General features: G+C 54.8%; 57 protein-coding genes and 1 pseudogene. 11 read left to right on the forward strand and 47 right to left on the reverse strand.

Annotation, left to right across the window (positions count from 1 at the left end; translation table 11 throughout):
• Positions 1–775 (reverse strand): hypothetical protein (locus ACYX34_RS19005; RefSeq protein WP_462078149.1); only part of this gene is annotated, 775 nt, incomplete at its 3' end.
• A gap of 296 nt (positions 776–1,071) precedes the next feature.
• Here ACYX34_RS19005 and ACYX34_RS19010 point away from each other — a divergent pair.
• Entirely contained in the window at positions 1,072–1,950 is an 879-nt protein-coding gene (locus ACYX34_RS19010) for an acyl-CoA desaturase (RefSeq protein WP_462078150.1), read from the forward strand.
• A gap of 118 nt (positions 1,951–2,068) precedes the next feature.
• Here the strand turns inward: ACYX34_RS19010 and ACYX34_RS19015 are convergent, their stop codons facing one another.
• Positions 2,069–2,770 carry a class I SAM-dependent methyltransferase gene (locus tag ACYX34_RS19015; protein ID WP_462078151.1) on the reverse strand — a complete coding sequence of 234 codons (702 nt, stop codon included), beginning with the start codon at positions 2,768–2,770 and terminating at the stop codon, positions 2,069–2,071.
• A gap of 28 nt (positions 2,771–2,798) precedes the next feature.
• Between ACYX34_RS19015 and ACYX34_RS19020 the strand changes: the two genes are divergently transcribed.
• Complete coding sequence (locus tag ACYX34_RS19020) at positions 2,799–3,287, forward strand: transposase (protein WP_462078152.1); 489 nt, start codon at positions 2,799–2,801, stop codon at positions 3,285–3,287.
• 171 nt (positions 3,288–3,458) lie between these two features.
• Here the strand turns inward: ACYX34_RS19020 and ACYX34_RS19025 are convergent, their stop codons facing one another.
• From ACYX34_RS19025 to ACYX34_RS19085, 13 genes are all read right to left on the reverse strand, one after another.
• Positions 3,459–4,424, reverse strand: a complete 966-nt coding sequence (locus tag ACYX34_RS19025) for an urease accessory protein UreD (RefSeq protein ID WP_462078153.1) — start codon at positions 4,422–4,424, stop codon at positions 3,459–3,461.
• On the reverse strand, positions 4,421–5,092 hold the full coding sequence (ureG, locus tag ACYX34_RS19030) for an urease accessory protein UreG (RefSeq protein WP_462078154.1): 672 nt from the start codon (positions 5,090–5,092) through the stop codon (positions 4,421–4,423). Before ureG ends, ACYX34_RS19025 begins: the two co-directional genes overlap by 4 nt.
• 93 nt (positions 5,093–5,185) lie before the next feature.
• A complete protein-coding gene (locus tag ACYX34_RS19035; protein WP_462078155.1) occupies positions 5,186–5,872 on the reverse strand; it encodes an urease accessory protein UreF in 687 nt (228 codons plus the stop codon).
• Positions 5,873–5,956: 84 nt separating this feature from the next.
• On the reverse strand, positions 5,957–7,681 hold the full coding sequence (gene ureC, locus ACYX34_RS19040) for an urease subunit alpha (RefSeq protein WP_462078156.1): 1,725 nt from the start codon (positions 7,679–7,681) through the stop codon (positions 5,957–5,959).
• Positions 7,678–8,346, reverse strand: a complete 669-nt coding sequence (locus tag ACYX34_RS19045; protein WP_462078157.1) for an urease subunit beta — start codon at positions 8,344–8,346, stop codon at positions 7,678–7,680. Before ACYX34_RS19045 ends, ureC begins: the two co-directional genes overlap by 4 nt.
• A gap of 160 nt (positions 8,347–8,506) precedes the next feature.
• Positions 8,507–8,809: an urease subunit gamma gene (locus tag ACYX34_RS19050; RefSeq protein WP_462078158.1), complete on the reverse strand. Its 303-nt coding sequence runs from the start codon at positions 8,807–8,809 to the stop codon at positions 8,507–8,509.
• A gap of 282 nt (positions 8,810–9,091) precedes the next feature.
• Positions 9,092–9,799 (reverse strand): urease accessory protein UreH, encoded by a 708-nt coding sequence (locus ACYX34_RS19055; RefSeq protein ID WP_462078159.1) that lies wholly within the window; start codon positions 9,797–9,799, stop codon positions 9,092–9,094.
• A gap of 574 nt (positions 9,800–10,373) precedes the next feature.
• Positions 10,374–11,108 carry an urea ABC transporter ATP-binding subunit UrtE gene (gene urtE / locus ACYX34_RS19060; RefSeq protein WP_462078160.1) on the reverse strand — a complete coding sequence of 245 codons (735 nt, stop codon included), beginning with the start codon at positions 11,106–11,108 and terminating at the stop codon, positions 10,374–10,376.
• A 23-nt stretch (positions 11,109–11,131) separates the two neighbouring features.
• Positions 11,132–11,896 carry an urea ABC transporter ATP-binding protein UrtD gene (gene urtD, locus ACYX34_RS19065; RefSeq protein ID WP_462078161.1) on the reverse strand — a complete coding sequence of 255 codons (765 nt, stop codon included), beginning with the start codon at positions 11,894–11,896 and terminating at the stop codon, positions 11,132–11,134.
• Complete coding sequence (urtC, locus tag ACYX34_RS19070) at positions 11,893–13,026, reverse strand: urea ABC transporter permease subunit UrtC (protein WP_462078162.1); 1,134 nt, start codon at positions 13,024–13,026, stop codon at positions 11,893–11,895. The genes urtD and urtC overlap by 4 nt, the downstream gene beginning before the upstream one ends.
• Positions 13,019–14,596 (reverse strand): urea ABC transporter permease subunit UrtB, encoded by a 1,578-nt coding sequence (gene urtB / locus ACYX34_RS19075; protein ID WP_462078163.1) that lies wholly within the window; start codon positions 14,594–14,596, stop codon positions 13,019–13,021. Before urtB ends, urtC begins: the two co-directional genes overlap by 8 nt.
• Positions 14,597–14,747: 151 nt before the next feature.
• Positions 14,748–16,118 carry an urea ABC transporter substrate-binding protein gene (gene urtA / locus ACYX34_RS19080; protein WP_462078164.1) on the reverse strand — a complete coding sequence of 457 codons (1,371 nt, stop codon included), beginning with the start codon at positions 16,116–16,118 and terminating at the stop codon, positions 14,748–14,750.
• Positions 16,119–16,124: 6 nt separating this feature from the next.
• On the reverse strand, positions 16,125–16,295 hold the full coding sequence (locus ACYX34_RS19085) for a hypothetical protein (RefSeq protein WP_462078165.1): 171 nt from the start codon (positions 16,293–16,295) through the stop codon (positions 16,125–16,127).
• 711 nt (positions 16,296–17,006) lie between these two features.
• Between ACYX34_RS19085 and ACYX34_RS19090 the strand changes: the two genes are divergently transcribed.
• Positions 17,007–17,900, forward strand: coding sequence for a hypothetical protein (locus tag ACYX34_RS19090; protein WP_462078166.1), 894 nt, complete (start codon positions 17,007–17,009; stop codon positions 17,898–17,900).
• A 96-nt stretch (positions 17,901–17,996) separates the two neighbouring features.
• Here ACYX34_RS19090 and scpB read toward each other — a convergent pair whose 3' ends face one another.
• The 4 genes from scpB to ACYX34_RS19110 form a co-directional block, all read right to left on the reverse strand.
• Entirely contained in the window at positions 17,997–18,839 is an 843-nt protein-coding gene (gene scpB / locus ACYX34_RS19095) for an SMC-Scp complex subunit ScpB (protein ID WP_462078167.1), read from the reverse strand.
• Positions 18,836–19,645, reverse strand: coding sequence for a segregation and condensation protein A (locus ACYX34_RS19100; RefSeq protein ID WP_462078168.1), 810 nt, complete (start codon positions 19,643–19,645; stop codon positions 18,836–18,838). The genes scpB and ACYX34_RS19100 overlap by 4 nt, the downstream gene beginning before the upstream one ends.
• A 71-nt stretch (positions 19,646–19,716) precedes the next feature.
• The gene (locus tag ACYX34_RS19105) at positions 19,717–20,805 is read right to left on the reverse strand and encodes a pentapeptide repeat-containing protein (RefSeq protein ID WP_462078169.1); all 1,089 of its coding nucleotides are present in this window, start codon (positions 20,803–20,805) and stop codon (positions 19,717–19,719) included.
• A gap of 247 nt (positions 20,806–21,052) precedes the next feature.
• Positions 21,053–21,571 carry a hypothetical protein gene (locus tag ACYX34_RS19110; protein ID WP_462078170.1) on the reverse strand — a complete coding sequence of 173 codons (519 nt, stop codon included), beginning with the start codon at positions 21,569–21,571 and terminating at the stop codon, positions 21,053–21,055.
• A gap of 309 nt (positions 21,572–21,880) precedes the next feature.
• On the opposite strand from ACYX34_RS19110, the gene ACYX34_RS19115 reads away from it, so the two are divergent.
• Positions 21,881–22,258, forward strand: coding sequence for a cupredoxin domain-containing protein (locus tag ACYX34_RS19115; RefSeq protein WP_462078171.1), 378 nt, complete (start codon positions 21,881–21,883; stop codon positions 22,256–22,258).
• 88 nt (positions 22,259–22,346) lie between these two features.
• Entirely contained in the window at positions 22,347–23,837 is a 1,491-nt protein-coding gene (locus tag ACYX34_RS19120) for a class I SAM-dependent methyltransferase (protein WP_462078172.1), read from the forward strand.
• A 74-nt stretch (positions 23,838–23,911) separates the two neighbouring features.
• On the opposite strand, the gene ACYX34_RS19125 is transcribed toward ACYX34_RS19120, so the two are convergent.
• The 5 genes from ACYX34_RS19125 to recG all read right to left on the reverse strand — a co-directional run bounded on the left by ACYX34_RS19125 (position 23,912) and on the right by recG (position 28,742).
• Positions 23,912–24,184, reverse strand: coding sequence for a helix-turn-helix domain-containing protein (locus tag ACYX34_RS19125; protein ID WP_462078173.1), 273 nt, complete (start codon positions 24,182–24,184; stop codon positions 23,912–23,914).
• A 115-nt stretch (positions 24,185–24,299) separates the two neighbouring features.
• On the reverse strand, positions 24,300–24,596 hold the full coding sequence (locus tag ACYX34_RS19130) for an HNH endonuclease (RefSeq protein WP_462078174.1): 297 nt from the start codon (positions 24,594–24,596) through the stop codon (positions 24,300–24,302).
• Between the two features lie 363 nt (positions 24,597–24,959).
• The gene (locus ACYX34_RS19135) at positions 24,960–25,910 is read right to left on the reverse strand and encodes a Ppx/GppA phosphatase family protein (protein ID WP_462078175.1); all 951 of its coding nucleotides are present in this window, start codon (positions 25,908–25,910) and stop codon (positions 24,960–24,962) included.
• Complete coding sequence (locus ACYX34_RS19140) at positions 25,907–26,230, reverse strand: hypothetical protein (RefSeq protein ID WP_462078176.1); 324 nt, start codon at positions 26,228–26,230, stop codon at positions 25,907–25,909. Before ACYX34_RS19140 ends, ACYX34_RS19135 begins: the two co-directional genes overlap by 4 nt.
• A 7-nt stretch (positions 26,231–26,237) precedes the next feature.
• A complete protein-coding gene (recG, locus tag ACYX34_RS19145) occupies positions 26,238–28,742 on the reverse strand; it encodes an ATP-dependent DNA helicase RecG (RefSeq protein WP_462078177.1) in 2,505 nt (834 codons plus the stop codon).
• Positions 28,743–28,905: 163 nt separating this feature from the next.
• Between recG and ACYX34_RS19150 the strand changes: the two genes are divergently transcribed.
• Positions 28,906–30,321, forward strand: coding sequence for a peptidase MA family metallohydrolase (locus ACYX34_RS19150; RefSeq protein WP_462078178.1), 1,416 nt, complete (start codon positions 28,906–28,908; stop codon positions 30,319–30,321).
• Positions 30,322–30,369: 48 nt separating this feature from the next.
• On the opposite strand, the gene ACYX34_RS19155 is transcribed toward ACYX34_RS19150, so the two are convergent.
• The 21 genes and pseudogenes from ACYX34_RS19155 to ACYX34_RS19255 all read right to left on the reverse strand — a co-directional run bounded on the left by ACYX34_RS19155 (position 30,370) and on the right by ACYX34_RS19255 (position 48,330).
• Positions 30,370–31,245, reverse strand: coding sequence for a hypothetical protein (locus ACYX34_RS19155; RefSeq protein ID WP_462078179.1), 876 nt, complete (start codon positions 31,243–31,245; stop codon positions 30,370–30,372).
• A gap of 125 nt (positions 31,246–31,370) precedes the next feature.
• Positions 31,371–31,754 (reverse strand): thiol-disulfide oxidoreductase DCC family protein, encoded by a 384-nt coding sequence (locus tag ACYX34_RS19160; protein WP_462078180.1) that lies wholly within the window; start codon positions 31,752–31,754, stop codon positions 31,371–31,373.
• 396 nt (positions 31,755–32,150) lie between these two features.
• Positions 32,151–33,218, reverse strand: coding sequence for an SAM-dependent methyltransferase (locus ACYX34_RS19165; RefSeq protein WP_462078181.1), 1,068 nt, complete (start codon positions 33,216–33,218; stop codon positions 32,151–32,153).
• Complete coding sequence (locus tag ACYX34_RS19170; RefSeq protein WP_462078182.1) at positions 33,215–33,652, reverse strand: hypothetical protein; 438 nt, start codon at positions 33,650–33,652, stop codon at positions 33,215–33,217. Before ACYX34_RS19170 ends, ACYX34_RS19165 begins: the two co-directional genes overlap by 4 nt.
• Positions 33,649–34,473 (reverse strand): tetratricopeptide repeat protein, encoded by an 825-nt coding sequence (locus ACYX34_RS19175; protein ID WP_462078183.1) that lies wholly within the window; start codon positions 34,471–34,473, stop codon positions 33,649–33,651. The genes ACYX34_RS19170 and ACYX34_RS19175 overlap by 4 nt, the downstream gene beginning before the upstream one ends.
• Positions 34,470–35,072 carry an MBL fold metallo-hydrolase gene (locus tag ACYX34_RS19180; protein ID WP_462078184.1) on the reverse strand — a complete coding sequence of 201 codons (603 nt, stop codon included), beginning with the start codon at positions 35,070–35,072 and terminating at the stop codon, positions 34,470–34,472. Before ACYX34_RS19180 ends, ACYX34_RS19175 begins: the two co-directional genes overlap by 4 nt.
• A 39-nt stretch (positions 35,073–35,111) precedes the next feature.
• The gene (locus tag ACYX34_RS19185) at positions 35,112–35,351 is read right to left on the reverse strand and encodes a hypothetical protein (protein WP_462078185.1); all 240 of its coding nucleotides are present in this window, start codon (positions 35,349–35,351) and stop codon (positions 35,112–35,114) included.
• A gap of 333 nt (positions 35,352–35,684) precedes the next feature.
• Positions 35,685–36,017: a PilZ domain-containing protein gene (locus ACYX34_RS19190; RefSeq protein ID WP_462078186.1), complete on the reverse strand. Its 333-nt coding sequence runs from the start codon at positions 36,015–36,017 to the stop codon at positions 35,685–35,687.
• A 19-nt stretch (positions 36,018–36,036) separates the two neighbouring features.
• Entirely contained in the window at positions 36,037–37,467 is a 1,431-nt protein-coding gene (gene purF, locus ACYX34_RS19195; RefSeq protein ID WP_462078187.1) for an amidophosphoribosyltransferase, read from the reverse strand.
• Between the two features lie 21 nt (positions 37,468–37,488).
• Positions 37,489–39,726, reverse strand: coding sequence for a phosphoribosylformylglycinamidine synthase subunit PurL (gene purL / locus ACYX34_RS19200; RefSeq protein ID WP_462078188.1), 2,238 nt, complete (start codon positions 39,724–39,726; stop codon positions 37,489–37,491).
• A gap of 188 nt (positions 39,727–39,914) precedes the next feature.
• Positions 39,915–40,250, reverse strand: coding sequence for a hypothetical protein (locus ACYX34_RS19205; protein ID WP_462078189.1), 336 nt, complete (start codon positions 40,248–40,250; stop codon positions 39,915–39,917).
• Positions 40,251–40,381: 131 nt separating this feature from the next.
• On the reverse strand, positions 40,382–41,095 hold the full coding sequence (gene purQ / locus ACYX34_RS19210; protein ID WP_462078190.1) for a phosphoribosylformylglycinamidine synthase subunit PurQ: 714 nt from the start codon (positions 41,093–41,095) through the stop codon (positions 40,382–40,384).
• Between the two features lie 74 nt (positions 41,096–41,169).
• On the reverse strand, positions 41,170–41,409 hold the full coding sequence (gene purS / locus ACYX34_RS19215) for a phosphoribosylformylglycinamidine synthase subunit PurS (RefSeq protein WP_462078191.1): 240 nt from the start codon (positions 41,407–41,409) through the stop codon (positions 41,170–41,172).
• Complete coding sequence (locus tag ACYX34_RS19220) at positions 41,406–41,624, reverse strand: hypothetical protein (RefSeq protein ID WP_462078192.1); 219 nt, start codon at positions 41,622–41,624, stop codon at positions 41,406–41,408. Before ACYX34_RS19220 ends, purS begins: the two co-directional genes overlap by 4 nt.
• A 251-nt stretch (positions 41,625–41,875) precedes the next feature.
• Positions 41,876–42,580 carry a phosphoribosylaminoimidazolesuccinocarboxamide synthase gene (gene purC, locus ACYX34_RS19225; RefSeq protein WP_462078193.1) on the reverse strand — a complete coding sequence of 235 codons (705 nt, stop codon included), beginning with the start codon at positions 42,578–42,580 and terminating at the stop codon, positions 41,876–41,878.
• 21 nt (positions 42,581–42,601) lie between these two features.
• Positions 42,602–43,396, reverse strand: a complete 795-nt coding sequence (locus tag ACYX34_RS19230) for a chlorite dismutase family protein (RefSeq protein ID WP_462078194.1) — start codon at positions 43,394–43,396, stop codon at positions 42,602–42,604.
• Positions 43,393–44,730: an adenylosuccinate lyase gene (purB, locus tag ACYX34_RS19235; protein WP_462078195.1), complete on the reverse strand. Its 1,338-nt coding sequence runs from the start codon at positions 44,728–44,730 to the stop codon at positions 43,393–43,395. The genes ACYX34_RS19230 and purB overlap by 4 nt, the downstream gene beginning before the upstream one ends.
• Positions 44,723–45,184 carry a transcription antitermination factor NusB gene (gene nusB / locus ACYX34_RS19240; protein WP_462078196.1) on the reverse strand — a complete coding sequence of 154 codons (462 nt, stop codon included), beginning with the start codon at positions 45,182–45,184 and terminating at the stop codon, positions 44,723–44,725. Before nusB ends, purB begins: the two co-directional genes overlap by 8 nt.
• Before the next feature lie 145 nt (positions 45,185–45,329).
• A pseudogene (gene ribH / locus ACYX34_RS19245) lies at positions 45,330–45,785 on the reverse strand (6,7-dimethyl-8-ribityllumazine synthase); the annotation flags it as partial.
• A 58-nt stretch (positions 45,786–45,843) separates the two neighbouring features.
• Positions 45,844–47,052, reverse strand: a complete 1,209-nt coding sequence (locus ACYX34_RS19250; protein WP_462078197.1) for a bifunctional 3,4-dihydroxy-2-butanone-4-phosphate synthase/GTP cyclohydrolase II — start codon at positions 47,050–47,052, stop codon at positions 45,844–45,846.
• A 75-nt stretch (positions 47,053–47,127) separates the two neighbouring features.
• The gene (locus ACYX34_RS19255; protein ID WP_462078198.1) at positions 47,128–48,330 is read right to left on the reverse strand and encodes an MFS transporter; all 1,203 of its coding nucleotides are present in this window, start codon (positions 48,328–48,330) and stop codon (positions 47,128–47,130) included.
• A gap of 120 nt (positions 48,331–48,450) precedes the next feature.
• Here ACYX34_RS19255 and ACYX34_RS19260 point away from each other — a divergent pair, with 120 nt between their 5' ends.
• The 5 genes from ACYX34_RS19260 to ACYX34_RS19280 all read left to right on the forward strand — a co-directional run bounded on the left by ACYX34_RS19260 (position 48,451) and on the right by ACYX34_RS19280 (position 52,422).
• Positions 48,451–49,455 (forward strand): sigma-70 family RNA polymerase sigma factor, encoded by a 1,005-nt coding sequence (locus ACYX34_RS19260; RefSeq protein WP_462078199.1) that lies wholly within the window; start codon positions 48,451–48,453, stop codon positions 49,453–49,455.
• Between the two features lie 262 nt (positions 49,456–49,717).
• On the forward strand, positions 49,718–50,017 hold the full coding sequence (locus ACYX34_RS19265; protein WP_462078200.1) for a GroES family chaperonin: 300 nt from the start codon (positions 49,718–49,720) through the stop codon (positions 50,015–50,017).
• Positions 50,018–50,119: 102 nt separating this feature from the next.
• On the forward strand, positions 50,120–51,763 hold the full coding sequence (gene groL, locus ACYX34_RS19270) for a chaperonin GroEL (RefSeq protein WP_462078201.1): 1,644 nt from the start codon (positions 50,120–50,122) through the stop codon (positions 51,761–51,763).
• Between the two features lie 122 nt (positions 51,764–51,885).
• On the forward strand, positions 51,886–52,134 hold the full coding sequence (locus tag ACYX34_RS19275) for an antitoxin, RHH family protein (RefSeq protein ID WP_462078202.1): 249 nt from the start codon (positions 51,886–51,888) through the stop codon (positions 52,132–52,134).
• 129 nt (positions 52,135–52,263) lie between these two features.
• Positions 52,264–52,422 (forward strand): type II toxin-antitoxin system RelE family toxin, encoded by a 159-nt coding sequence (locus ACYX34_RS19280; protein ID WP_462078203.1) that lies wholly within the window; start codon positions 52,264–52,266, stop codon positions 52,420–52,422.
• 316 nt (positions 52,423–52,738) lie between these two features.
• On the opposite strand, the gene ACYX34_RS19285 is transcribed toward ACYX34_RS19280, so the two are convergent.
• Positions 52,739–53,074 carry a hypothetical protein gene (locus ACYX34_RS19285; protein WP_462078204.1) on the reverse strand — a complete coding sequence of 112 codons (336 nt, stop codon included), beginning with the start codon at positions 53,072–53,074 and terminating at the stop codon, positions 52,739–52,741.
• Between the two features lie 613 nt (positions 53,075–53,687).
• The coding region (locus tag ACYX34_RS19290; protein WP_462078205.1) for a [protein-PII] uridylyltransferase family protein at positions 53,688–53,884 on the reverse strand (197 nt) is incomplete at its 5' end.

Below are 53,884 nucleotides of genomic sequence, written 5' to 3' on the forward strand. Positions count from 1 at the left end.
GCTTGGCGGTACCGCCGTCAGTCACATCAACATCAAATTCGATCTTCTTGGCCTTCCCGGCGAATGGATGCCAAGCCACCACCTTATGCTTGCCGGCCGGAACATCCTTGATCTCGAATGAACCATCGTCCTTCGCCACGGCGAAGTATGCATTCGATACCGGGAGGAAGAAGGACTGCATGAACTCATGCTGGTCGCACTGTAAGCGGAAGTATCCTTCCTTTTCCGCGCCGCCACGGAAGGTCACCGGCTTGTCCAACTTGTCACCCTTCTTCGCGAGACCGATGTTGAAACCGGTCGCAGAAGAGCTCCCCTTCACCGTGAAGCTATGGGGATTGTGCAGCACACCAGCCACGGACTTAGGATCATCCGCGTCAGCGTCGGTGTTTTCGACTTTGAATGGGCGGGTGTTCACAACTATCCCACTAAAAGGCTGGAAATCGCAAAAAGCTGCCACGACTTCCGTCCCCGCATAGCCGTCCATCCAGGCCTTATCCTCAATGTCCACAATGGCCACGACAGCTCCCTTCAACCCGCCATCCTTCGCAACTTCGATCTGCTTCAGAAATCGCTTGTCGCCATCCACCTTGCTCTTATCAGCGATCTTCGGGCAGAACTTCGGGTTGGGGAACTTTGAAAAGAGAAATTCCTTTTGCTCGGCCTTGCCGGCATAGGTCACCTTCCCGGAAATCGTTCCTCCCGCATACGAGGTGAGAGGCGCCGCGACCAAGGCGACGGCTGCTACACCCAACATCATTGATAACGCACTCTTCATTGGACTGCCTCCTTATAATTAAACAACATCCATCCTGCCTCCGACTGACCTGTTGGTTTCCATTCCCAATAGATCGTCTCGTTGTCCATCCTTCCCACAATCGGTCACACCATCGTCGATGTCTAGATAGACCGAGTATGTATATGAAATCTTACCGTCCGCTGTCAACCGAAACAAGAGGCGCCGGGGGAGACCATCCGCAGTAGCTATTTCCCCATTGTCCTGATACAGTTATGAAAATTACGCACTCACGTGACTCTCAGACTCATGCGACGCCCCTCATCTACTACCTTCCAATGATAGCGTCAACTGTCCCTACCAACGGGCTTAAACGTACCTACCCGATCTATGTCACCGTATTGCTGTTCGGCATCATTACCGCAAGCGCCGTGATCGGTGTTCCCTTATTCGGGTATGTCTACGGATACACATGGTTCGATTGGGCTCTGTTCGTGGTTCTCTATATCTTTACGGGATTGGGCATTACCGTGGGCTACCACCGCCTCATCTCACACCGAAGTTTCGGTTGTCCCGACTGGGTGAAGGCTGTCCTCCTCATCGCGGGAGGATGGGCACTCCAACAATCCGCCCTCAAGTGGGGTGCTGATCACATACGCCACCACGCTGCCTGCGACCAGGATGCGGATCCATACAATGCAAAGCTTGGGTTCTGGCACAGCCACTGTGGGTGGCTCTTTGCCGACAAGAAGTATTCAGACGAAAAATATGCGACCAAGCTTCGGCAAGATCCCGTCGTGATGTGGCAACACCACCACTATACCCTCATCTTCCTCTCGGGGTTGGCGTTCCCGTTCCTGGCAGGCTATCTGTACAACGGCTGGCTCGGAGGGATGAGCTGCTTTATGTTGGCCGGTATTGGCCGAACCTTCGCCGTGCTGAATTCGACATTTTGCATCAATTCTGTCTGCCATCTGTGGGGAAGCCAGCCCCACGGGCAAGCCGATTCGAGCCGAGACAGCTGGTTCGTTTCCCTGCTCACGTTTGGTGAGGGCTACCACAATTACCACCACACCCATCCAACCGACTACCGCAACGGATCACTCTGGTATAACTTCGACCCATCGAAATGGGTGATTTTCACGCTTTCTCTCCTGGGGTTAGCCTGGTCACTTCGGACAGCGAACGCAGCAGACCCACAGGCTTCAAACCTGTAGCGGCCCCTCCGCATCAGATTCAACCTCGATACGAGAGACAAGAGCAGCTGAGCCAGAACTGCGTATAGAACTCACTGTAGAGGACACCCATTTTCTAACCGAACTCAGTGAACACCGCCTACCCCTTCGCTGCCGAAGACGCAGACACGACGAGACTGTATCCGCCGGTGAGAAGCGCAGATAGTCGATCTCCCAGCAGCGATGTCAGCATTCTTGGCGCGAGCATGATGGCCTGCCGAATATTCCTTGGCATTGTGCGCCTAAACTTGGCGCTCAAAAAAGAGTCTTCAATCTCATATCCTGCATACTTTAGTGTTTCTACCGCCGTATACGCATTGAAGTAATGGAGGTGTCCTACTTCTTCTCGAACAAATCGTAGCCCTCCTGTCAATAATTTTACGGCGCTCATATCCAATGGAATGTTGAATATGAATTTAGACCCTCGTCTCCGCAATTGCCGCAAGAATCCGACATAATCGTCGACGTGTTCGAATACATCCAAACACAACACGAGATCGAAGTCCTCGTCGACGTCAAAGATACTTTGCATTGAATAGGTGAGATTGTCTGTCGAGTTCCCTGACCAAAATCGGGCGGCGTCCTTTGATATGTCAAAACCATAGAACTGTTTTTCGCGGAACGTTTTCGCTAAGACCGACGTCACGAGACCTGCCCCGCATCCGACATCCACACAGGTCCGGAAGTTTAGGCCAATACGCCGAACCATTTCCATGACAAGCCCCGCCTTGTACGGGCTATCTTCCTGATGCCACTGCCGATTGCATCGAAGATAGGTGCCGTCATTGTAAGGATCTCTCATTCCTTCCTCCTCAAACTATCCTCGCCCTATGCCTCGCATCCCTCGCAGCCATCTGGCCGGCCATGCCTTCCAGGTCCTGAATCGCGGCAACGGCGGCGCCACCGTGTTTCACACCGACGGGGATTACCGAGTCTTTCTGGAGCTGCTCGCCGCCGCCAAAGCCACGCATCCCATCACGATACGCGCCTTTTGCCTGAGGCCCAACCATTTTCATCTTGTGCTCCAACCAATCCGTAATGCTTCCCTCAGTCCCTTCATGCACTGGTGGATGACTAGTCATGTCCGTCGCTATCATCGGTACTACCGCAGTCATGGGCCTGTGCGGCAAGGCCGATTCAAACGTTTCCCGATTCAACAAGACGGCCATCTGTTCACCGTCCTCCGCTATGTCCTCCTCAATCCAGTCCGGGCGCGGTTGGTGGAGCACGCCGACGAGTGGCCCTGGTCCAGTCTGCAGTATCCCCAACTGGCAGCTCCGATCGGCTTGGGTCACTTAGCTACTCCAGCCCCTTTTTAATTTTCGCCTCTCATCTGGCGCCTGTCCGCGCAAGTGATAGCCCCTTCGTGAAACTGATAGTCCCTGCGAGGGCGGCGAGCAGCTGCCGCAGGGCCCGTCTACTCAGGACGCAGAAATGTTGAAACGAACTGTAAGTGTATGGAGCGGTGATCCTGGTCAACCACCAGACTACTAGTACTTTCGCAGAGACACCGGCGGGAGCTTCAATATGGCTTCACGAGCGGCTGCCCATAAGGCATCCATCATCGCCAAGAGATCTGGAGCTGTTCGAGCCACCAACTTGACAGCCAGTCCAGGCACCGGTGCGGTTGAAACCCCGCCCAGTACTGCTCCTGGTTTGGTATCCAAAAGCGCGGCGATGGTCGACTCGAGCCCAGTCCAGACCTCCGGCGGCATCGCGTCGTTCACTACGTAGAACGATGCCACATAATCCCATTCCTCGGCCAGCCCGACCACCCCTAAGTCCGTAGCCGGATCAAGGACATATCGCTCCAGGAGAGAGTGCCCCGAGGCTGTCATGATCAGGATTTCGTTTTCCAGATCGGTAAAGCCCCACCGTTCTCCCCTGGCCATGCGACCGGAGGCAAGTGCATCCCACAAGAACAGCGTCGCGCCAGGCGCAACCGTGGCCCTGAGGCTCTGCCGAAACCGAGACCCCGCAAAGGGAATCGTATGCTCAGGAAACCATTCGAGAATCGCGCCAGGCTCGATCGCAATGGCGACGTGCTGTTCAGAGACCGGGCCTTCAGTTCGATAGACCCGGTTCGCAGAAGGGGCAGAAATCAGGACATGCGCACCCTGCTCTACCGTCATATCAATGGAGAGATGATCTCCCCCAACCAAACCACCGGACGGATTGACCAGCAACGTGTAGGCCGCTCCCGTATCATCGAGATAGATAGGAGGCAGCAATTTCCAGGGCGTGGTGAAATACGAGTGAGAGATCACCGTGCGGTAATCGAGCTTCGCGTAGTTCAGCTTCAGCTCACCGACCCGCCCGACTAACTCTGTCGCAAACCGTCCAGGAGATTTTTTCTTCCGGGCAGACGTGCTTCCCCGGGATGATGTTCTCGCTTGGGGCGCATCGGCTTTACGAGACGTCCTCTTCCGTTGTCCCTGCCGCGGCGGCGTGGTCATGAATGCTTGACTCGTTGCGGGATACGCTGTTCAACCCACGCCACCACTGCATCCATTCCCTCGCCTGACAGGATATTGGTGAAGGCAAAGGGAAGCTCACCTCGCATCTTGCGGGTATCTCGATCCATGACGGAGAGGTCCGCGCGCACATGTGGGGCCAAATCCATCTTGTTAATGACGAGGAAATCGGATCGCGTGATCCCCGGTCCACCCTTCCGAGGAATCTTGTCACCGCCAGACACATCAATCACATAGATGACATGGTCCACCAGTTCAGGGCTGAACGTGGCCGCAAGGTTATCCCCGCCGCTTTCCAAGAAAATCAACTCCACGTCCGGATGCCGGCGCAGCAGATCATCAATGGCTTCTTGGTTATGGGACGCATCTTCACGGATCGCCGTATGGGGACAGCCCCCGGTTTCAACACCGAGGATCCGATCGACCGGAAGTGCGGCACGTTTGGTCAAAATTTCGGCATCGATTTTTGTAAAAATATCGTTCGTCACGGCCGCGAGGCTGTAGCGATCGCGCAGCCGCTGGCACAGCGCTTCAACGAGGGCGGTTTTCCCCGACCCCACAGGACCGCCGATACCGATGACCGGAATGCCTTGCTTCCTCGCCTGCGTCGGAGTCCAATTGTGGCTATGTTCACGATTAAGATCATGCATGATAGTTCTTACGAACGGATAGCCAAGGCCAGACGAGCCCTCACCAGCCGTTGCGTTCCTTTCTTAAGCCTGACGATGTCCGCAGGGCTCCCGCTAGGAGCGAAAGAGTCTCCATTCCAGGGAACCATGACGCATCGCATAAATATCTTGGATAGGTGACCACGAGCTCATGGGAGTATTGATGTCTATCTCCCGACTAATCCGTTCAATCAATGGAAGCCATTCGCCCAGGATACGCTGGCCCTCATGTTGCCCGATGGGACTCAGCCGCATCGCAGAGGAGATGAACCCCACGGCCGTTTGGTACAAAAAAGCACCGGCAGTTTCTTCTGGGTTCCACCCGCACGATCCCATGGTGAGCCCAAATGTCACAGCAAGATGTCCCGGAGCGCGATCGGCTTCCACTTCATCACGATATTCATTCAGGATCGACTTGGTTCGAATCTGATCCGCCGCGACCCTGATCACTTGTCGCCCCATCTGGCGACTGGCCATGCGTGACTCGCGACCAAGCTTGGTCGCCTCGAGCACTCGATCGATTTGGACCGCATTCTCCAGCGATCCCTTCGATGCCGCACGATTCGCTTGCTTGACGGCAAGCACCTCCCGGCGGCTCATCCCCCCACGCAGCAAATCTTCAACATACTTGGTCAGCTGATCGGACGTCTTGACAGCCCCGCCTTGCACCGCGGCTTCCAACCCCGAGGAAAAGGCATAGCCACCGGAGGGAAAAAACGCATCGACGAATCGCAACCCTTCAAGTAATGCGGGGGTATTCATGTTACACGAGGAAAAAACAACAACAGCCGGCCGACTACCATGGCGATCATTCCAAATCGATAGTCCAGCCGGCTGTCTTGCTGGTTAGAACAATTGATACCGTTGTGCCAACGGCAACACAATGGCCGGCTCACAGGTGAGCGGCACACCATCCGCCGTCACAACGTAGGTCTCTGGATTCACTTCCATTTTTGGAAGTGCGTCATTGAGCTTGAGATCGCGTTTCCCGATATTCCGGCAATTCTTGACCGCCGCTACCCGCCGTTGCAAACCAAGTCGCTTCGGGATCTCGTGATCCAAGGCGGCCTGCGACAGGAAGGTAAAGCTGGTGCTGGACAACGCACGACCGAATGCACCGAACATCGGCCGGCTGATGGTCGGCTCCGGTGTCGGAATCGAGGCGTTGGGATCACCCATTTGGGCTTGGGCAATAAAGCCACTCTTCAACACCATTTCCGGCTTCACACCGAAGAACTCCGGCTTCCAAATCACCAAGTCCGCTATTTTGCCGACTTCGACAGACCCAACTTCATGCGCGATACCATGCGTAATGGCAGGATTAATCGTGTACTTGGCCACATAACGCCTGGCTCGGAAGTTATCGTTCTGGCTGGAGTCTCTCCCACCGACCGGTGTGAGATGTCCCCGCTGAACCTTCATCTTATGAGCTGTTTGCCAAGTCCTGGTGATGACTTCCCCGATTCGACCCATGGCTTGCGAATCCGACGACATGATGCTGATTGCACCCATGTCATGCAAAATATCCTCGGCCGCAATAGTCTCACGTCGAATACGGGACTCTGCAAACGCCACGTCTTCAGGAATCCGTGGGTTCAAATTATGGCACACAATCAACATGTCAAGATGTTCGTCCATCGTATTGATGGTAAACGGCATCGTGGGGTTGGTTGAAGACGGCAGCACGTTCGGCTCTCCGCAGATCTTAATGATGTCCGGCGCGTGACCACCACCCGCACCTTCCGTGTGGAAGCTATGGATGGCTCGTCCCTTAATCGCCTTGATCGTATCCTCAATGTACCCCGCCTCGTTGAGCGTATCGGTGTGGATGGCGACCTGCACATCATAGCGATCAGCCACGCCCAAGCAGGTATCGATGGCCTTCGGCGTCGTTCCCCAGTCTTCATGCAACTTCAACCCGATGGCACCAGCTTCAATCTGCTCGTTCAACCCTTCAGGCCGTGAGGCATTGCCTTTTCCCAAAAATCCGAGATTAATGGGAATACCTTCCGACGCTTCCAACATTCGATGGATGTTCCATGGGCCAGGCGTACAGGTCGTCGCACTGGTTCCGCTTGAAGGTCCTGTCCCACCACCGATCATCGTGGTCAGACCGGCGGACAACGCTTCCCAACATTGTTGCGGGCAGATGAAGTGGATGTGCGTATCTAGGCCACCGGCCGTGATAATTCGGCCTTCACCGGAGATCGCTTCCGTCCCTGGGCCGATTTCCATGCCCGGCGTCACGCCCGGCATAAGATCAGAGTTACCCGCCTTACCGATCCCGACGATACGACCATCCTTAATCCCGATGTCGGCCTTGATGACGCCGGTGTAGTCAAGGATGAGCGCGTTCGTGATCACACAGTCGAGCTGGCCGCTGGCGCTGGTCGCGCGAGCAGATTGCCCCATCCCATCACGAATGGTCTTCCCGCCGCCGAAGACGGCTTCTTCACCGGGGACGGTTCGATCTTCCTCCACTTCGATGATCAAGTCCGTGTCGGCCAGTCGAACACGATCGCCGGTCGTAGGACCATACAGAGATGCATATTGCTTGCGTGAAATTTTCACCGTGCGCCTCCTTTTCCAAATCCGCGATCAGCGGCGAGTCCAACAGCCTTGGCTTTGACTTTCGGATCATCCAACAGCCCTTCGGTCAATCCGTTCACACCCTGGGCCAGTCTGTTACCGGCAAGAGCCACGAGCGTCACTTTTTTCTCTTCCCCAGGTTCAAAACGGACCGCTGTGCCGGCTGGAATGGCGAGCCGAAACCCGAACGCCTGTTCACGCTCAAACTTGAGCGCGCGGTTAGACTCGAAGAAATGGCAGTGTGAACCGACCTGAATCGGACGATCACCCAGATTTTTGATTGTCAGGTCTTTCGTCTCCCGTCCCTTAAAGACCTCGATATCACCGGCGACCGTCGTCAGCTCGCCAGGGATGATCGGGGCGTTCAGCTCAGCCTTGACTGCCGCAGCTAACGCCTCCTTCGTTCTCGTAACAGGATCCTGAAGCTTCTTCTGTTTGGCTGCTCCAGCTCCGCTGACTCTCGTAATCAACGATTCATTCGCTGCGAATGCCATGTTGGGATGGCCCGCATTGCTTAAGATTGAAGCAGCCCCTACCCCAGCCGCTACACGTCCGCTCTGAGCAAGAAACTGCCGTCTCGATGGACCAGCTGCTTCGGAAGTATTTTGTTTTCCCTTAAGCTCTTCAGAACCTTCTGGCTCTTTCATTTTTTCACTCCTTTTCATCCTGATGTGCGGTACTGACAACCCACGCTCAATCCCCCGCTCTTGTGTCACCAGAACAGGCAAACAGTTTTCACGATTTCCCCATATGAGCGCTTCATCTCTGACCCCTCAACTTTCCTTAAACCAACAATCCGCTCCACATCTAGGGGATAGGGTTATGAACAGTCACCAGTTTGGTTCCATCTGGGAACGTCCCCTCAACCTGAAAGTCACGGATCATCTCCGGTACACCAGGCATGACATCTTTGCGCGACAGCAACTGCGTGCCGTAGGTCATCAATTCAGCCACGGTCTTGCCATCACGAATTCCTTCCAATACGGCAGCCGTCATGTATGCGACCGCCTCTGGATGGTTGAGCCTAAGACCGCGCCTCTTACGATCGGCCGCGAGCTGCGCCGCCACGTAAATCATCAGTTTATCTTGTTCTCTTGGACTTAAACGCATAGTTCCTCCTCTCTAGCAGATGGGATTGGTTCCGACCTTAAGACACACATAAGAATCCTTTATAAGCAACCAGTTCGCACACTGCAATTAACAGATTCGGGTGACTAACTACGCAAGGCCAACAAAAATGTCAATGGCAAATTGCGCTTCGGCTCTGTTTATTACAGCCCTATTAGGACACCGACACCGGCACTCCTGCTTCCGGAGCTAATATCAGCCAGTGATGGATCAGACCCGAACTCACAATACTTCGCACCGCGCCAGCGTTTGTGTGCTCAGGATTCAGTGCCCCGTAGCCGACCAGACCAACGTAACCAACATCCACAGACCCACCGAAACACTGGCAAGACTGGCCACCCCTTGCACACCCATGAATAATCGACGATCAATCGAACGGGAGTAAATGACGGGAAGACTGATCGTCAAACCGATCATCATCATGCCCATAATCGAACCGATGCCGAAGATCAGGATCGACAGAAGCCCGGAAATCAGATCGGTCGTCGTCGCGAGAATCATCAGCATCAATGCCGCTGATCCGGCCAGCCCGTGCGCCATCCCGATACAGAGCGGGCGAATCGAGTCCGCCATCCAATGCCGATGCGCGTGACCGTCTTGCCGTTGATGGCTATGAAAATGGACATGTCGCTCGCCATCATGATGATGGCTGTGCACATGCCATCGTTCGCGATAGAGTTTTCTGGCCAGTGTTCCACCGAGGATGATCAATAAGAGCGCGACGCCTGATTCGGCGATGAGTTCGAATTTTTCAGGAATATGCAGTCCCCAGGCGAGGACGACTGATCCGACGAGCAGCAGCGTCAAAGTGTGGCCGATACCCCACCACAATCCGACGGCTCCGGATGCCAGGAGCGAGGGTCGCTCAGCAAGCACGGTCGACACCGCTGCAAGATGGTCGGTATCCAGGGCATGTCGCAGCCCGAGAAGGAAACCGACCCCGAGTAAGGTCAATAACTCCGTTTCATGCATACAATGCTGAGGGAAGCCCGATCATGGATAACCGTATCCACTGCAAGCAACCAGCCCTGCACGGAGCACATACCCGAATAACGGAATCTTCTAACAAATAGCCCGATACAACAACGTAGCCGGTACGGTAGCGGAATTTATCAAAAATTTCAAATCCTCTTTGCTCTCAGACACCACATCTTTTCCCTGCCTCCACTTCTTCCACAGAGGGAGTGCACAATCCGTAGACAGGATGCTGTATGTGGAAATAATTGTTGTCTTTCCATAAGCCTGAACTTTCTCACTGAACGGTCCATCGCGTTTATGATTCACGATCTTGAATCGTCCCCGAGACAGCACCTGAGACCCGCTTCACGTGCATACGAGCAGGGAGGCCTGCCATACCTCCAGCGAGATGTCCTTTATCGGCCTGCACAGCTTTCCCAAGAAGAATAAAAAAGAGTTGGAGGAGAACCGACGCTTAAGGCAATTCTTGAAACTCTACTGCAGCATGGAACGAATGTCTGGATCATCTCAACGTGGGAAAACCCATCGAGGACAATGCGCCTGCAGCATCGAATGACCGCAGTTGCCTCTACACGGTCAGGTGCTGCCTGACCATGTCGGCGTTCAGTTCGTGGCTCTTTCCTTGCGCTTTCACGGCCCCTTTGGCCATTACCACATACTTCTCAGCCAATCGCGCCGCAAAATGGAGTCCCTGTTCCACCAACAGAATGGCAAACCGGCGTGACTGTTTGAACCCAATGATCACGTCCTCGATTTGATCGACAATTGACGGCTGAATACCTTCGGTAGGCTCATCCAACAAAAGAAGTTTCGGGCTGGATAAGATGGCTCGGCCAATCGCCAACTGTTGCTGCTCACCTCCACTGAGCACACCACCAGGCCGGTTGAGAATCTGCGTCAACTTGGGGAAAAGGTGATAAACCTCGTCGAACGCTTCCTTTTCTGACACATCCCCGCCGATGGCGGAACGATTCCAGTAGCCGAGCTGTAGGTTCTGATAGACGGTCAAGTGGGGGATGATCTCCCGGCCTTGCGGCACATAGGCAAGCCCCACCTTAGCCCGACGATCCGTCTTGTCATGCGTAATATCTTTTCCGTTAAACGTGATTTTCCCGGAACGAACCGGGAGCAAGCCCGTCAGCGTCTTCAGCGTGGTCGTTTTACCGACTCCGTTCCTGCCCATCAGACAGACCACCTCGCCCGGCTCAATTGAGAAGGAGACATTTCTGAGGATATGGCTCTCGCCGTAGTACGCGTTGACGTTCTCGAGAACCAGCGTCATCGGCTGTGTGTCTGGCGCCATAGGTGACACGTTCCCTTCCCCGCTCAATGCGCGACTGTGGCCCGTCCTAAGTATATTTCCCGTACGCGGTCGTTCGCCTGCACAGTCTCCACCGTCCCCTCGCAAATAACCGTTCCTTCAGCCAAGACCGTGACGACCTTTGCAATCTGTCGCACGAAGTCCATGTCATGCTCGATCACGACGATCGCCTGTTTTTCGGAAAGCTTCGTCAGCAATTGACCGGTTTGCTCCGTTTCCTTATCGCTCATCCCTGCGACCGGCTCATCGACCAACAGCAGCGATGGATCTTGCAAAATCACCATGCCGATCTCCAGCCACTGCTTCTGCCCGTGGGATAACGACCCGGCGCGATCATGCGCATGATTCGTTAATCCGATGGTCTCCAGCGTCTCCTCGATCCGTTCCCGTTCCGCCGGTGAAGATCGTCCCATCAACGTCGGAAAGACTCCCTTGCTCGCGCGCTTGATCGACAGATCCAAGTTTTGCCAGACAGACAGATTGCCATAGATCGACGGCGCTTGAAATTTTCGGCCGACGCCGAGCTTGGTGATGTCCTCCGCATTTTTTCCGACCAGATTCGTCCCCTTGCCGAACATCACCTTCCCGGAAGTCGGTCTGGTTTTCCCACAAATGACATCGAGCAGTGTGGTCTTGCCTGCGCCGTTCGGGCCGATGACGACGCGCAACTCGTTATAGCGGACGCTAAAGTTGCAGTTATTCAGCGCCTTGAACCCGTCGTAATCCATGACGACGTTTTCACAGTTGAGGATCAGATTATCGTCCGTCACGCCGCCGTACTCCCTTCAGCTTTGATCAATGGGGCAGGAGTCTTCTTTCGATCGGTCAATTTCCTGATCATCCCGACAAGCCCATCGGGGAACATCGTCACGACCACCACGAACAGCCCACCGAGGATAAACGGCCAGGCCTCCGGAAAGTAGTTGGTCAAGACGCTGCGGCCGTAGTTGACCGCCACCGCGCCCAAGATCGCCCCGATCAGCGTCCCGCGCCCTCCGACCGCCACCCAGATCACCACTTCCAGCGATGGCAGGACCCCGATCTGCGCCGGGGTAATAATGCCGACCTGGGGAACATAGAGCATCCCTGCAAGTCCTGCGAGTCCGGCCGCCACGACAAATACAAAAAGTTTGAACATCCAAGGGGTATATCCGGAAAAGGTCACGCGCGATTCGCTGTCTCGTATCGCGATCAAGACTTTTCCGGCTCGTGATGCGACGATCCAACGACACAGCAGATAGGAGGCGATCAAGGCAATGACCGTAATGAGATACAGTCCTCGTTGTGTCGATGGGTCGGACAGCCGGTAGCCCAACAGCTGTTTAAAATCCGTCAGTCCATTGGTTCCACCAAGCCTGGTCTCATTCCGATTGAAGACCAGCCAGGCCGCAAACGCTAAGGCCTGTGTGATAATGGCAAAGTACACACCCTTGATTCTGCTGCGAAACGCAAGAAAACCAAAGATGGTCGCGAAGATCACCGGAACGAGAATGGCTCCTAAGAAACCACCCAGAAAGCTTTTGAACGGGTACCAGAAGAACGGGAGCTCCTTCACCTGTGTCCAGACCATGAAGTCGGGGAGTTCGCTCCCATAGACGCTTTCCTTCCCGATCTGCAACGTCAGATACATCCCCATACAATAAGCACCGAACCCGAAAAATACACCCTGGCCCATACTGAGGACACCACAATAGCCCCAAATCAAATCCAGCCCAAGGGCGAGAATGGCAAAGGCCAAAAACTTGCCGAATTGGTTGAGGCGAAAGTCGCTAAGATGCAACCACGAATCTTCGGAAGGCAAGATATTCAACAGCGGAACGACGATCAGGAACAAGATACCGACCGCATAAAACGACAACGTTTCTCGGCTGTCCTGCTGAGACACGACTTGTTCAGGCATCGGCGTTGCGTCCTTTCGCGGCAAAGAGGCCCTGCGGCCGCCACTGCAGGAATAAAATCACACCGACCAAGATAAAGACCTTTCCATAGACGGCACCGCTGACCGGTTCAATGAATTTATTGAGTCCTCCAATTCCCAAGGACGCCCAAATCGTTCCGGCCAGTTTGCCGACCCCTCCCGTCACCACGACCATGAACGCATCGACAATATAATTTTGCCCAAGCCCTGGATCGACATTCCCCACCATCGTAAGCGCCCACCCAGCAACACCGGCCAATCCCGACGCGAAGGCAAACGTGTATGAATCGACCTTTCTCGTCGGGATCCCGAGACAAGCGCTCATGTTGCGATTTTGCGTGACGGCCCTCACTCGAACCCCGAGATTCGATCGGAAGAGCAGGAAATAGATGCCGAGGACACAGACGATCGACAAGACAATGATAAAGATCCGATTGTACGGCAGATACACCCCCACCATGACCTGAGCGCCACCGCGCAACGCTTGAGGCGCAATGACCGCGGTCAAATCACCGAAGTACACGCGGGCGGCCTGCATTAAGATCAAGCTCACGCCCCAGGTCGCGAGCAGTGTCTCAAGTAATCGTCCATAGAGAAATCGAATCACCGTAGCTTCAAGCACCAATCCGAACAGGGCTGCCGACAGGAAGGCGACGGGCAACGCGACGGGGAAATACCAATCGAAGTTCTCCGGGGAAAACCATGCGAGGAACGCCTGTTGCGTGACGAAGGTGGCATAGGCTCCCACCATCATCAATTCGCCATGGGCCATGTTGATGACACCCATCAAGCCGAAGACAATGGCCAGGCCGAGCGACATGATCAACAAAATGGAACTGAGACTGATGCCCCGAAAGAGTGTCTCGATGGTGCCGGCCCACCAGCTCCACGAATCAATCTGTCCGATCGAAACTTGGGCCGAGTCCGCCACGGCTCTCTGCTGATCGGTCGCTCCGCTTTGCGTCCCCGCTTCCAGCAATTCCTTGAGTGCCGACAGCCCGTTCTGACTTCTCAGCTCTCCGAGTTTCTTGACGGCGGACAATTTGGCGGTGGGATCGTCAGACCGAAGCTGGATCAGCTGGGCTGACTCCTCCATCGTATATTTGACCCACCAGACTTGCTCCTTAGCCGCAGCATCCTCTAGCCATGTAATGGCCTCCGGCCGTCCCGTGCCCACCAAATCGGCAGCGGCCGAACGCCTGGTATCCGCCTGTTCACTGGTCAGATTTGCGTGGTTTTTGAGCGAATCAATCACGGGCTTGATGGCCAGCCTGACCGCTCGATCGGCATCCGCCCGAATCTCATCCAGCTTGGGGATGAGGCTCGCGTCTCCCTTCTCAATGAGGAACGCAGCCGCGTTGCTACGAGCAGCCGCATCATCACTTTTGATATCGAGCAGGGCTTGTTCGATCGGGCTCACGGAGGAAGAGGTCGTGGGAGCAGATTGGTCCGGCTGATCAGCCGCCACCGCTGAGCGGGAACCGAATCCGGGCAGGAGCCACAACGCTATTGCTAGGACACAGATGGTTCTCGGGATGCTGGCCAGGCTCATTACACAACCTCCCTACGGTCACCTTCGTGAGAAGACTTCGCCAGCCAGCACGCTGGAACTTGCAACAAAGGCAAGTTCCAGCTCTTTTGCTTCCGACAAGGCCCGTCGTCACGACAGTCAGTGGCACAGGGATACTGCCCGCACCCCAACCTTACGTCTTTTGGTATGTCCCTTGATGCTTAATCCAATCACACCCCTTTTCAGGATTCGTATACTCGCTCCAGGGTTCAGGTTTGACCAACCCTTTGGATCGATGGACAACCTTGAATTGGCCATTTTTGAGAATTTCACCGATCAGCACGGGCTTGTGCGTATGCTGGTTGCAACAATCCATCATAATTTCCCCACCCGGCGCGAGGAATTTCTGGTTATAGACGGCCGCACGCACCTTATCCACGTCGGTTGCTCCGGCTTTTTCGACGGCCTGTTTCCACACATAGACCCCGAAGTATGCCGCTTCTATCGGATCGTCCGTCACCCGGTGTTCACCATCCGGCAGATTGTTCTTCTTGCAATAGGCCTTAAAGTTCGCCACGAACTTCTTGTTTTGTGGCGTATCCACGCTCTGGTAGTAGTTCCAGGCCGCCAAGTGTCCGACGAGCGCACTGGTATCCATGCCGCGCAGTTCGTCTTCCGCAACACTGAACGCCATGATCGGGGCATCTTCTGCGCGCAGGCCCTGGTTGCCGAATTCTTTATAGAACGGGACGTTGCTGTCTCCGTTGATCGTGCTGATCACGGCCGTACCGCCGCCAGCGGCAAACTTCTTAATTTTCCCGCAGATGGTTTGATAATCCTGATGATGGAACGGTGTGTATTCTTCCTCGATATTGGCAGCCGGGACCTTCTTAGCCAACAGCATCGCGCGCAAAATCTTATTCGTCGTGCGCGGATAGACGTAGTCGGTCCCGAGCAGATAGAATTTTTTGTAGTTTCCACCTTCAGGACTCATCAGATATTCGACCGCCGGCGCCGCTTGCTGGTTCACCGCAGCCCCCGTGTAGAAGACATTACGGGAGCACTCTTCCCCTTCATATTGGACCGGATAGAAGAGCAATCCATTATTTTTTTCGAAGACCGGCAAGACGGACTTTCGACTCACTGAAGTCCAACAACCGAAGACTACCGAAACTTTATCTTCGAGGAGTAACTGCTTGGCTTTTTCCGCAAAGAGGTCCCAGTTCGAGGCCGGATCGACAACCTTGGCTTCGACCTGTCGCCCCATCACGCCGCCCGCCTTGTTGATTTCCTCAACCGCCATCAACACGACGTCGCGAAGCGACACTTCGCTGATCGCCATGGTACCGCTCAGCGAATGAAGCACCCCGATCTTGATGGGAGGACCACCCGCTGCATAGGACAGGGCGTAGTTGCCCAGATTCCCTAAGAGTGCCGCCACGCCGATTCCGGCCGCGACCCTCCCGCTCTGCCCAAGAAACTCTCTTCTTGATGATCCAGCCTGCTCACTGGTGGGAACTGTTTCTGTGGTGCCTTGTACATCTTGGGGCAAGTTCTTGTCCATGTTGCATCACTCCTTAATTTGTATGCGTGAGTTGCAAACGTTCGGTTGATGCCATTCTTCTCGAACCTTGTCCTGACCGGCCAGCAGCGCAGGCACCAGTGTTTCACCCGTGAGCTCTCTCAGCACGATTTCGTGCACAAAACCAGACTGACCTGCCTGGCCCATGCTCGGATACATCCCCTCCTTTCCAACATCAGAGCCTGAAAGCCAGCTGAACATATGATGACTTGCGCGTCAAAACATAGGAATACTTCTTATACTCGACCTCGATGCGAAACGCCATTTAAGAATGGATTTACTGACAACTGACACCCCGAGACCGAAAACCTCGCGCAACGCCTTATTGTATTCTTTATTGTATACATTTAGATCTTATCGCGTCAAGGGCTCTTCCTGCCGATCGACAAGATCATTCCCGGCAAACCCAAGCAGGAAAACCACTCCCGGCAATACATCTATTTTGTCTTCTTTCCCAAGATGATCCTCATGAGGAAGGCGAAGCCCATCGAAACATGGCGCTCTCGATGGTCCGGATTATCGGCGATCCGCTATGCCCGCTGCGATCAGGCATCCGCATAAGCATCTCCGCCATTGGACGATTCGACCCGACAGCAAAATAACGCTCAAGCATGACAAGCCTAAGAAGCTCTTCCCCTTTCTCGATTTCATTCGTTCAGGATGAGAGGATCAACACAGCACTGTCACGGTCTACACCTCGCTGCGAAGAGAACGAACCATACGGGTTGCGTGCGAAGAGCCGCTGCCCGGTGACAAGGCAAGCCGTTGCATTTTTGTTTTTACCGAGGCTTCCTGCTACACTACGTACAGGTTCTCCCACTTGAGCAAGACAACGCGATGAATCACACACCACCCCCCTCGTTCACATCGATGCTGAGCGTGCTGACGCTAGGCTGTCTGTCTCTCTTGACAGACGGTTGCGCTGGCTCACGTCAAACCGTTCCTCTTCAGGAGACCGTTCTTGGATCAGTTTTCCTCGAGACTGTCTCCGACAACTCCTTCCAGGCCTCGCACCCCATCAAACTGTCGGAAACGACGGTTGCAGATGTCTTACGGGGTATCCACACCAAGGAAAAGGCCGGATTCCTCTTGCTCCTCGGCAAAGCTGCGAAGTCAACAAACTTGAACGATATTCGAACCTTCTCTGAGGATGATATTGCGTTCCTCGCTCCACATATCACCGCTGCCCTGGCTCAAGCAAGCTCCACCCAGCGAGTTGGGTTCCGTATCTATGCCACATCGCTCGTCGTACCATCCACAAAGGGCGCACAACAGCGAGAGACGACCGCTGGATATCTATTCGCCGACGGCCTGTCCCTGCATGTCCTCCTGACGCAATACCGCCACTATCCAGGGAAGAAAGCCACCGCAAGCCAAAAGGAGCCACGCCCACTCCCAGACACCGATGGTCTCCGAGACCGAGAAGTGACCTTCTTGCCTGAGGGAGCCGTTCGTTCGGAGGTCTATGATCGATCGAGTTGGATCGGGAAATCAGAGGATCGGTCGCTCGCCATCGATTACCAACTCTTGGCGAGACTACTCACACCACCGCCCACTCCAACTCCGCAACCGGTCCCAGTGGTGACGGCGCCGTCTCCACCACTCCAAGCCGTTTCCCCTCAAACACCACCGGTCGTGAAGCAGGACACCGAGCTACAGGCATTTAAGGAAGAAATGAAGGCGCTGCGGAAAAAAGTCGACGAGCAGGAAGCTGAACTTCAGCGGCTGAAGAACCCCCCGCTCAAGAAAAAACCGACCCCATAACCGATCCTGGCGTGCCGAGAAGAAGGGGAATAACCCTACCCCGGAGACCGCAACCAGGATTGCGCCCATTGCCTAGAACTGAAGATGGATATTGCATCAGGATTGCGGGGTTGGAAGGGGATCTAATACCTCTTCGAACGGAGCAGCCGTCTGCAGTTCACCGTTCACAGACAGTTCCGCATCGTCGGCAACTGTCTCGATCGCCCCGTCTGCAGATGAAATCTCGGTACCGTCCATCGGCAAGAGTGCCTGTTCAGCCTCGCCGAGCTCTTTAAACTCACGCAAAGGCGGCAATTGCGAGAGATCGCTCAAGCCGAAATGCTCCAGAAAGAACTTGGTCGTCCCGTACATAATCGGGCGACCTGGAACTTCCTTGCGCCCGACGATTCGCACCAGTTTGCGTTCTAGCAGCGTACGCAAGACACCGGAGGTTTCCACTCCTCGAATTTCTTCGATCTCCCCCCGCACCAGCGGCTGTTTGTAGGCAATGATGGCCAACGATTCCAACGCAGATCGAGACAGTTTTGCCGCTGTCTTGGCCTTATCCAATCGCTTCACCCAGGAGGCATAATCTTGTTTGGTCACCAGGCGATAGCCGCCGGCCACTGCCACCAATCGCACCCCCCGCCCCTCTTGATCGAGTGCCTGACCGAGCTGGTGCAAGGCCTCTTCGACTTCACCCTTCGAGACCGCGCCGAGCACAGCAGCAAGACGAGCCACGGGCAGCGGCTCAGCCGAGACGAAGAGCAATGCCTCCAGAACAGCTTGGAGCTCGGCCATACTTTCAGGCCGATCGTCATTATTGAAACCCTCCGCATGCGGTGCTCCGTTCACCTCTTCCATGCTCATCGCATCTTCCAAATTCGCCGCAGGCATGGCCTTGGTTTCCGGTACATCTACCTCATCCTCATCAACCACATCCGCCGTCGGTGGGGTCATGCGCTCCTCCATTCCGCATCAACATCGTCAAGCTCTGCTGGGTCCGGTACCAACGAGAACATCCGCGAAACCAAAATCGGTCCAAACGTTTCGGCTTGGAATACACGGGCCACTCGTAACCGCATCAATTCCAGTAAGGCCAAAAACGTCACGACGACGACGACCCGGTGGACCGATCCATCAAACAGCGCCGCGAACGAGACCGAATCTTTGCCTTCAAGCGTTTCCAGAATGAGGTTCATTCGTTCCCGAACCGTAAGATTGTCGGGCACGATCTCGATGAGCCGACTGTCCGGATTGCGCTCAAGTACTTCCTTGAGCGCATCAACCAGATCGAACAGTGACACGTTTTCGAGGGGCAGATCCTCCTCAGCGACCGCCTCGACCGACACTGCATCCTCTCGCCAAAAGATCTCGCGCCACATTTTCTCTTGATCATCGAGCTGCCGCGCCGCCTCCTTGTAGGCTTTGTATTCAAGCAACCGACGGACCAGTTCTTCCCGTGGGTCCGGCCCCTCCTCTTCGTCGTCGACTGCCTCGTCCACCGGCAGCAGCATCTTGGACTTGATTTGCAACAGCGTCGCCGCCATCACCAAAAAATCTCCTGCGACATTGAGGTTGAGCTCCTCCATCGCCTCCAGGTACTCGATGTACTGCTGGGTAATCATCGCGACGGGGATATCGTAGATATTGATCTCGTTTTTTTTGATGAGATGGAGCAGCAGGTCCAGCGGTCCCTCGAAGTTTTCGATACGGACCTTATACGGCAGCTCTGTTTGCTCAAACCCGTCGGCTTGTGATTCCACGGCCTGGTTATATCAACTTATGGGGAGGCGGGCAAGTCTGATTCTATATATTGGGGATAAACAGGTATGCTTCATTTCAGCCTTATTGCGTAGGCCACGAGCAGAGCTGCCGTGACGAGCAACCCAAACGTAAGCACATACTGTCCGTTCTTGGCCTGAAGGAAACTATCAGGCTGGACCTGTTCGATCCTCTTCGTTTGAGCGAACAGCGGCGGATGATCGAATCGTGCCTGAGTAAGGTTGTCTTGTTGCCAGAACTCGGCATTCGAAAAATCAACGGCCCCCAGAAATTGAGCCCCGGCAAACATCGTCTCCCCCTCGAAAACGGTAAAGGTAAAGAAGGTCTCACGACTGAAGATCGCGTCGCGAAAACCGATGCGACTCTTGAACCGACTACCGGAGAACCCCGTCCCCAAGCCGAACCTCGACCGTTCAAACTCCACCGGCTGTTCAGCTAGCACTTCCAAAAATTCCGCCATCCCGTCGAAGAGCGCGCCGGTACAGTCCACGGCACTTCGAAACGTCGATCGGTGAAATCTCGTACTCGGACCGAACCTCGTCTCTCGACAGACCAATGGTCCGACGAATTGCCCTTGAACAAAATATGCTTCCTTCTCAAAAACAGCGCCAGACAGTTCAACGGCTCCCCGAAAACCCGACCAGGAGAGATCCACCCCCTCCTTGAAGCGAGACCCCTGAAAGTCGATGGGTCCTTCAAACCACAAGGTACTGCTGCCTGAACGATGACGTACCGCTCCCTGTACAATGGAATCTCGTAACCTGAGTCCTGCACGAACGAGTCGCTGCTCCTGGCTACGCACGGGCCCGCTCTGGCTAGAAGACTCGGCTCCCATCGACGAGCGGGAAATAGCCTGCGGGGTGAGACGATCAAACAGAACGTCCCCCTGAACGATCACCCCAATCAGATCCACCGGATGCCCTCTCTCAAGCGCATCCGTGATCCGTTCACCGTGCACGATGTGTGTCTCCCGCTCAGCCTGCGTACAAGTGGGTGAGAGGTGCAGGATAAGGCCAGCCTCTCCGGCTTTCGCCGCCCCCCCCTCTGTGACACAAGCGGCGTCAACGTCAGACAGACCTACGCCCAGGGCAAAGGTGGCCGCTAGGACCATCTCTCCATAAGCCGTTCTCTTCCTGAACATGGGAATCTGTACAAGCCCTGAGCGAGAGAACCAACGAGGAACCCTGTACCTCAGGTACACGTAAACAATGAAAGGGGATATTAAAGAAGCGCCCAGAGATCGCTGCTGGACCTACTCGTTATCCAGCAGCGATACAGGGTGTTACGATTGGATCCAAGGCTGAAAGCCCTGCCCCTGCGATGGGCTATACATAATCCGAACTACACGAGCAAAACCTGTCGCAGGGCAATCACCAAATTCCGGCCGATTAATTGTGTCGATAATCGTCGTCCAGCAATTCTTCGGACTTATCGATGAGCTCATCCCCGTCATCATCCGTGTCGAGATCCAACTCATCTCGAACATCGTCTTCGTCGAGCTCATCCTCCATCTCTAAATCATCATCCACGACATCATCATCTTCCAAATCAGCTTCATCCGGCTCCACCGGCATGGCCGGTTTCACAGAAATGACCTTCCGGGGCGTCATCTCCTCTTCATCAGCAACCTGCTTGACAGGCTCGCTCGAGGGACCGGGCTTCGGGGGCGTTTTTTTAGCTGATTTGCTAACCGCTTTCTTGGCTGATTTGCCGGCTGCTTTCTTCGCCGCCGGTTTCTTCTTTGAAGCGGGTTTGGACGCCTTGACAACCGCACGCTTCTTGGCAGCCTTTTTCGCCGTTGCTTTCGTAGCCGATGCTTTCTTGGCTGCTTTCTTCTTCGGCGACGGGGCAGCCTTTTTCGTCCGTGACGACGCTTTCGCGACGGCTTTTTTCTTTTTGTTCGCCATTCCGATCCCTCCTCTTCGTTTCAGCGCGGCACAACGCGCCTCCATCTAGCATGAACGAACAGGCTCTTGCAACCATCTCTATCATGATTTCTACGGCCCCTTGCGGCCCTCATTATTTTGAGTTCACGAGAAGTGTGCGTTCTGTCGAGCGCAAGGAAGATAGAGGTCGGCGGTTATCTCCCAAATCCCCATAACCCCTCGAAAACCCTCAGTGGCGGCGTGCTATGATGGGGGTACCGTTGAATCCTTGACCATCGTGATGGCTCTTATCAATTACGAATACGACATACTAAGGAGCACACACCCCCTGTGAACCAGCTGCACATCATAACCGTTATCCTGGGCATTACAGCTACAGCAGGCGGACCAGCCCTCGATCTCTCCCCGGCCACAGAGATTCTCATGGAAAATGGCTCACCCTATTACGTACCAGCTGCCGCCACTGTGGTCAGTGGCACGCCCATCCGTTGGGAGAATCCTACACCGACACACCACACCGTAACCCATAATGGCTGCCTGACCGACGAGAGCACCTGCCTCTTCAATTCAGGAACGGTTCCACCGGGAGGACAGTTCACCATCCCGGGCTTGCCTCCTGGGCGATATGCCTATCATTGTGGGATCCATCCCATCATGCGAGGACAGCTGATTGTGACAGAGAATGCTTCAACCCCCGCTCACTTGTAGGACACCACCTATTGTCCGCTTGCAGAGGTGCCGACCGCTCCTGTAGCTTACCGATTGTCCAAGTATCCGACACCAAAAGCTCGTGATCATGAAAACTGTTGCCGCCATCCGCCACCCATTGACCTTGACCGGAGACACGCTGACTCTGTTGGCCTGGCATATTCCTGACCTTGTTGCCTACCAACATCTGCCGGACGAATGGTGGTTGGCTCCACTTGATGACGATCTCCCGTTGATCCGGCTGAACCCTGCCGGGTTGGACCTGCTTAAGGCCATGAACGGCCATACCACGGTGGGAGCCCTTCTTGCGCAATATGGCACCAAGATCTGCGGACCTGATGGACAGCCTGGCTCCTGGCACTTGGAACGATGGGCGACCCCCAACTACTCTCTCTGCTATTACGGAGCTGAACCGCCAGGGGGCCACCGACACAAGGCCAAGTGGGATGTGCTTCTCCAACAGGTCCGCGAAGGCTGGTCGGGACAAGCAGGATTCGAAGGCGAGAACCACCTGGAAGAATTCCATCACCACGAGCTGACCGAAAGTTCGAAGGACGATGGCCATTTTGATTTGATTGAAACCACAGTCTCCCATCTCTTCCGTGAACCCAGCGAGGCCTTGAGCGGCCTGACCTATGGCCGATTGCTGATGCGACAACTCAGGCGACTCGGTTGGTTCACTCCTAAGCCCAAAGTCATGCTGGAGATCGGTGGCGGCCTTGGGTACCTTGCGCAGGAACTGGGGAAAGACCTCCTACCCTTTGAGAAGCAGGGAATCACCTACCTCTCCCTCGACATCACACAACCATTTCTAATACGCCAAATTACTCGGGCCAAGGCCAGCGGATGGACCGGCACGGGCACCAGAGCCAATGCTGAACAGCTGCCCTTTGCTGACCGCTCTGTCGATCTCGTGATCGACAATGAAAACATGGCCGACATGACGCCGGTGCGGCTGAACAAGCAGGAACTTACATCGGGAGTCGGAGCGACCGCACAACACCAAGAAGCGCTCGATTGGATCAGACGGCTTCGCCTGCCCATCGAATCCAATCCACCGGACTCGGTGATCTTTAACTTAGGACCGATCCGCTTTGTCGCCGAATTGTGGCGGGTCCTCAAACCGGGTGGCCGAGCATTTCTCACCGAGTTCGGCATCGAAGAAGGCTGGCCTGCTCCCGTGAAATTACCGGGACATACCGAGTACGAAGTGCAATACAGTCACCTGCGCCAAGCCGTCCGCTGGCTCGGATTTCAAGAACGGTATCTCTCACTCCCGCAGTTTCTCGGCCTCAAGCCAGATATAAAAGTGCTCTGCACCGGCGCCACCTACACCATCCAGCGATTCTGTCAGGCTCTCAACCACCCCTTCGCCGTACGTGCTTATAGCGAGAAGGAACTGCAGCAGGCTTTGGGGGAGATACTTCCCAAACTACAGGGCCTCCACTACCACGACCTCGCCGATCCAGCCTGGTTCGGTCTTCAAGACTTCAAAGTGCTATTGCTGGAAAAACCAGGCGGCGAGCCCAAAGCGCAGTTCACTGAAAACAAAGGCTATCGGTGGTATTCGCAGAAGTAAGAGGGGAAAGGGAGACGGGAAGCTGGAGCCCCCCCCTCTCATTACTTTGCTGTTCTCCTCGGCAAGCAGCTTCCTCAGGCTGCAAATTCGACCCGAATCGTGCGCCCGAGTCGAGCCTCAAGCGTAATGAGCATTTCGACGCTGAATTTGTCCCATTTCCCACGGACGAGATCAGACACACGCGATTGCGAAATACCAAGTCGCTTAGCCGCTGCAGCTTGAGGCAGCTTCTGCTTCTCGATGTAGAGGCGAAGATCGCTCATCAAGTTGGAACGCATTTGGAGCACAGCCGCCTCGGCTGGGTCAAACCCAAGATCCACAAAGATATTGGCACTTGCTTTTGTCATTTCCATCTCCACGATTGATCAGGCCAGAAATGTTCCTTACTTGCTCTGGCGCTAAGGCGAGCAATGCCCCTGGGATCGTCTGTGCCGCATCACAACACCCAGCTAAAAAAAATAGCTATGACTCGCTTTGGACATCACGCTCCCTTCTGGCTTGAATGCTCTTCAGCAGATGCACGGCAGCTTGTTCGTATGATTTCCCAGATTTGATGCTGTTACATAGCAAGCATGCAGTTCGCAAATTCTCTTTCTTGTGTGTTCCACCTTTGCACTGCGGAACAAAATGATCGAGTGTGGCATTTTCAGGAGTTACTCGGTCTCCACAATACTGACAAATCCACTGATCTCGCTCGTATACTTCCCTGCGTTTCTCTGGATCATTATAGAAGTCGTCGGATTCCTCTTCGCTTTTCAAGGATGTTTCTCAACGACAAGCGGCACCTCAGATGGAAGAACGACGGTGTAAAGGGTGCCGTCTCTGCTGGTATCTCCAATCTTTATACACCCCTTCTCTTCTAAGCTCTCAAGCTGCCTTAACACATGTTGCCGGCTGGGCACTGACATCTTTGGCCCTCTACCGTACAGCTGTGCAATTCTTCGTTGCCCCATGCGGACAGTTGCCGAGGGCGTGTCATTGTTCAGACGAGAATGTCTTAGCAGAAACACATACATCGACGCCTCGTGCGGGCTAAGGTCTGGCATCAAATAGTCGACAAACTCCTCAAGAATTTTACGAGTATCAATAGTCATGCTTCACTCTAGCTATTGAGCAGATTGCTCAGTCTAACCCAATCACCAGATCGATCAGCACACCCTCCCTCAATCCAAAATCACTCACCAAACATTCTTTCTGTCCCAACGTCTCCATGATCGTCCGGATGATGATCGCGCCGGCGGCGATGACTTCTTCTCGATTCTTTTCCAAGCCCGGCAGGCCAATGCGATCGGCTTTCGTTCGACTAAGCAACGTCTGCTCAAGCTCTTGGATGGTTTCCAATTTCAGCACATAGTTGTGGATTCGAGTGGGCTCATAGGTAGATAGCTTCTGGGCCATGGCTGCAAGAGAAGTGATTGTGCCAGCCGTCCCAATAAACGTCGCCTGTTGATAGCCCGCCATGCCAGCAACCGCTGCGTTCGTCTCCCGTGTGACCCACTCGCGTGCCTGGCGCACTTCCTCTTCATTCGGAGGATCGTGGTGCAGGACACGTTCGCAGAGGCGCACGACTCCGATATCGATGGATCGGGTGATCGGGTCTTGACCTGGCCGATCGAGGATGAACTCCGTACTGCCTCCACCGATATCCAGCGCCAGGATGTCCGTCACACCGACCGGTAGGCCGGAACGAATGCCGAGCAACGTCCGCCGCGCTTCTTCCTCACCCGAGATGAGTTCGACCTCAAACCCACATTCTGCTTTGACTCGGTCCAAAAACTCCGCGCGATTGCTCGCGTCACGGACGGCACTGGTCGCCACGACGGCGGTGGCTTCGACCTGATGGCTATCGATGATCCTTCGCCACTCTTGGAGACAGTGGATCACCCGATCCATTGCAGCATGACTCAGCCGTTTCGTCTGATCAACGCCTTCTCCCAGACGAAGGATACGCCGTTCTGATCGAAGCTCTTTGAGAGGCTGCCTGGGGGCGAGATCTGCAATTAACAGGCGACAGGTGAGGGTTCCTATATCAATACCGGTCAATCGCCGTGTCCGCTTCGCCGGCTCGGTCATTGCTCGTTCCGAATGACTTCCATCTCGGCTTCTAACTTCTTTTGTGACTCCTTCACAACTTCGACCTCCTTCACGAGACGGACGATCTCGGCATCGTACACGACACGTTCAGCCGTTTCGCCCCGCTCCTTCATATCGACGGCTCGTTCCCCGATATCCTTGTACAGATCCGACAGCTGCTGATCGAGCTTGCGGAGTTCCAACCGCATGCGGAGCAATTCCGTTTCTTCCAGCGCCCGTCCCGCTGCATGAACGGTCCCTAGGCGAAGCGTTGCGATCCCAGTCCGCAGATCATCTTTGATTCGCTGGAAAAGTCCCATTGAAGCCCTAGCTGATTGAACCGAGTTCGAGCTTCTTCTCCCACTTACGGAACATGGCCTCGCGTACCCCCTGGTGAGCTGACTCTTTCAAGCCTGGGTCAGATTGTAGCAGCGAAAAGGCCTCTTGCCGGGCCTGCTCCAGCAGATCGGCATCGCGCATCAGATTGGCGACACGAAACTCCGGCATCCCCCATTGACGCAACCCAAAGAACTCACCTGGTCCTCTAATGCGTAGATCGTCCTCGGCAATGACGAATCCATCATTTGACCGGACAAGCGCCTCCAACCGTTCCCTTGCCGCCGACATCGGCTCTTCACCACCCAGCGTCCGTCTGCTCGATTCTGATTTCCCTCGTCCTAGGTTCTGGGCCATCAGTAGACAGTACGCCTGATGACTGCTCCGGCCGACTCGTCCGCGCAATTGGTGCAACTGGGCAAGCCCAAAACGTTCGGCATGTTCAATCAGGATGACCGTCGCGTTCGATACATCCACTCCAACTTCAATGACGGTCGTGGCGATCAACAGTTGGATGGTGCCGGCCTTAAAGTCGGCCATCACCGCTTCTTTTTCCGACGCCTTCATCCGTCCATGCAACAGACCGACACGAAACTCTGAAAATTCTCCATTTTGCAACTGTTCAGCACCCTGAATCGCAGCCTGCAGGTCGACCTTCTCCGACTCTTCCACCAACGGATAGACGATGTAGGCTTGCTTGTCAGCACGCAATTCATCGCGCACAATCTGATAGGCCCGACGCCGTTGTGCCTCACTAAACAAGAACGTCCGTACCGGCTTACGCCCCGGAGGCAGCGCATCAATGACCGACACATCAAGGTCGCCGTAGACGGTCATCGCCAGCGTTCGGGGAATAGGAGTGGCGGTGAGCACGAGCACGTCCGGTTTATAGCCCTTTTCGATCATCGCCTTCCGCTGCAACACTCCAAACTTATGCTGTTCATCGATGACCGCCAAGCCCAAGTTTTTAAATGTCACGCCTTGCTGCAGAAGGGCATGGGTTCCGATCGCCACTTGGATGTCTCCCGCAACCAGCTGCTCGGCCTGCACACTCTTGATCGAAGTTTTCTCGCTGCCGCGCATCAAAGCCGTCTGCAGCCCTAGCGCCTGCAACATTCCTGAAAGATTTCGGTAATGCTGTTCGGCAAGAATTTCCGTCGGGGCCATTAAGGCCGCCTGATAGCCAGACCCACAAGCCATGACAATGGCCTGTAATGCGACTGCGGTTTTTCCTGAACCCACATCTCCCTGGACCAACCGATTCATAGGACGTGGCGAAACCATGTCTCGGAATATTTCGCGAATGACTCGCTCCTGGGCCTCCGTGAGACGAAATGGTAAAAGACTGGTCAGTTGTGCGAGCAGCGGAGTTCTGGGATTGAACCGCACCTCTTTCCGCTCTTCATGGACTGATCGGTGTCTGGACGCTAATGCCAGTTGCAGCAGCAAGAGTTCTTCAAACGCCAACCGCCGATGGGCCGCTGTCTTTCCTCGCTCCAGCAGATGGCCGTCAGTTCCCGACTTTGGAAAATGCACATCCTGGAACGCCTCATTGAGGGAGATCAGCCGCTGCCTCGCCCGAAGCGGCACCGGCAAGTGATCCATGAGATCCATCCCATGGTCCGTCAAGAGGTTCCGCACGAGCACCCGCATCTGACGAGAAGTCCAGCCTTTGGTCTCATGGTAGACAGGAACGATTCGGCCGACATGCAGCGCCGACTCCACACCTTCTCCAATGACCTCGTACTGTGAAACATCCATTCGCGGCACCATCCAGTCTCGCCGATCTGAAATCACCCGCCCGCTCAACATCACACGAGTGCCAACCGTCAGAACGTCTTCTAAATAGGACTGATTGAAGAAGATCACCTGTAGGCGGCCTGACTGATCTTCAATGCCGACCTCCAGCATATTCAACCGTCGATTCCTGGTCCGTTTCGCTTCGCATTTGCCAACAACCCCACAAATTGACGCCACCATTCCCGGGACAAGATTTCCGATGGGAGTCATGACCGACCGATCTTCATACCGCCAGGGGATGGTCCAGAGTACGTCTTCTACCGTTTCGATCCGCAGCCGTCGCAAGACCGTGGTGCGCTTCGGTCCAACCCCCTTGGCAAAGCGAACCGGAAGTTGCCACAGGTTGGATCGCCCTCCAACAGTCGCCATGTCTGGAACGAATCCCCCCCGTGACGCCTTGACGCCGGCAGGCTGCTGCGCGGCCTTTCGAAGAGCTTGGATGTGCGACCTCGCTACATGCAAACGGCGACGCCGTTCATCCGTGGAAAGAGACAACGAAAAATCAACGAAGAGGTCACGGAGTGAAATCAGGCGAGCTTCAATCACCCTTGGATAGGTCCGCTGGCGAAGAGCCGACAGCACTTGGGTGGAGATAAAATCACTCAGATTGGTGACGGTCGCCAGATGGGCATAATCATCTCGAGTCGCAAATTCAATCGGCCTGGCGATGCGGTCCAGCCACTCTTGCAATGGCATCAACGGACTCGGTTCAGTCTCCGCCTGCATATGGCGGAGGATCGTAGCACAGCATCGTTCAGCGCACAACGCAGCCTGGGTGATTGACTAAGAATCCAACGGCTGCTTTTCCTGGATTGCTTGGTCATATTTTCCTAGGGTGCTACACTTCTTCCAGACTCTTATGTACCGCCGCAATATTCGCCATATTCTGATCCCGCTTGCGATCGGCCTGTCCGCCCTGATTGGATATAACCTCTTTCTGAAACAGACCCAACCTTCGCTGACGACGAGACCGATGGGAGCCATCGAATCCGTCCCTCCCCCACCAGCCCCGGCTCAAAGCAAACCGTCCGAGAATGAACCCCGATTGGTTCGCGCACTTGACCAGACCGTCATCCCACCCACTCCACACCGGTCGATCTTAGAGGAAATTCGTGATGAAGTTGAAAAGCACAACCTCTCCTTAGCTGAAAACAAGCTAAAAGTGCTCCCGGCATTCATTCTATCGGACGGACAATCCAAACCCTTCGTCGCCATCCTGTGGAACAATCTCGGCCTGCAGCAGGAACGTCTTCAGGGTACACGCGCGTCCATCAGCGCGTTTAAGAAGGCAGCTGAACTCGACGAGACAAACCCCGTCATCCTGATGAACCTTGCCCAAGCCTACTGGGAGCAGCGCGACCGCGCACTCAATGCGGAGTTCTTGACGAAATTGATGAAGGTGGCCCCAGATGAGCCCTTCCCTCACCTCGCAATGGCTGATTTGTTGCAGGAACAAGATGATCTCAGTGGAGCAACAACGCACTTGGCTCAGGCCGCCCAACGAGCCAAGCAAGACCCGGCTCTCCAGTCTTATCTGGACACCGTCACGGCAAAGGTTCAGCGCACGCAATCAGTCGAATCCCGCATGACCGCGCGAAGCAGCACTCATTTTGTCGTGAAATTCGACGGAGAGGAGGACCAGAGCACTTGGACATCGGTCTTGGAGATTCTTGAAGAAGCGTATCGAGACATTGGCCAGAAGTTTGGGCATTTCCCGTCAAGACCCATCATGGTCGTCCTCCATGCAAAAGAATCCTTTCAAAGTTCAACTGGCAGCCCTGCATGGGCCGATGGTCTTTATGATCCCACGCTCGACCGAATCCAGATTCCCACACAGGGAGCCACAACGGATCGGAAATGGCTTGCCACTGTACTCCGTCACGAATACGTCCATGCCCTACTCCATGACCGGTTAGGATCACATGCAGGAGCACTTCCGACCTGGTTGAACGAAGGCCTCGCCATGCAATTGGCTGGAGACTCATGGCCTGATCTCGATGAGGCGAGGCACGGTGAGATAAAGGTGATTCCGTTGACTTCTCTGGAAGGTGCCTGGGGTGCCTTCTCAGCCGACGCGTCTATTGTGGCCTACTTAGAAGCCAATTCCGCGACCCACTATTTGATAGAGCGATGGGGCATGGCTCGCATCGACGACCTCGTGAAAGCTTTCCGGACAAACGCTTCCGTGGCAACGGCCTTCCAAGACAAGCTATTGACTCCGTACGAGCAGTTCCATCGTCAATGGCTTGAGCATTTCGAACAGGCCCGTTCGTAGCCTTCTTCTCCGTCATCCTGGGATTGTTCAACGGCAGAACAGACACCATCAAATCAACACGGGGACTGCTTCATCCTGCGGTTGGTGAGGCCAGACAGGAAGTAAATTGGGCTGATCATTCGGTGATTCCTGAGCTCCTTCTTCAGACTCTCGCTGAGACAAGTGGTCTTCCCAGAGAACCTGCTTCCCGCTGGGATCATACATGCGAATTTTGAACTCGAACCTGTGGGAACTGTTTGTCGAAACTCGCTCCCCCATCGTGGACCGATCCGCGATTGAATGGACGTGCGGGGGTCCACCCAACACCGTGGTGAACTCATCCTCCCAGACAAGTGAGCCAGTCACCGCATCTACCGCGCGCAAGAAGAATACCGGCTGTTCGGTTGCCTGTTGCTCCGTGCGGACTCTCGTGAGAGTGGCACGACTAACCGTTCGCGTCGAAATGGCTTTCCCTCCGCCCTTTCCGTCAGGTTGCACGAGGTTGAGTCGCCCTTCCCATTGGAATAGTCCCGTATTCGCATCGTAGACCCGCAAGATGAAGTTGGAGAGATCCGTAGCTCCTTGTCCAATCCCGCCCGCAAAAATTCGAGCTTCCCCGTTCCTCCCTGTCCCATCACTTTCCTTGACCATCAGTTCATAGACGTCATCCGATACGATGACACCAGAGTCAGCCTCATAAACCTTTACTGAAATTGTGGACACAGAGCCAATCTGATAACCGAACCCCGCCGCCACAATCGCTTTTTTATCTGTAGAGGCAACGTCACCCCAAGCTCGATCGTTGTCGCCATAGAAGCCGAATAATCCAACAAACGCGAGCAGACTCACGACCTTTGAACAACTGAGACCTAATACCTGACGCTTATTCTGTATCGGGTGGGTCGAGCAGTGACAATCTGTTGAATAATAAGATGTTTGTGACATGCGCCCTCCTCAGAATGTGAGTGCATTCTGCAGGAGGGCAGATGATCCGTAAATTCCCCACTGATGGGAGGAATCCCCTCAAAAGTGGGTGCGCGATGAGAAATGACATCGGTGATGTGGGCCTGTCACTTGATAGACTGGGCCACACCAAACCATCGATAGCGATGACGAGCCATGAAGCGATAGCCCCATTCCGCTAACTGCCGTACCATGTGAAACCGTAGTCCCCACAACACCAGTCTCCCACCCCAAATATAGGGGAGAATAGGGAAGAATGCGGCAAGGCCCTGAAGGACCTTGCCGGAAGGTTGAATAAAGAAAGCTGTCTCAGGCCGACCACTGCGATACCGTTGCCCAAGAGCGATCCTGGCCGCTTTGCTCTGATACGCAACAAATTGGATCCCCGTTCTTGTTGGATTGATTTCTCGTTGTTCAAGCGCCATTTTTATGGACACACAGAACCGACATTCTCCATCATAAATCAGAAAACAGGTTTGCGGAGGCAACAACCTTCCCTCCTTCTCCTTAGACTCCATAATACGAGCGTGCCCCCCATTGAATGCCTGCGACTATGAGCCCCCTATTGCCGGCCTTTTCCTCGGCAGTCTATAGTCACCAAATGAGACCGCCCCCTTTGCTTGTTCTGTTACTCAACACCTTCGTTATGGAAGCGGGGTTTCTTTTCATTGGGAACGCCCGCTCCTTCACGCAAGACATAGCGTGGAAGGTCGGCTTTTTCCTTCTGCTGCCTCTGGGACTATCCCTCTTCGTTTGGCTTCAATTTCGATGGAGTGCGGCGGTTTGCGTCTTTTACGCGACGATTGGGTTGGCCATAGACATCGCGACGATGGTTCAGTCCTTATCAACGGACACCACTGCCGTTGCTCCCATGATGGCCACCGCTATCAGTGGGCTTTTTTACTTCTGTTTGATCCTTTTTGGCTGGCAATCATTCTTGGCCGCAGACCACGGACCGATGCCTCCCAAATTCCACCCTCCCAATCCTCCGTCCCCTTCCTAATCGGAACGGGCTTGATACTGACAAAACCAGCTTGCCTCAGCCATGTTGCCGTCTCCGAGGCTGTATAGGTATTCCCCCGTTCGGTAAACAAAAGCATCGAGGCGGCAAACAAACTGGCTTCAACTGGGTACAAACCTTCGCGGTCATGAAGAAAGGCATCTTGAATGATGAATCGGCCACCAGGGTTTAGTGCAGCACGAACTCGTCGAAAGATAGCCTGATTCTCCTTCGGCGAATAGATGTGCAACACATTGGAGTACCAGATGACATCATACGTACCAGGGATTTGCTCTTTGGAGAAATCAATCGGGAGATAGGAGAGTCGCCCCCTCGCTTTATGGGTAGAAGCAATTTCTTTGGCTACTTCAAGCGCAGCCTCTCGATCACAGACCGTCGCACGCAACCGTGGATTCTTTGCAAGAAATGCCAGAGCATAGGTACCAGGCCCCCCACCGAGATCCAATAACGTTTGGGCCTGACCAAGCTGAAGTTGTGCCGCGATTGCCGGGGCAATCTCCAAGGTTCGGTGATGCATCGCCCAGGTGAATTGGCGTCGATAGTCCGGACCATCCGGCACATCATGATCAATGGGCAATCCACTTCGTACAGATTCCACCAGCCGGAGCCAGTCCGTCCAATGACTCCTGATCAGATTGAGATAACCGCCTCGATAGGCGCGGTGGTTGGCATTGAGCGCTGTGGCCCCAAGTGTGCTGTTTCTATAGACACAGTCCCTTTTGTGCAGCACTCCGGCAGAGGCAAGATTACGACAAAGGATGCTGAGTCCCCGTTCGCTGACGTTCAGTTCCTTGGCCAGCGTGGGCATCGTCCAGTGTCGATCACCAATCACTGTAAAGAGATCGAGCTCGAGCGCAGCTAACAGCACTCTCGGCAACCGATAGTCAGAAATCGTGTCGCGAAATTCGGCGAACGTCGTGATCCGCTGCGTCACGAAACCTTCCCAATGTGCCCTCGACACCACCGCAGAAGATCTTCAAGCTTGAGGCGATTATGAAGATCGGCATCTCGCGTAAAGGTGACCGCCACGAACTCGTCCGTGATCTCCGTCTCCTCGACAAAGCCGGACTGAAGAAGAAGCGCTCTGTATTGAGATACAGCCGGTTGAAGAAAGTATTTCGCCTGCTTGGCAACTTCATCAGTTCCTAAATCCTCTGGAGTTCCGTCCGACATGAGCGCCATGATTTCGTCCATCGCAACCCCATACTGACAAAGTACCTTGCCCTCAGGTCTGACTTCGAGGAGCCATCCATCCTCTCCAAGATCCATCAGGAGTGGTCCGTTGGGCTCCAGTTCGTAGAATTGCGGGAACGTCTGAATCAAGCCGGCTCGAAGTTGCAGCCAGGTTGTGGAATCCAGTTTGGTCATGCGCTCATCTCCCGAAACACCGTCGACTGAGCCGAACCTGCTAGACGAAGGCGGAGTGACTTAAGTCGCTGGGTATTTTCATCCAACTTTGGCAGGCGATACTTCCGGTCCATAGAGACGACTTGCTCGAGAAGATCAGCTGCCTCTTGGAGCTGGCCCATTTCCTCATGGCACTGAGCGAGCACATATCTGGCGCCGCCGGCGCGAAGCTCGTCACGTAGTCGCTCGGCGATCGACAGACTCGTCCGACAGCAGGCAATCGCCTCATGATAGCGCTGTTGTATCACGTAGGTACGTCCGATCATCCGCCAGGCATCCGCAACGCCTGCCAAATTCTCCAACCGACGCATCAAGGTCAGCGACTGTTCATAACAGCGAATGGCTTCCTCGACATCGCCGGTTTCTCGGGCCACCAGTCCAAGATCGGACAACAGAACCGCTTGCGCCGCCTCATCATGCGTCTTCGTCATAAGATCCATGGCCTCGAGATAATAGGCTCGCGCTCGATCCCACTCGCCGGCATCGGCGCGCAGATTCCCCAAATTGGCCAAGGTCGTCCCGATGCCTTTTTCATCACCGAGGATTTTTTGGAGCTCTAGAACCTCCTGATAATGCGTCTGAGCGGAATCTCGCCGTCCGCTGACCGCACAGATGTTGCCCAGATTCCCAAGGGTCGCAACCAGAGCCCGTTGATCACCGCTCAGTCGGTCACACTCCAGCGCCTTGGCATAACAGGTATAGGCCTCCGTATAGTACCCTCTCGAAAAATGCTCGTTCCCTTGTCGATTGAGTTCCGCAGACAGGCCGTTCCGCAACGTCATTGTGGCACCGCCAACAGCTGCTCCACCTGCTGCTTTGCCTCCGCAAGGATGGAAACACCATCCCCGACCAGCAGGCTGTCGAAGTTGTATCTCAACAGACGACGGAGCGCCGCCTTCGCCTTAGCCGGATCCGCATATTTTTCAGGAGGGAGCACACGAAGCGCACCAGACGGGTGACCGATGAGCGCATCCCCTACAATCAGCACACCTCGTCCCCGTTCTATGAACAGGGCAGATTCACCAGGAGACTTCTGGTCCTGCAGCTGGATGGCCCAGATCCCACCGGGCAGGAGTTCGCCATCCTTGTATGTTTTGGTCGGACTCACCTCCATTTGAGCCGCATCCGCTTCAGGCACATACAGCTGGCAATGCCACTCAGCTTGATAGGCCGGCGCTTCTCGAAGATGATCACGATTCGTCAGCACGATATAATCGATCGGCTCATGGCGCCTGACAATGGCTCTCGCTTCTGGAGTCATCAGTGGGGGGTCTACCAGAATCGTATGCTCACCAATCGTCAGCAACAGACCGTTGAAATCCAATTGCTTTTCATCCGAAAACCAGGACCATTGCCAGATATTTGGCAATATTTGTTTCATGATCGAATACTCCACGACCGTTCGCACTGCACGACGCCCTCACAGTGCGGCGATAACCTCCTTGATCATCTTGGTGATGTTCAACTCAATACTTGCCTCGTGAGGCAAGTCGATCAGGTCATCCTCCGACACCGTGATGAACTTCCGATTCGTTCCCTTCGCCAGCGAGATCAAAAAGAGGCTGTTAGACGGAGTCACGGGAATCACTACCTGTACCGATTGATCAACCCCTCGCACCACCTCAAGGAACTTGTGCTTCCCTTCCTCCATCTCATCCATAGTCGCGTGGTCTCCTTAGCCTTTCATGATTGACTACTTCTTTCCACCTCTAATGACAAGGTCGCAGTCGTGAGGGTTTAGGGGTAAACGAGAGAACCGACGCTTCCAATTGGAATAATCCGGCAGCAGATGCCGATGCTGTACCCAACACAGGAAATGGCCGTCCAAGTCGTCTCATTGCGATTCCCCCGTCAACTTGCACGCTCAGTCTCACAAATACTCAACCATGACTCACGCCATCACAACCCAACCAGTTGAGGCGCATCGTACCATGGCAATTTTTCAAGCGGCAACCGCACGGCAGGGAGGAACCGCACCTCTGGCAGAGGCTTTCTACTGGTTCAGCATGTCCTTGAGCTGCTCCTTGGCATCGCCCTCGAATCGTACGAACTCGAGTCCGTATCGATTCCCCTCCTTCCAACGGACAATGGCAAGGGCAATGACAATTGAAGGTCGCGCACTGGGGGGCAGCACATGAAGACTCAACCGTGCGCCGATCGGAAGTTGGATATTACTCTCGATCTCACCACCGGCAAGTGTCAGATTCGTCACGGTTGCATGGCCTGAGGTTTCTTCTGCGGTGAACGAAGCAGGATAATCGACCGACACGCGTGGCCGCCTCCTGGATTGCAAGGCTTTCTTCTCGTCGTGGTCTGAGGTCGCCATGCGCTCCTACAGAAATTGCTCAGCGCGCCGCCTCGAACAGGCCTAGCTGCAACTCTTCTGCCCGGGTGAACGGAATGGGGTAACGCTCAGTAAAACAGGCCGTACAGTACTGATCCGGTGTTTTTGGTGCCGATTTCAGCATCCCATCCAGACTGAGATAGGCCAAGCTGTCGGCAGTGATGTACTTGCGGATTTCTTCAATCGAATGGTCGGAGGCGATCAACTCTTTTTTGGTCGGGGTGTCGATCCCATAGAAACAGGGAGAAATGATCGGCGGCGAACTGATACGCATATGGACTTCCTTTGCCCCAGCCTGTCGAATCATTTTCACGATTTTCCGGCTTGTCGTGCCACGGACCAACGAATCATCGATCACAACCACGCGTTTCCCCTCCAAAACTTCTGGTACCGCGTTAAGCTTGACCTTCACTCCGAAATGGCGAATCGACTGTTCCGGCTCGATGAAGGTCCGCCCCACATAGTGATTGCGAATCAACCCGGCTTCAAAGCGCACACCCGCTCCTTCGGCATACCCGAGCGCCGCCGGCACACCGGAGTCTGGAACAGGAATGACGACATCCGCCGGTACCCATGACTCTTGAGCCAACTGCCGTCCCAACGCCTTCCGTATGGCATAGACCGCATTACTTCCAAAGATGCGGCTGTCCGGTCTGGCAAAATAAACATACTCAAACACGCACATGGCCGGAGCCGTCTTGGGGAACGGATGGTGGCTATCAAGCCCTTGGTCGCTGATTACGATCAACTCACCCGGTTCCAGCTCTCGCACATATTCCGCATCAAGCAAGTCGAATGCACAGGTCTCAGAAGCAACCACCCAGCCGCTACGGAGGCGACCAATACACAGTGGCCTCAGCCCATAGGGATCCCGTGCGGCAATGAGCCCGTTATCGGTCATCAACACGACCGAGAAAGCCCCTCGTACCTGACTCAATGCATCGACAACCCTCGACAGAAATGAGCCCGCGCGCGAATGCGCGATAAGATGGATGATCACCTCGCTATCCGAAGTCGATTGGAAGATCGCTCCGTAGGCTTCCAACTCATGTCGCAGCATCTGAGCATTGATAAGATTCCCGTTATGCGCTAAGGCGAGATTGCCCAGTGCAAAATTCACCGTCAGCGGCTGCACATTCTTTAAATCGTTGCCACCGGTTGTAGAGTAGCGGTTATGTCCGATGGCCATGTGACCGGGCAACTTCTCCAGGACCGACTTGTGAAAAATGTCTGCCACAAGGCCCATGCCTTTCTGAATGCAAAACTGCTCCCCGTCTCCCGCAACGATCCCGGACGCTTCCTGGCCACGATGTTGCAAAGCATACAATCCCAAGTAAGTCAGGTTGGCCGCTTCTTCGTGACCATACACGCCGAAGACCGCACACTCGTCGTGGAACTTATCGGGGGATACGATCGGCAGTTCTTTCTGCATGATCTTTCGTGACTCAGACGATTAAACGTGGTTCAACGATTTCTCCAAGGCACAGGCCCATCGATCCAACAAGCCGGACACCGGCTGATCGATCAAACATTCCTCTATCCCTTCATGCCTGACAGAGATGACCAGGCGATCACCCGAAACCGTGCCAATCGCATCGGCTGGCACACCGAACAATCTCACACGGTCGAGTACAGCCTGGCGATGACTCGGTTTCACAGAAATGACCACACGGGACTGACTCTCTCCGAACAGGACCGCATCGTTTCGAAGCCGCCCCCTGGTCAAGGTTACCATAGCACCGCGTGTCCCTTCTGGTCCGGAGATACAGCTTTCAGCCAACGCCACGGCGACGCCACCATCCGAGCAATCATGTGCAGATTGCAGAAGCCCGTCACGAATCAGCGACAGGACACAATCGTGGAGTGTTTTCTCGGTATCCAGATTTAAGTAGGGTGGGGAACCCTGTTCGCGAGCCTGCACCACCTTGATGTACTCCGACCCTCCCAAATCCTCCCGAGTGCTCCCAAGCAAGATAATGTCGTCCCCTTCCGACTTGAACCACTGCGTCATCGTCCGCTCTGCATCTTCAATCAGTCCGACCATGCCCAACATGGGCGTGGGATAGATGGAGAGCCCGTTCGTTTCGTTGTAAAAACTGACATTCCCGCTCACGATGGGGATCTGAAACCGTTCACAGGCATCTTTCATGCCTTCGATCGCCATCACAAATTGCCACATAATATCGGGACGCTCCGGATTGCCGAAATTAAGACAATCGGTCAAGCCGATCGGGGCGGCACCTGAACAAACAAGATTCCTCGCCGCTTCTGCCACAGCGAGGCGGGCTCCTTCATAGGGATTCAACAAGCAATAGCGGCTATTGCAATCAACCGTCATGGCCACCGCTTTGTTCGTGCCCTTGATCCGTACCACTGCCGAATCAGATCCTGGGCGGACCATCGTGTTGGTCCGCACCATATGATCGTACTGTTCGTAGACCCACCGTTTACTGGCAATCGTGGGAGATTCGAGCAATGCCAATAACGCCGTATTCGCATCTTTGACATCGGGAATCAGGTCATAATTCAAGTTCGTCAGCATATCCTGGTACGCTGGAGGCTGGTAGGGCCGTTCATAACGGGGCCCATCGTCAGCCAAGGCCTTCGCCGGAATCTCTGCAACAGTTTTTCCTTGATCCGTCACCCGCAGCAGTCCGTCAGCCGTCACTTTCCCAACGACCGCGACGTCCAGATCCCACTTCCGGCACACCGCGATACATTCCTCTTCCTTGCCGGCCTTCGCTACCATCAACATGCGCTCCTGCGACTCGGACAACATGAGCTCATACGGCGTCATGCCAGGCTCACGCCGAGGCACGACCGTGAGATCAAGCTCAATCCCATTGCCCGCACGAGAAGCCATTTCACAGGAAGAGCTCGTCAATCCCGCAGCGCCCATATCTTGAATCCCAACGAGCAAATCGCGTTCCATCAGCTCAAGACAGGCTTCCAGCAATAGTTTCTCGGTGAAGGGATCACCGACCTGAACGGTGGGACGCTTCTGTTCCGATGTGTCGTCGAAGGAGTCACTCGCCATGGTCGCGCCATGAATCCCATCACGCCCCGTTTTAGAGCCGAAGTAGATCACAGGATTTCCGACACCCGCAGCCGTTCCGCGGAAGATCTTGTCTTTCTTGGCAATCCCCAGACAAAATACATTGACCAGCGGATTGAGCGCATAGATATCGTTGAAAACAATCTCTCCCCCCACAGTCGGCACACCCATGCAGTTGCCGTATCCGGCAATGCCGGAGACGACCCCCTTCATGAGATGGCGATTCTTGGGAGAATGCAGTTCTCCAAACCGAAGGGAATCCAGCAGCGCAATCGGCCTCGCGCCCATCGTGAAGATATCACGCAGAATGCCGCCGACCCCGGTCGCAGCACCCTGATAAGGCTCAATGAACGACGGGTGGTTATGCGACTCCATTTTGAAGACCACACAGAGCCCGTCGCCGATATCAACCGCCCCTGCGTTTTCACCTGGTCCCTGGACAACGCGCGGCCCGGACGTCGGCAATTTCTTCAAGTGCACGCGCGAGCTCTTGTATGAGCAGTGCTCAGACCACATCACAGAGAACATCCCGAGCTCCGTGATGTTCGGCTCACGCCCAAGAATCGCGATGATTTTCTGGTATTCATCGCTCGTCAGATTGTGCTGAGCGATGAGATCTTTAGTAATAGGGGGCATGCCGGCCTACGTCATACTTCAGGCGTGACGGTCACCATGGCTTTCAAGAGAATCCCCTGGACTCCCCAAGGTTCAGCGCAATGAACGCATGCCACAGGTTGTGTTGTGATAACACAACGGGACCGGCAAAGCACCGATTTCGTACTCCACCGGTCCATCAGTCTAAATTCTACGACTTCGAGCGTACCTTAATGCACGTCCACTTTCACAGTCGCTTCAGCCGCCAAGGTTTGATGATCTTTATCTGCCGCCACAACCTTGATCTCATGGGAGCCTGGCGACATTCCCTTGACGGTCCCTTTCCATCCCTTCTGATACTCACCATCCACAAAGCAATGTGCATGCGTCGCCTGACTGCCCTTCGTGAGTTCATAGACAACTTCAACGTCACTCCCGACCTTGGCGCCCGGTGCAGGACTCTTAATGGCAAGCTTGCTGCCATCATCCGTTGCCGCAAATGCCGTGAAACCAGCCCCCAAGGTCAACATTCCAACTGCCGCAAACATTACTACTACACGCTTCATCTCGCCCCTCCTCATTTATAAAAAAGAAATATAAAACTGATCGATAAGCAACTGACCCAATACTTTACCGCGAGAATAGCCCATCTTCAATCCTCTGCCGCACGACCGCAGCTGGGTGATCGCAGACCCGTTCATCCCGCTCCAACCCGTTGCGTTGGTCCCATCGACGTGATCATCGATTGAAAGAGGAGCCGCCCATCTTCATTCCCCAACATCGCCTCTGCGCAGCGCTCCGGATGCGGCATCATCCCCAGGACATTGCCTTCGGCATTGCGGATGCCGGCGATATTATCGAGTGACCCATTGGGACAAGCTCCCGACGTCACTGTCCCATCGGCCGTACAATATCGGAAGATAATCTGTGCATTGGCTTGAAGACCAGCCAATGTGACTGGATCGGTATAATAGTTCCCGTCTGCGTGTGCGATAGGAATCTTGAGCACCTGTCCTGACTTATAGAGGCTCGTAAACGGGCTCGCAGCGTTCTCGACTTTCACATAGGCCTCACGACAGATGAAATACAGCGATTGATTTCGCAGCATGGCGCCGGGCAACAATCCTGCCTCCAAGAGAATCTGAAATCCATTGCAAATCCCGATCACCAACCCACCCCCAGCGGCAAACTGCTTGACCGCCTGCATGACCGGGGAGAACCGCGCGATCGCTCCTGTTCGAAGATAGTCGCCGTAGGAAAACCCACCCGGAAGGATGATCGCGTCCAACCCGGCTAAGGACGTTTCCTTGTGCCACACCATGGAGACAGTTTGCCCTAGCACATCCTGAAAGACATACCGGCAATCGTGATCGCAATTACTACCTGGAAAAACAACGACACCGATGTTCATACGTTCCGTCCTGAGTACTGCGCGAGGAGATTGCGTGAGAGTTCAAGATTTTCTAAAACACTCAGTACACAGCACTACCCCAGCTCGTACCGATATTCTTCAATGATCGTATTTGCCAAGAGCTTCTCGCACATCGCCTTCACTTCAGCCTCAGCTTTGGCCTTATCGGTCTGATTGAGGTCCAGCTCCATATACTTCCCGACACGAACATTGGCCGCATGCCTAAACCCCAGCGAGTCCAGCGCATGTTCGATCGCCTTTCCTTGTGGATCCAAGATTCCCTGCTTCAGGGTGACATGAATTTTGGCTTTCACAATGAACGCTCCCGCTTCTCTTCGGCTTCATTCAGCCGATCTACATATTTCTTGATCCACAGAATCACGGCAATGGTCAGCCCACCACAAAACACCAACCCCACGAACGCCCACCGCCACGGCGACTCGTGCAGCCGATAGGCCATCACCCCAATAATGGCCGCCCAGACCACCACCGACGCGATCAACCCATAATTTAAGTACGCCCGCAGCATCTTTCTCTCTTTTCTTCCTCTCCCCCCTAAATTGAAAAGGGTGATCTGGGATTACCAGGCGACTTGTACGAAGGCTCGGACTAGCCGCACCCACGATCGACGCGATCTGCAGAGCAGACGGCGAGCACTGTTCGAAGTTCCGTTTGAGTTTCACTCAAAACGGAACAAGTTGCGCAGCCGAGCAAAGGAAGTGGTAGGTGCGGTCGAGCCGAAGTGTTGGAGCCGGATAATTCCAGCTCGCCCTTTCACCACTATCCACATACCCTTTTCAGCACCTCCTGATAGGCCTCTTCGATCTTCCCCATATCCTTCCGGAACCGATCTTTATCCATCGACTCGCCGGTTGCCATATCCCATAAGCGACAGGTGTCCGGAGAAATTTCGTCTGCCAGGATCAATTTGTTATGGAACACTCCAAACTCGAGCTTGAAATCGACCAACTGCATCTGCCGTTCTGCAAAGAACGGCTTCAGAACTTTGTTCACCGCGTGTCCCTGTTCGCGCAGCTCCCGCAAGACACCAGGCGTTGCGACATTCATCAACCGCAAATGGTCGTCATTGACCAGCGGATCACCCAGCGCGTCGTTTTTGTAGTAAAACTCAACAATCGCCGGATCAATCCGATTCCCTTCTTTCAATCCCAGCCGCTTTGCCAGACTGCCTGCCACCGTGTTTCGAACCACGACCTCGACCAGGACAATTCGAACGCGCTTCGCAAGCATTTCGCGATCATTCAACCGTTCCACAAAATGGGTGCGTATCCCACTCTGCTCCAACAGTCGAAAGAGGCGCTCCGAGACCTTGTTATTGATCACCCCTTTTTCGACGATGGTGCCGCGTTTCTGGGCATTGAAGGCTGTCGCGTCGTCCTTGAAATACTGGATGACCTGGTCTGGATTCCCGGTCGAAAAAATTTTTTTAGCCTTGCCTTCGTAGAGCAGTTCCCCTATCGGCATGATCGGACCTCAACCTTCAGCTCACTGAACCAACGACTCCATCACCTCGTCGACCGATTGCAGCACCCCTAAGATCGTCGGATGACCAAGTCGACGAACATACTGGAACTCTTTCACCTTCTCAAGCGACAATACCAAATGATGAAAGTCTTCTAGTTTCGAGGTTTCAAAATAGGTAATGAAGTCCAGGTCATCCAAGCCTGTCGAGTGATACAGTTTCCGTTTGACCGTCTTCACGTATGGAAGTGCGGCGACGGTATGTTCTTGCATCATGCTAACCTGCTTCTCACGATCCAGTCCCCACCATTCGGCCGATTTCTTGACCGGGATGACGATCGCATAAGGCTTCTGACCCGGCTCGCTCGGAGCCATGAGGTCCGCCTTCATCTGCTCAGAAAATCCAGGAACATACGTTGGTTTCTTCGTCAGCCCATGCATGATTCCGGCTGTTTTGAGATGTCGCCCGAATTGACTACTCTTCAAGTCGAGCAGAAACGCTTGAATGTCACGCAATTCCATCGCATGAATACGGAACAACAGATCGGCATGATCGGAAAGGCCGCGAAGCACGTACAGATCGATCGCCACATGCTCACGATGTTGTTCGACTACCCCTTTAAGCGTTGCCAGACGAGCGATGCGGATCGAGGAATCGAGTTTTCCCCACTGGTCATCAAGTGCAAAGACGGCAAAACTTCCATAGACTCCGGCATCGGTCAGGAGTTTCTCCCGATCCACCCCCGCAGAGGCAGGAGCAAACCAGAGCCCTAAGAAAAGGACGCAACACATCGCCGTCCGGACGAACAGGAGCATCATGACCTCGCCCTCCTTTTCTTGACGCCGGACGACACGCTTGTTCGTCCGAATACCCGTCGATAGATTTGGTCGAGATGGCGCAGATAGTATTGCGGGTTGAAACAGGCGGCAATCTCGCGCCCCTTCAGATGTTGTGAGATAAAGGGATCCTTTTCAGCCAAGTCTTGCAGTGCGCCGCCCCCCCGCCAGGACGCCATCGCATTCCGCTGAACCGCTTCATATGACTCTTTTCGTTGCGCCCCCTTATCGATGAGTGCCAACAGCAATCGCTGTGAATAGACCAGGCCCCCGGTCAGTTCGAGGTTCCGCCGCATGCGATCCGGATAGACGACCAGATGCTCGATGAGATCGGTGACCTTGGCCAGCATGTAATCGACCAGAATCGTACTGTCCGGCATGATCACCCGTTCCACCGACGAATGGCTGATGTCCCGTTCATGCCACAGCGCGACGTTTTCCATAGCGGCCAGACTGTTCGCCCGCACGAGTCGGGCCAGCCCGCACAAATTCTCCGAGACAATCGGGTTCCGTTTATGGGGCATCGCCGAGGAGCCCTTTTGGCCTTCGGAGAAATACTCCTCGGCCTCGAGCACTTCCGTACGCTGAAGGTGACGAATCTCCGTGGCAAATTTCTCGATACTGGCCGCAAGCAGGGCGAGCGCCGTCGCATAGGACGCATGGCGATCTCGTTGGACCACCTGATTGGACACAGGATCAGCCTTCAAGCCGAGCTTGGCACAGACATACTCTTCAATCTCGGGCCCCTGGTGCGCAAAGGTCCCCATGGCCCCGGACAACTTGCCGACCGCGATCTCGTTTCTCACCGATCGCAACCGTGCGTGATGGCGGCCGACTTCCTCGTACCAGAGGGCAAGTTTCAACCCAAAAGAGATCGGCTCCCCGTGAATGCCGTGAGACCGCCCCACCATCACCAGATCCTTATAGCGGAAGGACTGCCGTTGCAAGACAACCAGCAGCCGTTCGACTCCGCCTAGAATCACGTCAAGTGCCTCGGTCATTTGCATGGCCAGTGACGTATCGACGATATCCGACGAGGTCAGCCCCATATGAAGAAACCGGTGATCTGGCCCCACCGTGTCCACAAGTGATTCCAGAAAGGCGATCACATCATGTTTCGTGACTCTCTCAATCTCAGCGATCCGGTCGACGTCGATTTTGGCCCTCTTTCGGATTCGAGCTGTGGTCCCACGAGGAGCCAGCTTGGCCTGTTCAAACGCCGCACAGGCCTGGAGCTCGACTTCCAGCCAGATCTCATATTTGTGCTTCAAGTCCCAAATAGCCTTCATTTGGGGACGTGTATACCGTTCAATCACCGTCCGTTCTCCTCCACATCGGCCGATTCGGTTCCGCCCGCTTCGCGGCCAATCGTGACTCGGTCGCCAATGCCTTGTCCAGCACGGCATTCACAAACTTGGAGGCGTCATCATCCCCGAAACTCTTAGCCAACTCAATCGATTCATCCATCGTAACCTTCGCAGGGACCTCGTCGACCCACAGCAACTCATAGAGCCCGGCCCGCAAGATATTGCGATCGACGACGGGCATGCGATTCACAGTCCAGTTCGTCGCATACTTCGCGATGGTGGCATCGAGCTCCTTTCGATGTTCCAGCACCCCCCGAACCAGCCGCTCCGCAAAGGCCCGTGACTCATCAGAAACGGAGTACTCGCGCCAAAACTCATCCAGACGAAGCTCGCCCTTTCCATGAATGTCGTGCTGAAAAAGAATCTGCAAGGCCCGCTCGCGGGCTTGGTGCCGGGTGCCCATAGTCAGAACGCTAACAAGTCATCACGGTAAAAAGTTGGCACGTTTACAGAGTGACACGCGAGATGTGTCACCGTTTTATTCGTCCTCCTGCCCAACGATGTTGACTTGCCGATTTTCCACTTTCCAACTCGCGAACACCTCCCCGAAGCATCCGCATGACCTTCACCATCTCGATCGCAGATTGTGCCGCCGCACCGCCACGGTTGAATTTCCTCTCGTCCGCACGTTCCTCTGCCTGCGCCACAGTCTCAGTGGTCAGCACGCCAAAAATAATCGGCACCCCAGTCTCTAAAGCAGCCTGACCGATTCCACGACTCACTTCCGAGCAGATGTAGTCGAAATGGGGCGTATCACCGCGAATCACGGCACCCAAACAAATCACCGCATCAAAGCGATTCGCCCGCGCCATCGTACGAGCAACCAGGGGGAGTTCAAACGCCCCCGGCACACGCACGATCTGAACGTCATTTGCAGCCACACCGCAGTGCGCCAGGGTGTCGGTACAGGCACGCAGCAACTTGCTGGTGATCCGCTGATTAAACCGTGCCGCGACAATGCCGAACCGAAGTCCCACTGCCGTACGTGCTGGTTTCTTCGCCATGAATTTCAAGACTCCATCCACCGGCTTATTCGGAATCATGCCGGCCTGGTAGACCCGCTCAGACCTTCTTAAGGAGATGCCCCAGCTTCGCTTTCTTGGTCTTCAAATACCGCACATTGGCCGCACGGGGGGCAATCTCAATGGGAACCCGCTCCACAACCTTGAGACCATAGCCTTCAATCCCAACGATCTTTCTCGGATTATTTGTAATCAACCGAATCTGGTGCAGACCAAGATTCGCCAAGATTTGTGCGCCGACACCGTAGTCACGGAGATCAGGCTTGAAGCCGAGCTGCAAATTAGCTTCAACCGTGTCACTGCCTCGATCTTGAAGTCCATAGGCCTTGACCTTGTTGAGCAACCCAATGCCTCGGCCTTCCTGATTCAAATACAACAGGACTCCTCGGCCTTCCTTCTGGATGATGTCCATTGCGGAGTGGAGCTGGTCACGACAATCGCACCGCAGTGACCCGAGCGCATCGGCGGTCAGGCATCCGGAATGGACGCGAACCAGCGTCGGCATCCCGCCCTCAAGTCGTCCCTTCACCAACGCAATATGGGTCACGCCGTCGATTTGATTCTCAAACGCAACCGCCTCGAACTCACCAAACGTAGTCGGCAGCCTTGCGCTCGCTGCCCGTTTGACGAAGGTTTCCCTCCGCATCCGGTATTCGATCAAGGCCTTCACCGTCACCATCTTCAGTTTATGAGCCTTCGCAAATTTCGCCAGCTCCGGTACCCGAGCCATGGTCCCGTCGGCATTCATAATCTCACAAATCACTCCGGCAGGCTTGAGCCCGGCCAACCGTGCCAGATCTACCGATCCTTCGGTTTGTCCGGCACGCCGAAGCACACCCCCTGTTTGCGCCTTGAGCGGGAACACGTGTCCAGGGCGAGCGAGATCGCTCGGCTTACATTTTGAGTCGATCGCCACATGAATAGTCGTGGCTCGATCGGCAGCGGAAATACCGGTCGTAATGTCTTTCCGCGCATCGATCGAGACCGTAAACGCCGTCCCGAACATGGCGGTATTCTCCGCAGCTTGCTGGGGCAACTGCAATTCTTCCACCCGTTCAGGAGTCAAGGCTAAACAAATCAGGCCACGGGCATGCTTTGCCATAAAGTTGATCGCCTGCGGAGTGACCTTTTCTGCAGCGATGACGAGATCCCCCTCATTTTCACGATCTTCATCGTCAACGAGGATGATAAATTTCCCCTTCTTGATATCCCGAATCGCGTCTTCAATGTGATTGAACGGGCTAGGCATAAGGTACCCAATCTAGCACTTCAGACCGAACCTTGAACATGATTTTTTTGCCGGCTGCTTGAATGACAGGGGTTTTCAGGAAGGAAGATTCACCGGGGACGATCCGTTCGGACGTAACGCCACCATCACGGTCCCCCAGGCACAAACCGCAAGCCCGGCAAAGAGCCAACACCCTAGCTCGTAGCTCCCGGAGAGCCCCTTCATCGTGACGATCAGAATCGGGAGCACAAATCCACCGACGGCACCTGCCGCACCGACTACACCCGAAGCCAATCCGATATCCTGGGGAAACCATTCGGCGACAAGCTGAAAGACCACGCCGTTGCCGAACCCCATCGCCGCCGTCGCGACCACCATCATCACGACACCCATGCTGTGTGACGGACTCACGACGGCAACGACCGCCCCCGCAACAGCCGGCAACACATAATAGAGCGCCCGCAATCCCCCGTGCCGATCCGCCACATACCCGCCGACCGGACGGATCACACTGCCGATCAATCCACAGAGGGCCGCTACAATCCCAGCCGGAATCGCCTCGACACCATACACATCATGCAGTAAGAGTGGGATCACGCTGCAGAGCCCCACAAAGCCACCAAAGGTGACCGCATAGAGGAAGCAGAGCCAATAGGCCGATCGCTGCTGAATCAGCTCCACGACATGATGCCACCAGGCCCCCACGCAGACATCAAAAACCGGTGGCGTTCGTGGGACCAGCAACTCAAAGCCGACCAGGGTCGCCGCAACAACAGCGGCCATGATCCCACAGACCTGATGCCAGTCCATCACAGCCGCCCAACGCGGCGCCAAGAAGAGAATCAATACTGTACCGACATTCCCTGAGGCAGCAATACCCAGGATGAGTCCCTGAGCCGGAGGAGGATAGGCACGGCTGGCGATCGGAAGCGCCACGGCGAAACTCGCCCCAGCCACACCGAGACCAAGTGAAAAAACCAGTGCCTGCCCATAGCCGGTCACCCCGCCCCATCCCCACAACAACACCAGTAACTCCACCGCGAGAATCACAACCGCCGTATGGCGTGCCCCCAACCAATCCGCACTCCATCCGGCGACCATCCGTAACACGGCTCCACCGAGAAGGGGCAAGGATACCAGCCAGGCGACCTGGGCATCCGTCAACTGCAAGGCGGCGGCGAGCGGGAGGCTCATTGCCGCGACCAGCAACCAGACCATAAAACTGACCGTGAGGTGAACCCAGGCTCCTACCAGCGACGGCCAATGACCGCTTTTCACAATCCTCCAGACCTCGGACACCCTGTACCTCCCTATTCAGCCAGGCACTATAGGGGAGCCCCTTTGATGAGCGCAAGAGACCTCAGGCCCTTTCGTAAGACACCCTTCAGACGGCTCATTTCTGCTATAGTCACGCTCGCGATGAGTGACCAGGACCGGGTACAGAACGAGTCGGGCGAAGCCCTGGAGCCGGAAATCCTTGAGCCGCCAGATGACAAGGAGATCGAGGCCGACGCCGCATCACTGGTGCTGGACATCCCTGCCTCCGGCGGCTCCCAGCCTGCCGACAGCACCTCCGTGGTACCGGTTACCGCGCTGCAACAATACCTGGCCGAAGTCCGCCGTCACCCCTATCTGTCGAAAGAAGAAGAGCTGCAGCTCGTCCAGGAATACCGCACCCATGGCAGTCGAGAGGCGGCGGTCAGACTCATCATGGCCAACTTGCGCGTATCCGTGTCGATCGCAGCCGAGTATCTCCATACCGGCGCCGACCACATGGACCTGATACAAGAAGGCAACGTCGGCCTGATGCAGGCCATCAAAAAATTCGACCCCTCCAAGAACGTTCGTTTCTATGCCTATGCCGCCTGGTGGTCCCGGGCCTACATTCTCCGGTATCTCTTGCATACCTTTCGACTGGTGAAGGTCGGTACGACGCAGGACCAGCGGAAGCTGTTCTACAACCTCAAGAAAGAAAAGGCGAAGCTCGAACGGGAAGGGTTCTCACCCGATACGAAATTACTCGCCGACCGCTTGAATGTGCGTGAGCGTGACGTGATCGAGATGGACCAACGCCTCGGCAATTGGGAACTCTCGCTCGACCAGCCGATCGGAGAAGATCAAGAGGGGACGCTGCTGGACATCCTCCCCTCACACCAGGAACCCGCAGATGAACAGCTCGCGAACCACCAACTTCGGATGCTCTTCCAGTCAAAACTAGCCGAGTTTATTAAAACCTTGGATGAGCGGGACGAGGATATCCTAAGAAATCGTATTTTGTCCGACCAGCCCCTCACTTTGGATGACTTAGGGGAAAAGTACGGCATTACCAAGGAACGAACCCGTCAACTAGAGGCGCGCATCATCAAACGCCTCCGCGACTACATGAAAAAAGACATAAAAGATTTCGATAGCCTCCGAACATGAGGCCCCGGCCATTCTACCCTAGCCTCGTCCTGCCCAAATAGACATAGAGTATTGGTATCACAATACGTTATGATGCCCGATCATCGGGAGGGAAAAGAACGTCCGGGCGATAAAAATCCTCGCCTCCCCCTCTTGACTTGTGCCAACCAAGGGCTATCTCCACTCTCAGCCACACGGCTTCTTGGGATCACAAGCGAGTTCCGCTCAATTCCCAAACCGTCAACACCTAACGAATTAACTTTCATCAGGAGGAGGTTCTGCTATGGGTACCGCTGAGAAGGAGAAAAAGAATGTGGCCAAGGGGTTTCAACCCCTGGGTGAACGAGTGTTTGTGACCTATACCGAAGAATTGGAACGGACCGCCGGCGGCATTTATGTGCCGGATTCAGCAAAAGAAAAGCCACAACGGGGAGTCGTGCAAGCGGTCGGCAAGAAGGTGGAAAACGTCAAGGTCGGTGATCACGTCCTGTTCGACAAGTATTCGGGCAGCAAGCTTCGCATTGAGGATGAAGAGTGCTTGATTCTCAAGGAAGAGGACATCCTTGGGATCTTCACGACATAGCATCAATGGAAAAGTCGGCAAGTCTGAAAGCGACGAGATGCACTTTCTGACTTTTAATCTGTACAAACTTTCGCAACTTTTGACTAAAACGGAGGAACGATAATGGCAAAGCAACTTTTGTACGGCGATACAGCGCGCGCCTCCATCCTGAAAGGGGTGAACCAGCTCGCAGACGCCGTGAAGGCAACCCTCGGCCCGAAGGGGCGGAATGCGATTCTCGATAAGAAGTTCGGCGCCCCCACGATCACCAAGGACGGCGTCACCGTGGCGAAGGAAGTCGAGCTGAAGAACCCGTACGAAAATATGGGCGCGCAGCTGGTCCGTGAAGTGGCCAGCAAGACCAGTGATACGGCCGGCGACGGGACCACCACCGCCACCGTGTTGGCTCAAGCCATCTTCCGGGAAGGCGCCAAGAACATCACCGCCGGTGCCAATCCAATGGAAATCAAGCGGGGTATCGACAAGGCCGTCGAAGCCGTCACCGCCGAACTCAAGAAGCTCAGCAAGCCTTGTCAGAATAAGACCGAGATCTCCCAAGTGGGCACCATCTCGGCCAACAATGACAAGACCATCGGCGACTTGATCGCGGAAGCCATGGAGAAGGTCGGCAAGGACGGCGTCATCACCGTGGAAGAAGCCAAGTCCATGACGACCTCGTTGGACGTGGTCGAGGGCATGCAGTTCGATCGCGGCTATATTTCTCCGTACTTCGTCACGAATGCAGAGCGGATGGAATGTTCCGTGGAAGAGCCGCTCATCCTGATCAACGAAAAGAAAATCAGCAGCATGAAGGATCTCCTCCCGCTGCTCGAGCAGGTCGCCAAGATGGGCAAGCCCCTCGTCATCCTCGCGGAAGAAGTCGAAGGTGAAGCGTTGGCCACCCTCGTGGTGAACAAGCTGCGCGGCACCTTGAACGTCGCTGCGGTGAAAGCACCGGGTTTCGGTGATCGTCGTAAGGCCATGCTGGAGGACATTGCGATCCTCACCGGCGGCCAGGTGATCTCGGAAGATATCGGGATCAAGCTTGAGAACGTCAAGCTGACCGACCTTGGGCGCGCCAAGCGTGTCACGATCGACAAAGACAACACCACGATCGTAGAAGGCTACGGCGATTCCAAGAAGATCGAAGGCCGCGTGAAGCAGATCAAGGCCCAGATCGACGAGACCACGTCCGACTATGATCGTGAGAAGCTGCAAGAGCGGCTGGCGAAGATCGTGGGTGGCGTGGCCGTCATCAATGTGGGCGCCGCGACCGAGACCGAGATGAAGGAAAAGAAGGCCCGCGTCGAAGACGCCCTGCACGCCACCAAAGCAGCGGTGGAAGAAGGCATCGTCCCTGGGGGCGGCGTCGCCTATCTTCGTTGCATCAAGGCCATCGATGCCATCAAGGACATCCCGGCGGAGCAGAAGGTCGGACTCGATATTGTCCGGCGTTCACTCGAAGAGCCGATCCGACAGATCGCGACGAATGCCGGCGCGGAAGCCTCGGTCATTGTCGGCAAGGTTCGGGAAGACAAGACCGCCAACAACGGCTACAACGCCGCCTCGGACGAATATGTCGACATGATCAAGGCCGGTATCATCGACCCGACCAAGGTGTCGCGCTGCGCATTGCAGAACGCGGCCAGCGTGGCAGGGTTGATGCTCACGACCGAGGTTATGATCACAGAACTCCCTGAAGAGAAGAAGGAACCAGCCGCCGGCGGTGGACATGGCCACAGCCACGGCATGGAGGGGATGTACTAATTAGCTGATAGCTGACAGCTCTGAAGGGCTCGGTGGGAAACCACCGGGCCCTTCGTGTTTCTGGCCCCTCCCTACTCTCTCCAAGAAATGCCTCCACCGCAAGTTCAAACGCAGGAGGGTTCATGCCGGCGATTAATCCCCGGGTAAATGTCGTACTGGACGAACCGCTCTATCAAAGCCTCCGTCGATGGGCAAAACGCGACGGCATCTCATTATCATTGAAAGTCCGCGACCTCGTGAAGGATGCGCTGGACATTGAAGAAGATCGAGTGCTGACTGATATTGCCGAGCGGCGGATGGCAACGTTGGATCGAAAGACCGTAAAGACCCATGCGGAGGTGTGGGGTACGTCGAAACGTCCGAGGCGATGAGTGCCGTTCTCCCTCCACTACCACCCCGCTGTCGGTGAGGAAGATATCCCAAACATCCCGCGTAACCTTCGCCGTCGGATTGCTGAGGCTATCGAAGCTCGTCTGACTCTTCAACCTCACTAATACGGAGTGCCTCTTCGGAAAACCCTCAAAGGCTATTGGAAACTTCGCGTTGGAGATTACCGAGTGGTGTACAAGTTGGAGAAAGATGACGTGTTGATTCATGCCGTCCGGTACAGAAAAACGGTCTATGACGACATGCTACGCAGAATCGATCAGGACAATTAGCGCCTGCCACTGTTCGCAGACTTCACCAGAACCATCCGATCGGCAGGTAAAGCGAGAATATGATTTTTAAAGTGCAGTCCGAGGCAAATTCTTCCGAAAGGGAGCTGAGTTGAACTTCCCCATTTATGTCGATGGCCCCATGCACAAGCGACTCGAGCGCCTGGCTAAGCGCAAAGGAAAACCAGTGACGGGTCTAGTGAATCAATTGTTCAAGAGGGACCGGAGTTGCTGGAAAGCTTGTGTAACTCCAGGCGGCCAAACCGCGTACGGGAGAGACTCACCCAATTTGGGCGAGCCTCTCCCACTGAGTACGGCTCTAATTCACATTACAAACTGTCGGGGTTCCTCCAGGCAATGGGCTTGGCGCTTGATCAAGCCATGCATTCACCGGCGTTACCGACACAGTGCATTGCGCGTCCACCACGATGTCAAACACATGCCACCAGACCCTAATCCCTTCACCCACTGGTGGGGCAAAGACGGTGATGTTTCCATTTTGCGCGAGTTCTACTCGCCCAGGCGACTCTGTAATATTGGAAATATTGGAATCATTACGCCGGCTGTAGTTATGCACAACATAGCGATAAGTCCCTTGCATCAACTTGGTGATGGTGACGAAACCGCCCTCTCTATTATCTTGAGAAAATCTCATTCTGAACACATGGCACAGCGGACATCGTGCACACCTCTTCAGTGCACCGCAATACAGGCGAGACTCAACGAGCAAGAGCCATACCGATCGAAATGGTTACTCCTGGCTATCGCTCTGGTTTGCAATGACTGTATTCTGTGGGAAATTGGTGACTTGGCAGGTACCAACCACACTACTAAACTGCCAGCGAAGAGAGGAGAATCCCTGGTGTATCTAAGCGGATTCAGAATCTAATTCGATACAGTCCCGCAGCGCCTCGTTTGTAACCCACGAGATACCCTGTCGCCGTGCCCTCCGCACCAGTTGCCTGCAAGTCTCTCATTTGCGGCCATACCACATAAGGATTGACACCGTTCTGTTCACGCTGAAGCCTTCGGCCGTGACATTTACTCAACCAGCAGCTCGTCGGTGAGTTGAAGACTGGAACGAGAGATGAATAATAGTTTTGATGGAGAACTATCAAGAACGACCATCAGGGAACTCAAAAGGAGATCATTCGAGTGTTTCAGGGCAGGTCTAATAAGCTTGTCCGACTGAGATCGCCGAAGTTAAGTTTTCGCAAATGGCTCAGTGCGAGACTGTCGAGCCCTGGGTGTTTTACTCTTACTCACTGCTACGATTTTACGCCTACCATTTTCAGCGTGGCCTTGAAGACCACTGAAGTCTTCGGTTCCACAACAAGCGACTGGAAGGTCCGATGCACCAGCTCGGTGTGTCGCTGATGGTCGGCCTGGAAGGATTCGACTGCCTTCTTGCGATCCTCAGCCCCATACCCCATTCGAACGGCGCACCGTTCCAATTCATCTGCTT

The sequence above is a fragment of the Nitrospira sp. CMX1 genome (genome assembly GCF_054902215.1).

What these genes read in the sequence shown, in the direction of transcription:
- ACYX34_RS19010 (WP_462078150.1), top strand. Translation starts at nt 1,072, where the DNA reads ATGATAGCGTCAACTGTCCCTACCAACGGGCTTAAACGTACCTACCCG.
- ACYX34_RS19015 (WP_462078151.1), bottom strand. Translation starts at nt 2,770, where the DNA reads ATGAGAGATCCTTACAATGACGGCACCTATCTTCGATGCAATCGGCAG.
- ACYX34_RS19020 (WP_462078152.1), top strand. Translation starts at nt 2,799, where the DNA reads ATGCCTCGCATCCCTCGCAGCCATCTGGCCGGCCATGCCTTCCAGGTC.
- ACYX34_RS19025 (WP_462078153.1), bottom strand. Translation starts at nt 4,424, where the DNA reads ATGACCACGCCGCCGCGGCAGGGACAACGGAAGAGGACGTCTCGTAAA.
- ureG (WP_462078154.1), bottom strand. Translation starts at nt 5,092, where the DNA reads ATGCATGATCTTAATCGTGAACATAGCCACAATTGGACTCCGACGCAG.
- ACYX34_RS19035 (WP_462078155.1), bottom strand. Translation starts at nt 5,872, where the DNA reads ATGAATACCCCCGCATTACTTGAAGGGTTGCGATTCGTCGATGCGTTT.
- ACYX34_RS19045 (WP_462078157.1), bottom strand. Translation starts at nt 8,346, where the DNA reads ATGAAAGAGCCAGAAGGTTCTGAAGAGCTTAAGGGAAAACAAAATACT.
- ACYX34_RS19050 (WP_462078158.1), bottom strand. Translation starts at nt 8,809, where the DNA reads ATGCGTTTAAGTCCAAGAGAACAAGATAAACTGATGATTTACGTGGCG.
- ACYX34_RS19055 (WP_462078159.1), bottom strand. Translation starts at nt 9,799, where the DNA reads ATGCATGAAACGGAGTTATTGACCTTACTCGGGGTCGGTTTCCTTCTC.
- urtE (WP_462078160.1), bottom strand. Translation starts at nt 11,108, where the DNA reads ATGGCGCCAGACACACAGCCGATGACGCTGGTTCTCGAGAACGTCAAC.
- urtC (WP_462078162.1), bottom strand. Translation starts at nt 13,026, where the DNA reads ATGCCTGAACAAGTCGTGTCTCAGCAGGACAGCCGAGAAACGTTGTCG.
- urtB (WP_462078163.1), bottom strand. Translation starts at nt 14,596, where the DNA reads ATGAGCCTGGCCAGCATCCCGAGAACCATCTGTGTCCTAGCAATAGCG.
- urtA (WP_462078164.1), bottom strand. Translation starts at nt 16,118, where the DNA reads ATGGACAAGAACTTGCCCCAAGATGTACAAGGCACCACAGAAACAGTT.
- ACYX34_RS19085 (WP_462078165.1), bottom strand. Translation starts at nt 16,295, where the DNA reads ATGTATCCGAGCATGGGCCAGGCAGGTCAGTCTGGTTTTGTGCACGAA.
- ACYX34_RS19090 (WP_462078166.1), top strand. Translation starts at nt 17,007, where the DNA reads ATGCTGAGCGTGCTGACGCTAGGCTGTCTGTCTCTCTTGACAGACGGT.
- scpB (WP_462078167.1), bottom strand. Translation starts at nt 18,839, where the DNA reads ATGACCCCACCGACGGCGGATGTGGTTGATGAGGATGAGGTAGATGTA.
- ACYX34_RS19105 (WP_462078169.1), bottom strand. Translation starts at nt 20,805, where the DNA reads ATGTTCAGGAAGAGAACGGCTTATGGAGAGATGGTCCTAGCGGCCACC.
- ACYX34_RS19110 (WP_462078170.1), bottom strand. Translation starts at nt 21,571, where the DNA reads ATGGCGAACAAAAAGAAAAAAGCCGTCGCGAAAGCGTCGTCACGGACG.
- ACYX34_RS19120 (WP_462078172.1), top strand. Translation starts at nt 22,347, where the DNA reads ATGAAAACTGTTGCCGCCATCCGCCACCCATTGACCTTGACCGGAGAC.
- ACYX34_RS19125 (WP_462078173.1), bottom strand. Translation starts at nt 24,184, where the DNA reads ATGACAAAAGCAAGTGCCAATATCTTTGTGGATCTTGGGTTTGACCCA.
- ACYX34_RS19135 (WP_462078175.1), bottom strand. Translation starts at nt 25,910, where the DNA reads ATGACCGAGCCGGCGAAGCGGACACGGCGATTGACCGGTATTGATATA.
- ACYX34_RS19140 (WP_462078176.1), bottom strand. Translation starts at nt 26,230, where the DNA reads ATGGGACTTTTCCAGCGAATCAAAGATGATCTGCGGACTGGGATCGCA.
- recG (WP_462078177.1), bottom strand. Translation starts at nt 28,742, where the DNA reads ATGCCATTGCAAGAGTGGCTGGACCGCATCGCCAGGCCGATTGAATTT.
- ACYX34_RS19150 (WP_462078178.1), top strand. Translation starts at nt 28,906, where the DNA reads ATGTACCGCCGCAATATTCGCCATATTCTGATCCCGCTTGCGATCGGC.
- ACYX34_RS19155 (WP_462078179.1), bottom strand. Translation starts at nt 31,245, where the DNA reads ATGTCACAAACATCTTATTATTCAACAGATTGTCACTGCTCGACCCAC.
- ACYX34_RS19170 (WP_462078182.1), bottom strand. Translation starts at nt 33,652, where the DNA reads ATGACCAAACTGGATTCCACAACCTGGCTGCAACTTCGAGCCGGCTTG.
- ACYX34_RS19175 (WP_462078183.1), bottom strand. Translation starts at nt 34,473, where the DNA reads ATGACGTTGCGGAACGGCCTGTCTGCGGAACTCAATCGACAAGGGAAC.
- ACYX34_RS19180 (WP_462078184.1), bottom strand. Translation starts at nt 35,072, where the DNA reads ATGAAACAAATATTGCCAAATATCTGGCAATGGTCCTGGTTTTCGGAT.
- ACYX34_RS19185 (WP_462078185.1), bottom strand. Translation starts at nt 35,351, where the DNA reads ATGGATGAGATGGAGGAAGGGAAGCACAAGTTCCTTGAGGTGGTGCGA.
- ACYX34_RS19190 (WP_462078186.1), bottom strand. Translation starts at nt 36,017, where the DNA reads ATGGCGACCTCAGACCACGACGAGAAGAAAGCCTTGCAATCCAGGAGG.
- purF (WP_462078187.1), bottom strand. Translation starts at nt 37,467, where the DNA reads ATGCAGAAAGAACTGCCGATCGTATCCCCCGATAAGTTCCACGACGAG.
- purL (WP_462078188.1), bottom strand. Translation starts at nt 39,726, where the DNA reads ATGCCCCCTATTACTAAAGATCTCATCGCTCAGCACAATCTGACGAGC.
- ACYX34_RS19205 (WP_462078189.1), bottom strand. Translation starts at nt 40,250, where the DNA reads ATGAAGCGTGTAGTAGTAATGTTTGCGGCAGTTGGAATGTTGACCTTG.
- purQ (WP_462078190.1), bottom strand. Translation starts at nt 41,095, where the DNA reads ATGAACATCGGTGTCGTTGTTTTTCCAGGTAGTAATTGCGATCACGAT.
- ACYX34_RS19220 (WP_462078192.1), bottom strand. Translation starts at nt 41,624, where the DNA reads ATGCTGCGGGCGTACTTAAATTATGGGTTGATCGCGTCGGTGGTGGTC.
- purC (WP_462078193.1), bottom strand. Translation starts at nt 42,580, where the DNA reads ATGCCGATAGGGGAACTGCTCTACGAAGGCAAGGCTAAAAAAATTTTT.
- ACYX34_RS19230 (WP_462078194.1), bottom strand. Translation starts at nt 43,396, where the DNA reads ATGATGCTCCTGTTCGTCCGGACGGCGATGTGTTGCGTCCTTTTCTTA.
- nusB (WP_462078196.1), bottom strand. Translation starts at nt 45,184, where the DNA reads ATGGGCACCCGGCACCAAGCCCGCGAGCGGGCCTTGCAGATTCTTTTT.
- ACYX34_RS19250 (WP_462078197.1), bottom strand. Translation starts at nt 47,052, where the DNA reads ATGCCTAGCCCGTTCAATCACATTGAAGACGCGATTCGGGATATCAAG.
- ACYX34_RS19260 (WP_462078199.1), top strand. Translation starts at nt 48,451, where the DNA reads ATGAGTGACCAGGACCGGGTACAGAACGAGTCGGGCGAAGCCCTGGAG.
- ACYX34_RS19265 (WP_462078200.1), top strand. Translation starts at nt 49,718, where the DNA reads ATGGGTACCGCTGAGAAGGAGAAAAAGAATGTGGCCAAGGGGTTTCAA.
- groL (WP_462078201.1), top strand. Translation starts at nt 50,120, where the DNA reads ATGGCAAAGCAACTTTTGTACGGCGATACAGCGCGCGCCTCCATCCTG.
- ACYX34_RS19275 (WP_462078202.1), top strand. Translation starts at nt 51,886, where the DNA reads ATGCCGGCGATTAATCCCCGGGTAAATGTCGTACTGGACGAACCGCTC.
- ACYX34_RS19285 (WP_462078204.1), bottom strand. Translation starts at nt 53,074, where the DNA reads ATGAGATTTTCTCAAGATAATAGAGAGGGCGGTTTCGTCACCATCACC.